The sequence below is a fragment of the Streptomyces sp. NPDC002896 genome, assembly GCF_040295225.1.
Classification (GTDB): Bacteria; Actinomycetota; Actinomycetes; order Streptomycetales; family Streptomycetaceae; genus Streptomyces.
The window spans coordinates 171,455-217,316 of sequence record NZ_JBEOVA010000014.1; the positions used below are offsets into that span (position 1 = coordinate 171,455).

Here is a 45,862-nt window from a genome sequence, read left to right on the forward strand (position 1 = left end):
GGGCCCGTTCTCCGGGCGAATGCAGACTTCGATGCGGTGCAGCCCGACCGTGCGGAAGCAGTGGTCGACGGCCAGCGCCACGGCCGTCGGCATCACCCCGCGGCCCGCGACCGCCTCGTCGACCCAGTAGCCGATATGGCCCGAGCACATCGAGCCCCACGTGATGCCGGCGACCGTCAGCTGTCCGACGAGACGGCCCTGGTACTCGATGACGAAGGGCAGCATCCGGCCCGCACCGGCCTCGGCGCGCAGATGGCGCACCATCTGACGGTAGGTCGGGCGATGTGCCACGGGGCCGCTGGGCGTGGGCGGCGGAATGGTCGCCTCCCAGGGACGCAGCCAGTCCCGGTTGCGCCGGTTGACCTCGCGCCATGTCCGTTGGTCGCGCAGCTTTATGGGGCGGAGAGCGACGTCGCCGTCCCTGAGCTCGACGGGCCAGGATGGGCTGTTCAGCTCGCACCCCCTGGGGGTACCTCCCAGGCCCTTGAGGCACTGGGGGAGGGTCTGGGGTGGTCGCCGCCGCGGATCTGGTCGACGGCGTGCACCAGGAGGGGCTCCAGTACGGCCAGTCCGTCGCGGACGCCGCCGGTGGAGCCGGGGAGGTTGACGATCAGCGTCCGCCCGCCGACCCCGGCAAGCCCCCGGGAGAGCACCGCCGTGGGCACCTTCACCTGTCCGAACGCGCGAATGGCCTCGGGAATGCCCGGCACCTCGTAGTCGATGACGCGCCGGGTGGCCTCCGGCGTGCGGTCGGTGGGCGAGATGCCGGTGCCGCCGGTGGTGAGGATGACGTCGTACCCGGCCTCGACCCCCGCCCGCAGCGCCTGCTCGACGGGGTCGCCGTCGGGGACCACCTGGGGGCCGTCGACGGCGAAGCCGAGCGCCGTCAGCGCCTCGGCGATCAACGGCCCGCCCTTGTCGGCGTAGACCCCGGCCGCCGCGCGGTTCGACGCGGTGACGACGAGACCGCGACGCGGTGCCGACGCATCGCCGTGCGCATGCGCATGGGAGTACGAGGGCGAGTGCGAGTCGGCGGCGCTCATGCCGCGCCTCCCGCCCTGCTCCAGTCCCCCGACTTCCCGCCCGTCTTCTCCTCGACCCGTACGTCCGTGATGACGGCGCCCTTGTCCACGGCCTTGACCATGTCGATCACCGTGAGGGCCGCGACAGTGACGGCGGTGAGGGCCTCCATCTCGACGCCCGTGCGGTCCGTCGTCTTCACCGTGGCGGTGATCTCCACGGCGTCGTCGGCGACCGACAGCTCCACCTTCACGCCCGAGACTGCCAGCGGGTGGCACAGCGGGATCAGGTCCGGGGTGCGCTTGGCGCCCATGATCCCCGCGATACGGGCGGTCGCGAGGGCATCACCCTTGGGCACCCCCTCGCCGCGCAGCAGCTCGACCACGCGGGGCGCGACGAGAACGCGGCCGCTGGCGCGAGCGGTACGCGCCGTCACGTCCTTCTCGGATACGTCGACCATGCGGGCGGCGCCTGCGTCGTCGATGTGCGTCAGCCGTTCCGGCTCCGGAGGTCCGGGGGTCTCCCCCCGGGAAAACACGGTCATTCGCTGTCGCGCTCCTGGTCAGGGCCGACGCCGTGCGCGCGGGCCTGGTGTGCGCGACAGGTTACCCCCGCCCGACTGGCCGATGCTCAGTCCAGCAGGACCACTTCGACCTCCGCGCCCGGTTCGACCGAAGTGGTGTCCTCGGGGACGACGATCAGCGCGTCCGCGTGCGCGAGGGCTGCGATGAGATGCGAGCCCGCGCCTCCGACGGGCGTGACGGTGCCCGCCTCCGCGTCGTAGCGCCCGCGCAGGAACTGGCGCCTGGCCGGGGGCGAGGAGAGCGCCTTGTCCGCCTCCAGGGCCGCCCGCGCGGTCGGCCGGTGGACGTCCGCGAGACCCATCAGGGTGCGGATCGCGGGGCGTACGAACAGCTCGAAGGAGACGTACGACGAGACAGGGTTGCCGGGCAGGGCGAGCAGCGGGGTGTGGTCGGGGCCGATGGAGCCGAAGCCCTGGGGCTTTCCGGGCTGCATGGCGAGCTTGCGGAACTCGATGCCGCTGCCGGCCTCGTCCTCGTCACCGACGTACGAGAGGGCCTCCTTGACGACGTCGTACGCTCCGACGCTGACGCCGCCCGTCGTGACGATCAGGTCGGCGCGGATCAGCTGGTCCTCGATGGTGGCGCGCAGGGTGTCGGCGTCGTCGGCCACTGCGCCGACGCGGTAGGCGATCGCTCCGGCGTCGCGGGCGGCCGCGGTGAGCGCGAAGCTGTTGGAGTCGTAGATCTGGCCGTCGTCCAATTCCTCGCCGGGCTGGACGAGTTCGCTGCCGGTGGACAGGACGACTACGCGCGGGCGCGGGCGTACCCGGACGGTGCCGCGGCCGATGGCGGCGAGCAGGGCGATCTGCGGCGGGCCGAGGATCGTGCCGGCCTCCAGCGCGCGCTCGCCGGCCTTCACGTCGCTGCCCTTCGCGCGCACGTGCGCGCGTGCCTCGGCCGGGCGGTACACATGGACCCGGCCGTAGGCGCCCTCCGGGGCCGCGCTGTGGGCGCGCATGCCGGAGACGGGGCCCGCGCCCAGTCCGCCGTCGGTCCATTCGACCGGGACGACGGCCTCGGCGCCGGGTGGCATCGGGGCGCCGGTCATGATGCGGGCGGCCTGGCCGGGCCCGACCGCGGCCTGCGCGGCCTGGCCCGCTGCGACGTCGCCGACGACCGTCAGCACGGCGGGAAACTCCTCGCTCGCACCCGACACGTCGGCGACCCGGACCGCGTACCCGTCCATCGAGCTGTTGTCGAAGGGCGGCAGGGACACCGGCACCGTGACGTCCTCGACGAGGACGCAGCCCTGGGCGTCGAGCAGGTGCAGCTCGATGGGCTCCAGGGGCCGGACGGTTGCGAGGATGTCCTCCAGGTGCTCGGTCACCGACCAGATGTGGTCCTGGCCGGTGACGCGGGTCGCGGCGTTGCTCAAATTGCTACATCTCCTCGGTGACGTAACGGCGAAGCCAGGTCCGGAACTCCGGGCCCAGGTCTTCACGTTCGCACGCGAGTCTGACAATGGCACGCAGGTAGTCGCCGCGATCGCCGGTGTCATAGCGGCGGCCCTTGAAGACCACGCCGTGCACGGGGCCGCCGGCGCCGCCCTCGCCGGTCGACCGGTGTTCCTCGGCCAGCTTCTGCAGGGCGTCGGTGATCTGGATCTCGCCGCCGCGGCCCGGCTCGGTCTTGCGGAGTATGTCGAAGATGTGCGGGTCCAGAACGTAGCGTCCGATGATCGCGTAGTTGCTGGGGGCGTCCGCGGCGTCGGGCTTCTCGACCAGGCCGGTGATCTCGACGACGTCGCTGTCCTCGGTGGGTTCCACGGCCGCGCAGCCGTAGAGGTGGATCTGGGCCGGGTCGACCTCCATGAGCGCGATGACGCTGCCGCCGCGCTGCTCCTGGACCTCGATCATGCGGGCGAGCAGGGGGTCGCGCGGGTCGATCAGGTCGTCGCCGAGGAGGACGGCGAAGGGCTCATGGCCGACGTGCGGCGCGGCGCACAGGATGGCGTGGCCGAGCCCCTTGGGGTCGCCCTGGCGTACGTAGTGCATCGTCGCGAGGTCGCTGGACTCCTGGACCTTCGCGAGCCGGTTGGCGTCGCCCTTCTTCTCCAGGGCGGATTCCAGCTCGTAATTGCGGTCGAAGTGGTCCTCCAGGGGGCGCTTGTTGCGGCCCGTGACCATGAGGACGTCGTCGAGGCCGGCGGACACGGCTTCCTCGACCACGTACTGGATCGCCGGCTTGTCGACGACCGGCAGCATCTCCTTGGGAGTGGCCTTGGTGGCCGGCAGGAACCGGGTGCCGAGGCCTGCTGCGGGAATGACAGCCTTACTGATCCTGGGGTGCGACGACTGAGTCATGCCAGAACCTTATCCGGTGCCATTGTGCGGAATCTGTGGGTCCGGTTAATTCGCTCTCATATGAGCCAATTATGAGGAGTTATGAGAACACCATGAGACACGCCAAGGGCGGACCCGAGCCTGGCAAGCGAATGTTGCGGCAGGGATTCCTCGCGGTGAGAAGCCGGTTGACAGCGGATGACGTGCGCGAAACGGCAGCGGCTCTCGCCGGCCGGGCACTGGAGCTGCCGGAACTCTCCGGGGCCCGCACGGTCGCGGCCTACGTCTCGGTGGGCAGCGAGCCCGGCACGCGCGCGTTGCTGGACGCACTCCACGCACGCGGGGTGCGCGTCCTGCTGCCGGTGCTGCTGGCCGACAACGACCTCGACTGGGCGGTGTACGAGGGCCAGGGCTCGCTCGTCGGCGTCCGGCACCCGGGGAAGATCGAACTCCTTGAGCCGGCGGGCGCGCGGCTCGGACCGGACGCCGTCCTGGAGGCAGACGCGGTCCTGCTGCCGGGGCTCGCTGTGGACGCACGCGGAATGCGGCTGGGACGGGGCGGAGGCTCGTACGACCGGGTGCTCGGCCGCCTGGAGCGGGCGGGCGCGGATCCGGCACTGGTGGTGCTGCTGTACGACAGCGAGGTCGTCGAGCGCGTCCCCGAGGAGCCGCACGACCGGCCGGTGCATGCGGTGGTGACGCCTTCGGGAGTGCGCCGCTTCCGCTGATCCCGGCCCCTCGGTATGCGAAGTGGCCCCGCACGCACGCGTGCGGGGCCACTTTCGGCGAGAGCCGGACGATCAGGGACGCAGCACCAGGGTGTCCTGCGTGGCGGCGTCGACCGCCTTCTCCGAGTAGGCCCACGGCAGGAGTTCACCGTTGGCCCACTTGTCCGTCTGATCGGTGTAGTGCGCGCTGTAGGCGTGTCCCGAGGCGCCGGTGAGGTTGATCCACTTGGACTTGTCGAGGTCCTCGAGGTTCACCACCATCCGCATCGACGGCACCCAGATCACTCCGTAGCCGCCCGCCGCGTTCCAGCCGGTCGCGTCGACCGCGGCCTCGCCGCCGCTGAGCTTCCACGGGCCGCGGTTGAGCATGTACTGCAGGAAGCCCGGGCCCTCGGTGCCCAGCGTCTGGTTCTTCAGGAACAGCCGGTGCAGGCGGCCCCAGCTCCAGGTGTCGATGTCCTTGCCGAGCTTGGCGGTCAGCTCCCAGCGGGCGTCCTGCAGGGCCCGCGCGAACAGCTCGTCGCGGTCCGTGGCCGCCGGCTCGGTCCGCGTCTTCGGCGCCGTCCACCAGTCGTTGTCCTCGTCCTCGAGGATCTTGCGGACCACCTCGTACCAGCGGTCGCCGCCGTCGGGCTGCGCCGAGTCCGCGTCGCGCTCACCGCACTCGCGCACCTTGCGCTCCTCGTCGACCGGGCCGGTGTTGTCCGCCGGCTCGACGCTCAGGCACTGGCCCTCGACGCGCAGCTCCTTGGGGAGCTTGTTGCCGAAGGCGAGCTTGAGGATGTTGCGCCAGACCGCGTTGAAGTACGCGGCCGCCGCCGAGTCCGCGTCCTGGGTGTAGTCCCAGCCCTCCAGCAGCTTCTGCGCCTGGCGGACGTACGGGTCGGAGACGTCGATCTTGAGCAGCTTGGGCACGAGCAGCCTGGCGATCTCGCTGCTGTCGTCCATCTGCATCTGGCGCATGTCCTCGGTGGAGATCTTGCCGCCGTTCTTGATCTTCGACTGGATGAGGTCGTTGATCCGCTGGCTGCGTGCGCCGTAGCCCCAGTCCGTCGTGAGCGCGTACGGGTACTTGTCCGGGTTTATGACGGCCTGGTTGGCGGTCACGATGTAGCCGCGCTTCGGGTTGTACTCGTACGGCAGGGCGGACTGCGGGATGTAGCCCTTCCAGCCGTACTTGGAGTCCCAGCCCGGGGCGGGCAGTGAGCCGTCGCCGGCGCCGCGCACCGGGATCTTGCCGGGCGCCTGGTAGCCGATGTTGCCCGCGGTGTCGGCGTAGATGAGGTTCTGCGAGGGCACCTCGAAGTCGGCGGCGGCCTTGCGGAACTGGGTCCAGTTCTCGGCCTTGTTCAGCTCGAAGACGGCGTCCATGGACTTGCCGGGCGTCAGCGCGGTCCAGCGCAGCGAGACGCCGTAGCCGTCGCCGCGGTCGGGTGCCGCCGAGTCGACGGTGGCCTTCTGGCCGACCTTGACCAGCTCGTCGTCGCGGTCGGACAGCAGCGGCCCGTTGTTGGTCTCCCGGACGGTGATCGTCTTGCTGGCGCCGCCCGCGACCTTGATGGTCTCCTTGCGGGTCTTGAAGGGCAGCACCTTGCCGTCGTACTGGTAGCCGTCGCCGGCGAACTTCTCCAGGTACAGGTCGGTGACGTCCGCGCCCAGGTTGGTCATCCCCCACGCGATGTCCTGGTTGTGGCCGATGACCACGCCGGGCATGCCGGAGAACGTGTAGCCGGAGACGTCGTACTGGCAGGTCTCGGAGATGCTGCGGCAGTGCAGGCCCATCTGGTACCAGACCGACGGCAGCTGCGGCGCCAGGTGCGGGTCGTTGGCGAGCAGCGGCTTGCCGGTGATGGTGTGGGCGCCCGAGACCACCCAGGAGTTGGAACCGATGCCGTTGCCGTTCGGCCCGAAGACCGACGGCACCTCGTCCAGGACGTCGGAGACCGCCGACAGCTGGCTCTGCAGCCCCGACGGCGCCGTGGTGTTGCCCGCGAGGCCCGTGCCGGCGGTGGTGCCGGACTGCGTCTGCGTCTGCGTGCTCGCCGAGCTCGTCGGCCCGTACGTCTTGGTGGCGCTGTCGTACGCGCCCTCCTGCACGATCGGCTCGTTGCGCGAGTACGGGTACGCGGGGTACAGGTCCTTGATCTGGGACGGGCCGAGGCGGCTGGTCATCAGCGAGCGGTCGATCTCGTCCTGCATGTTGCCGCGCAGGTCCCAGGCCATCGCCTTGAGCCAGGCCACCGAGTCGACGGGCGACCACTTCTCCGGCTTGTAGTCGTTGGTGAGGCCGAGCGCCGCGTATTCGACGGAGAGGTCCTTGCCGTCCTTGCCCTCGAGGTAGGCGTTGACGCCCTTGGCGTACGCCTGAAGGTACTTCTTGGTCGCCGCCGAGAGCTTGGTCTTGTACTCCTCCTCCGCCACCCGGCGCCAGCCGAGTGTGCGCAGGAACTCGTCGGTCTTGACCTCGCTCTTGCCGAACATCTCCGACAGCCGGCCGGAGGTCATGTGGCGGCGTACGTCCATCTCCCAGAACCGGTCCTGCGCCTGCACATAGCCCTGGGCCATGAAGAGGTCCTCGTCGGACGAGGCGTAGACCTGCGGGATCCCGTAGCTGTCGCGCTTCACGTCGACCGGTCCGGAGAGCCCGTCGAGCTTGATCGACCCCTTGGTCTGCGGGAGGGATGCGCGCACCGTGCTGACGCTCCAGTACGCGCCGCAGCTCACGCCCGCGACGACGGCAAGAACGAGGACGATCACGATCAATCGGGCGCGGCGCCCCTTCTTCCTGCCGGACTTGCCGGGTTCCTGACCGGAAGAGGCGGTGTGATTCGAGGGCATCGCTGTCCTTGCTGTCCTTCGCGAGCGGCAGAACGGGCTGTGCGGATGTGTGAGCGCTGGAGCAACCATAGGCGCAGGACACTTCCGCTCCGGACGCAAGGTCATGAAGCGGAGGCCACCCGTTGTTGACATACGTTCGAAGAACACCTTCAAGGCGTCAAGAAAGCGTTAACGATTAGGTAAAGTAACGAAGTAACCCGGTTTCTCGCGCCAAAGCGCTTGCTGCCGGTACAAGAGCACATGGCTCCATCAGGGGAAGGAACGGCCGCTGACTGTCCACCACCTCAACCAGCTCCTGCTCGTCTGCTCGCTCGTTCTGCTCGTCGCCGTGGCAGCGGTCCGTATCTCCTCGCGCAGCGGACTCCCCAGCCTGCTCATTTACCTGGGGATAGGCATCGCCATGGGGCAGGACGGCATCGCCCATATCTCCTTCAACAACGCCCAGCTGACCCAGGTGATCGGCTATGCCGCGCTCGTCGTGATCCTCGCCGAGGGCGGCCTGGGCACGAAGTGGAAAGAGATCAAACCGGCACTTCCGGCCGCCGCTGCGCTGGCGACCGTCGGCGTCGCGGTGAGCGTCGGCGTCACGGCGGCGGGCGCGCACTATCTGATCGGGCTGGAATGGCGGCAGTCGCTCATCATCGGTGCGGTGGTGTCCTCGACGGACGCGGCAGCGGTGTTCTCGGTGCTGCGGAAAGTGCCCCTCCCCGCGCGCGTGGCGGGCACGCTCGAGGCCGAGTCGGGCTTCAACGACGCCCCTGTGGTGATCCTCGTCGTGGCGTTCTCCACGGCCGGCCCGGTGGAGCACTGGTACATGCTCGTCGGCGAGATCGCCCTGGAGCTGGCGATCGGCGCGGCGATCGGCCTCGCTGTGGGGTGGCTCGGCGCCTTCGGCCTGCGGCACGTGGCGCTGCCCGCCTCCGGCCTCTACCCCATCGCGGTCATGGCGATCGCGGTCAGCGCCTACGCGGCCGGGGCGCTCGCGCACGGCAGCGGCTTCCTCGCGGTGTACCTCGCCGCGATGGTGCTCGGCAACGCCCGGCTGCCGCACTGGCCGGCCACGCGCGGCTTCGCCGAGGGCGTCGGCTGGATCGCCCAGATCGGCATGTTCGTCCTGCTCGGCCTGCTCGTCACGCCGCACGACCTGGAGGACGACGTGTTGCCCGCCGTCGTCATCGGCCTGGTGCTGACCATGGTGGCGCGGCCGCTGTCGGTGGTGGTCAGCCTGCTGCCGTTCCGGATGCCGTGGCGGGAGCAGGCGCTCATGTCGTGGGCCGGTCTGCGCGGCGCCGTGCCCATCATCCTCGCCACCATCCCGATGGTGTTCGACGTCGAGCACAGCCGCCGGATCTTCAACATCGTCTTCGTACTGGTCGTCGTCTACACCCTCGTCCAGGGGCCGACACTGCCCTGGCTGGCCCGGAAGCTGCGCCTCGCCGAGACCGCCGAGGCCTCCGACCTCGGCATCGAGTCCGCGCCCCTGGAGCGGCTGAGCGGACATCTGCTGTCCGTGGCGATCCCGAAGGGATCCAAGATGCACGGCGTCGAGGTGAGCGAACTACGGCTGCCGGCGGGCGCCGCGGTCACCCTCGTGGTCCGCGACGGGAAGTCGTTCGTGCCCCTTCCGACCACCGTGCTGCGGCGCGGCGACGAACTGCTCGTGGTGGCCACCGATCCGGTGCGGGACGCCGCCGAGGCGCGTCTGCGTGCGGTGGGGCAGGGCGGCAAGCTGGCCGGGTGGCTGGGGACGGGCGGGAATCCGTGAGGTCCGGCGGTCGTGGCCGACGAACGGTACGGCAATCGCAGGTGAACGGGCTGCGGCTGCTCGGATTCGCAGGCTGAGCGTGGGAGCTGTCCCTGTACGATGAGGCGACCTGATCGGACCAACTCTGCCTGACGCAGAGCTGGCGCGACCGTATGGCGGCCGTGGCACCCCCCACAGGGGACCGCCCGGTATCTACCGCAGTCCAGCGCAAGAGGACAGCTCTCGGCGCCCCCCGCACGGGCGCGCTACCAGGCGGCAGAAAGGCACGGGCCGTGGCATCCACGGTCACCTCGAAGTCGTCCCGCCCTGGACCCTCCCAGCCTGGGGCATCCCGCCCTGGGACATCCCGCCCGGGTTACGGACAGCTGCTGCGCACGCGTGGCGCCTGGACGTTCCTGCTCCCCGGGTTCGCCGCGCGCCAGCCGTTCGCGATGCTGACCGTCTCGATCGTGCTGCTGGTGCACCACACCACCGGCTCCTACGGTGCCGCGGGTGCCGTCGCCGCCGTCACGGGCGTCTCGATGGCGCTGTTCGCGCCCTTCACCGGCACCTGCGCCGACCGGTTCGGACAGCGAGCGGTGCTGCTGCCCGGCGTCCTGGTGCACGCGGCGGCCGCACTGACGCTGACGGTGCTGGCGTTGTCGCATGCACCCCTGTGGGCGCTGTTCGCGGCGGCCGTGCCGACCGGCGCCTCCGTACCGCAGGTCGGGCCGATGGTGCGGGCCCGCTGGGGCGTCACGCTGCAGGACTCGCCGCTGCTGACGACGGCCGCCGCGTTCGAATCCGTCACGGACGAGCTGACGTTCGTCCTCGGGCCCCTGCTCGCGACCGCACTGTGCACGGCAGTGGACCCGGCGGCCGGCCTGGTGACGGAGGCGGTGCTGTCGCTGGGCGGCGGGCTGCTCTTCGCCGCGCAGACGGGCACACAGCCGCGACCTTCCCGCGGCACGCCTCTACGGTCGTCCGGCGCGGTGCGTGACGGGCACGCGAGGCCGTCCGGCGCCGTGGGTGACGGGCACGCGCGCGTGGAGCGTGTGCCCGCCCTCCGGGTGCCCGGCGTGCGAGTGCTGGCCGTGGCCTTCCTGGGCATTGGCACCGTCTTCGGCGGCATGCAGGTCTCGCTGGCCGCGTTCACCCGGTCGATCGGCGAGCCGGGACTGAACGGCGTCCTCTACGGTGTCTTCGCCGCGGGCAACATGCTCTCCGGAATCGTCTGCGGAGCGATCGCCTGGAAGGCGGCCCCTCACCGGCGGCTCGTCGTCGGGTACGCGGCGCTGGCGCTGGCGGCCTCCGGACTGTGGACCGCGCACTCCGTGCTGCTCCTGGCCGCGCTCGGGCTGCTCGTCGGCGCGTGCATCGCCCCTTCGCTGATCACCGGCTACACACTCGTCGACCGTCTGGTGGCGCCCACCGCGCGTACCGAGGCCTTCACCTGGCTGACCGGCGCGGTGGCGCTGGGGCAGGCCGCCGCGGTCACGCTCGCCGGGCAGCTCGAGGACCGCCTCTGGAACGGCGCCGGATTCCTGGTACCGCTGGCCGGTACGGCACTGGCCCTGGCGACCGTCGTCGCGCTGCGTACACGCCTCGTGCCGCAGTCCAAGGGGCGGACGGTGGCGCGTGGCGTCGGTCACCGCGTGCCGCTCACAGTGGACTGATCCCCGGGAATACGTCACTATGGACCGTCGTTAGCACTCATCGAGTGAGAGTGCCAGGAGGAAGCAAGTGCCGACCTATCAGTACCAGTGCACCGAGTGCGGCGAGGGCCTCGAGGCGGTGCAGAAGTTCACGGACGACGCCCTGACCGTGTGCCCCAGCTGCGACGGCCGCCTGAAGAAGGTGTTCTCCGCGGTCGGCATCGTCTTCAAGGGCTCGGGCTTCTACCGCAACGACAGCCGCGGCTCGTCCTCGAGCAGCTCGCCCGCCTCGTCGTCGAAGTCGTCGGACTCCAAGACGTCGTCGTCGGACTCCAAGGCCTCGTCGTCGGACTCCACGTCCTCGTCCGGCACGTCGAGCTCCGCAGGCTCCTCCAGCTCCTCCGCTGCGTAAGGCCGCCGAGGCCGCCACGTAGGGCCTTCGAGGCGCTTTCCCAGTCGCCTTCTCCAGGGCCGTTCACAAGGCTTTCCTTACAAGACCCTGTCGTTTTCCGACGACAGGGTCTTCGGCGTTTCCCCGGCCCGGCTACTGTGCTGACCATGGCGACCCTGGCTAACAAGGCAGACGCAGAGATCACGGGCGGGGCGGGCGCGAGGCCCTCCGCCGAGATCGGCGTCATCGGCGGCTCCGGCTTCTACTCCTTTCTCGACGACGTGACCGAGGTGCAGGTCGACACCCCTTACGGGGCGCCGAGCGACTCGCTCTTCCTGGGCGTGCTGGCCGGCCGGCGGGTCGCCTTCCTCCCCCGCCACGGCCGCAGCCACCACCTTCCGCCGCACCGGATCAACTACCGCGCGAACCTGTGGGCGCTGCGCTCCGTGGGCGTGCGCCAGGTGCTGGGGCCGTGCGCGGTGGGCGGGCTGCGGGCGGAGTACGGGCCCGGCACTCTGCTGATCCCGGACCAGTTCGTGGACCGTACGAAGGAGCGCGTGCAGACGTACTTCGACGGGCTTCCGCTGCCCGGCGGAGGCCCTGTGCCGAACGTCGTGCACGTCTCGCTGGCCGACCCGTACTGCCCCGTGGGCCGCAGGATCGCGGTGAAGGCGGCGCGCGGGCAGGACTGGGAGCCGGTGGACGGCGGCACGCTCGTGGTGGTCGAAGGGCCCCGCTTCTCGACCCGTGCCGAGTCGCTGTGGCACGCGGCGCAGGGCTGGTCGGTGGTGGGCATGACAGGCCACCCCGAGGCCGCACTGGCCCGTGAGCTCGAGCTCTGCTACACGTCGCTGACCCTGGTCACCGACCTCGATGCGGGTGCCGAGACGGGCGAGGGCGTCTCGCACGAGGAGGTGCTCAAGGTCTTCGCCGCGAACGTGGACAGGCTGCGGACGGTGCTGTTCGACGCGGTGGCCGGCCTGCCGGCGAACGAGGAGCGGGACTGCCTGTGCACGCGTGCGCTGGGCGGCCTGGACCCGGGCATCGAGCTGCCGTAGGACGCGGCTGCTTGACTGAGGCTGGGGCACGCCGCTCGGGTGGGCTGAGGCGGAACTTCACGTTCGGGTGTGGGAGTTGTCCACAACCGGTCGGTAGTCCACGGGCGTCAGCGGGCCACGGCGAGGAGCTGCATCGTGGATGCGCAAGCCGAGCTCCTCACCGCAGGTGGTGGTCACCGTGTCGCAGTCCCTCTCACAGTCACAGCTGTCGTCGCAGTCTCCGCGTTACGCGTCTCCGTCGCCGCGTCAGGCGTCACTGTCTTCGCGTTACGCGTCGCTCTCGCGCCCCCAGCCGGAGTCGTTCGCGCAGCCACCACCAAGTCGCTCAAACGGGAATCATCCGCCGGGCGGGGGCGCTCCGCCGACGTGCGAGGTCCCGCACTTCTCTCCCGTGCGGGTACGGGGCGGACGGCACCGTCTGCGCCGGCTCGTAGGGCACAAACGGCGTGCTGTGGCGGCGGGTCTCGCCGTGACGGCGGCGGCGCTCGTGGCGACGGGCCCGCGTGATGTGCAGAGGGCGCAGGCAGACCCGGCGCAGGCACTCCCCGCATCCGTGCCCCGGAAGGAGCCGCGCGCTGTGGAGTTGGTGGCCGCGCCCGTGCGTATCGCCGACGCCGCGACGGTGCGGCTGCTGCGCCCGGGCGACCGCGTCGACGTCGTCGCGGCCGACGGCGCGGCGACGGGCGGCGCCATGCCGCGCGTGGTGGCGAGGGGTGCGCGGGTGACGAAGGTCCCCGAGGCCGCACGGGACGGCGCGGCGGAAAGCGGTGCCCTCATCGTGCTCTCCGTGCCACGGACCACGGCGGCACGGCTGGCCGGGGCAGGGGCGACATCACGGCTGGCGGTGACACTGTGCTGATCTCGGCGCGGACTCCACCTGTGCTTTCGGTCCGGCACGGACGCTCGGCCTCACCTGTCCTTTCCTCGCCTGCACGCTGCCCGCACGCCGCCCCGTCAGGTCGTTCGCCGGGAGAGCCTCAGTGGACAGGCCGGACCTCTTCTGCCGTAGGTTGCGGAGCTGATTGCTCCACAAGCTGCAGATATGAAGAAAGGCCTCGCGGTGAGCGTGAAGAAGACGCCGAGCGTCTGGGAGGGCTTCAAGGCCTTCCTGATGCGCGGCAATGTGATCGACCTGGCGGTCGCGGTGGTCATCGGCGCCGCGTTCACCAACATCGTGAACTCGTTGGTGAAGGGCATCATCAACCCGGTGGTCGGCGCGTTCGGGACGAAGGATCTCGACAAGTACGTCTCGTGTCTGAAGGCGCCATGCGACTTCGACGAGAAGACCGGCACGGTCGTGAGCGGCATCCCCCTCATGTGGGGCTCGGTGCTCAGTGCGACGCTCAGCTTTCTGATCACCGCAGCGGTGGTCTACTTCCTGATGGTGCTGCCCATGGCGAAGTATCTGGCGAGGGTGGCGGAGCGGAAGGCCGCCAGGGAGGGTGCCCAGGAGAAGACCGAGGCGACCGAGCTCGAGCTGCTGAGGGAGATCCGGGACGCCCTGGTCGCGCAGCGTGCCGGGGAGGGTACGCGGTAGCGGTAGCGGCGGCAGCCCGGCGGGTTCAGAGGTGGTGGGGCGGCTTCTCGTCCAGGAAGCGCGCGAGGTCGGCGGCGCTGTCACCGCTGGATGCCGGCCTCTCGCCCCACCCTCGGTCGGTGTCGTCCGAGGACTGCTGCGTCAGCGGGTCGTCGAAGACCAGCGCGTCCTTCGGATCGCGCGGTTCGGAGGCGGGGGCCGTGCTCATGCATCCAGGGTACGTCCGAGCGGGAAGCGCCTCAGACGGCCCTGAGTCCCTGTGCTTCGAAGAGCTGCCTGGCCGCCGCCACCTGCTCCGGTGTCGGGGACGGGGTGTCGTGCAGAGGGAAGGCCCTGCCGAGTTCCCGCCACTTGGTCTCGCCCAGTTTGTGGAAGGGCAGCACGTCGACCCTGGAGACGTTGCCGAGCGAGGCGGCGAACGCCGCGACGCCCTCGACGTTCGCCGGGTCGTCGGTCAGGCCGGGGACCAGTACGAACCGCACCCAGACGTCCTTGCCGAGCCGGGCGAGGCGACGGGCGAAGTCAAGCGTCGGCTCGAGCGGACGGCCGGTGACCTTCCTGTACGTCTCGCGGTCCCAGGACTTGATGTCGAGCAGCACGAGGTCGACGTCGCGCAGCAGGGAGTCCGTGGCACGTGTACCGAGAAACCCCGAGGTGTCGAGGGCGGTGTGCAGGCCCAGTTCGTGCTTGAAGCGGTGCAGCAGTTCGCCCGCAAAGACGGGCTGCAGCAGGGGCTCGCCCCCGCTGAGGGTTGCTCCGCCGCCCGCGGCCGCGATGAACGAGGTGTACTTGGCGGCTTCGGCGACCATGTCGTCGGCTCCCGTGCGCCTGCCGTCGCGGATCCGCCAGGTGTCGGGGTTCTGGCAGTACAGGCACGTCAGCGGGCATCCGGAGAGGAAGCTCACGAAGCGTGTGCCGGGGCCGTCGACGCCCGTCGACAGGTCCCAGGAGTGGACGGAACCCTCGACGGGACGGCGGGTTGCGGCGGCGGCCGGGGTGGTGGCCGTCGAGGTGGCGGACGCCGCCGGGTTCTGACCGAGCAGCAGGGTCATGGTGGTACTCCCGAATTGCTGAAGCCGGGGCCGCGGCGGGCCGGTCTGCAGCGGGCCGTGGACTTACAGCGAGCTGTGGAAGGTGCGGTTGATGACGTCCAGCTGCTGCTCGCGCGTCAGGCGCACGAAGTTCACGGCATAGCCGGAGACCCGGATGGTCAACTGCGGGTGCTTTTCGGGATGTTCCATGGCGTCCTCGAGCGTCGCCTTGTCGAGCACGTTGACGTTCATGTGGAAGCCGCCGCTCGCCGTGAAGCCGTCCAGCACACCGGACAGATGCGCGACGCGCTCCTCCGGGGTACGGCCGAGGGCGTCCGGTGTGACGCTGTTGGTCAGCGAGATGCCGTCCTCGGCGTCGTCGTACGAGAGCTTGGCAACCGACAGGGCGGAGGCAATGTAGCCGTGCGCGTCGCGGCCGTTCATCGGGTTGGCGCCGGGAGCGAAGGGGGTGCCGGCACGGCGGCCGTCGGGGGTGTTGCCGGTCTTCTTGCCGTATACGACGTTCGAGGTGATGGTCAGCACCGACTGGGTGTGCACCGCGTCGCGGTACGTGGGGTGCTTGCGCACCTTCTCCATGAAGTCGTGGACGAGCTGCTGGGCCAGGGAGTCGGCGCGGTCGTCGTTGTTGCCGTACGCGGGATAGCCGCCCTCGGTCTCGTAGTCGACGACCAGGCCCGTCTCGTCGCGGATGACCTTCACGCGTGCGTGCTTGATGGCCGAGAGCGAGTCGGCGGCGACGGACAGACCCGCGATGCCGCAGGCCATGGTGCGCAGGATCTCCCGGTCGTGCAGGGCCATCTCGATGCGCTCGTAGGCGTACTTGTCGTGCATGTAGTGGATGACGTTGAGCGCGTGGACATACGTCTTGGCCAGCCAGTCGAGCATCGCGTCGTACCGGCGGGCGACGTCCTCGTACTCGAGGTAGTCGCCGGTGACCGGCTCGAAGCCCTCGACGACGGTCTTTCCGGTCACCTCGTCGCGGCCGCCGTTGATGGCGTAGAGCAGCGCCTTGGCGACGTTGACGCGCGCGCCGAAGAACTGCATCTGCTTGCCCATGGCCATGGCGGAGACGCAACAGGCGATGGCTGTGTCGTCGCCGTACTTGGGGCGCATCAGGTCGTCGGACTCGAACTGCAGGGCGCTGGTGTCGATGGCGACCTTGGAGGCGAACTCCTTGAAGGCCTCGGGCAGTCGCTGCGACCACAGGACGGTGAGGTTGGGCTCCGGGGCGGGGCCCAGGTTGTAAAGCGTCTGCAGGGCGCGGAAGGTGGTGCGGGAGACCAGCGGGCGGCCGTCCTCGCCGATGCCCGCCATGGTCCAGGTGACCCAGGTGGGGTCGCCCGAGTAGAGCTCGTTGTACTCGGGGGTGCGCAGGAAGCGGACGATGCGGAGCTTGATGACGAAGTCGTCGATGAGTTCCTGCGCCCGGGACTCGGTGAGCAGACCGCGCTCGATGTCGCGCTGCAGGTATATGTCGAGGAACGTGTCGATGCGGCCGATCGACATGGCCGCGCCGTTCTGCTCCTTCACGGCCGCAAGATAGGCGAAGTACAGCCACTGGACGGCCTCGCGGCCGGTCGCCGCCGGACGGGAGATGTCGTAGCCGTAGGACCGGGCCATCGCCTTGAGCTCGCCCAGCGCCTTGATCTGCTCGGCGATCTCCTCACGGTCACGGATGACGTGCTCGGTGGGCCACTGGGCGTTCAGCTGTTCCTTGTCGGCCTGCTTGACCTCGATGAGCCGGTCGACGCCGTAGAGGGCGACGCGGCGGTAGTCGCCGATGATGCGGCCGCGGCCATAGGCGTCGGGGAGGCCGGTGATGATGCCGGCGGAGCGGCAGGCCCGGATCTCCGGGGTGTAGGCGTCGAAGACGCCGTCGTTGTGGGTCTTGCGCAGATGGGTGTAGACGTCCTTGACCGCGGGATCCGGCTCATAGCCGAAGGCGCCCAGGGCGGTCTCGACCATGCGCCAGCCGCCGGCCGGCATGATCGCGCGCTTGAGCGGGGCGTCGGTCTGGAGACCGACGATGAGATCGAGGTCCGGATCGACATAGCCGGGCGCGAAGGCGTCGATCCGGGACGGGGTGTGCACGTCGACGTCGTGGATACCGCGCTCCGTCTCGGCGGGGAACAGGGACAGGAGCTTCTCCCACACGCGCGTGGTCCGCTCGGTGGGCCCGGCCAGGAAGGAGCCGTCGCCCTCGTACGGCGCGTAGTTCTGCTGGACGAAGTCGCGGACGTCGACGGCGTCACGCCACAGACCGCCCCTGAAGCCGTCCCAGGCTCCGCTGCGGTGTGCCTGCTCCGCCTGTTCCGTCTGTTCCGCAGGAGTGCCAGTCGTCGTCACGCTCACGTCCGAGTCCCTTCGTCGCTTCCTGTCCATTGCACGCCTGGCGCAGCGGCAGGGGGTGATGCGTTGGTCCTCGATCTGCGGGCCGAAAGTCCTTCCTTCGGCGGGTGGAGATCCCGTCGGCGCGGAACGGATCTCTTCGGCGCGCGCCGGGTTAGGTCCTCGACGTATGACCTCGACCTCTGGGCATACGGTCTCCGGGTGAGGTGAGCGGACGAACGGGCGGGAGACGCAGACATGACGGTTGACGCGCTGACGGACGTGCCGGGACTGCGCGTGGGGCACGCCACCCGTGCCGGGGACGGCTGGCTCACCGGCACCACGGTCGTGCTCGCGCCGGAGGGCGGGGCGATCGCGGCCGTGGACGTGCGCGGCGGCGGCCCCGGCACCAAGGAGACGGACGCGCTGGACCCGCGCAATCTGGTGCAGCGCGTCGAGGCCGTCGTCCTCACGGGCGGCAGCGCGTACGGACTCGACTCGGCGTCCGGGGTGATGGCCTGGCTGGAGGAGCGGCGGCGAGGCGTACGGGTCGGTCCGGACCCGTCGCACGTCGTGCCGGTCGTCCCGGCAGCGTGCGTCTTCGACCTGGGCCGCGGCGGCGACTTCCGGGCCAGGCCGGACGCGTCGACGGGCCGCGCCGCGGTGGAGGCCGCAGCACGCGCAGAACCGGGCGCGCCGGTGCAGACGGGCGGCGTGGGCGCCGGTACGGGAGCGGTGGTCGGCGGCATCAAGGGTGGTGTCGGCACGGCGAGCACCCGGCTCGACTCGGGTGTCACGGTCGCCGCGCTCGTGGTGGCCAACGCCGCGGGCTCGGCGGTCGATCCGCTGACGGGCGTGCTGTACGGGCAGTTCTTCGAGGGACGCCCGACCTACCCCTCGGAGGAGGTCCACGAGGCGGCGCAGCGCCGGCTGGCGGAATACGCCGCGAAGAGCTCGAAGAACGCTCCGGCACCGCTGAACACCACGCTCGCGGTCGTCGCCACCGACGCCGGGCTGACGCGCGCGCAGGCACAGAAGCTCGCGGGCACGGCGCACGACGGCATCGCGCGCGCCGTGCGCCCGGTCCATCTCCTCAACGACGGCGACACCGTCTTCACCCTGGCCACCGGAGACCGCCCGCTCACCGCCGGAAATCCCCTCGCGCTGAACGAGATCCTCGCGGCCGGTGCGGACATGGTGACCCGTGCGATCGTACGGGCGGTCCTGTCCGCCGAGTCCGTGGAAGGGCCGGGCGGCAGCTACCCGTCGTACCGGGAGCTGTACGGGAGTTGATGAGGCCATACCCGGAGTTGAGGGTGCCCCTTCCGGCTTCGCCGTTCGTCTCGGCCGCCGTCTCCTGCGGCCTTGCGCCGGGACGGGCGGGAACTCCGGGGACGGGCCGTTCGTTTTTCCGGTTCGCAGGACATGAGGTCCGGCCAAGGGGCTACGGTATGCACCCACGAGGTGACATGCAGCGATGCCGGGAGAAGCCTTGAGCGTTCCGTACGACTCAACCGCGTACGAACCAGCCGAGCCGCCCGAGTCTCCGGAGGAGCAGCTCGAGCGCCTGCTCGGACGTGCCCTGAACTCCTTCGAGCTGCCCGACGAGACGCTGTGCCGGCTCGACTGCGCGCTCGCGTACGACACTTCGCTGTACTCCGCACACCACAGCGCGGGGCGGCACCGCGAGACGTACCGCCACACCTGGCTGCTCGCGGACGGCATGGCGGTCACCCTGTGGGAACTGGTGCACAACACCGGTCCGGACGGCCGCACGCAGCACGAGCTCTATGCGGAGGAGGAGGATCTCCGCGAGGCGACCGCGCGGCTGCCGTTGCCGCCGGACGCGCCGGACCTCGAGCTGCCCGTGACGGTGCATCTCCCGCCCGTGCCGCACCTGCCCCTGCACGCGTACGAGCCGGGTGACTCCGCGGACCACGCGCGCCGGCTGCTCCGGCGTGCGGAGAACCCGGACCGCCCGGGTGCCGCCATCGCACGCCTGCTGCACAGGGCGTGCGCCCACCAGATCACGCAGGCCTTCGGCCGCCCGTGCCCGGCGGGCGGGGCGGGCGTCGGCTTCGCCCTGTACGAGCACGCGTTTCTGCTCCGCGACGGCAGCGAGATCAGCCTCTGGGAGGTCGAACACACGGCGACACCGGACGGACGCCACATGTGCGAGGTGTACTCCACGGAGGCAGCAGCCCGGGAAGCGATGGACCGACGGGCAGCAGGGGTTTCCGGCGGAGCGTCTTAGGCCTGGCCTGACCGTTGTGGGCAATCGTTCCGCAGGGCTGGGGGCACCTCCCAGCGGTAGCTGAGGGAGGGTGGGCACAACCCACGACGTACGGTGCGTTTTGCGCATACGGCGGCGGGGGCACCCCGGGACGACTCCCAGGGTGCCCCCGCCGCTACATCACTCCGTTGCCGTCACACCGCCACCGGCTGCTTGGCCTCCGCGGCAGGCGCCGTCGCCGCCGAGGCGGCCGCCGGCTTACGGGCCCCCTTCAGCACCACGACCAGCGCAGTGGACACGCACACACCCGCGGCGATGGCGACCAGGTACAGCAGCGGCTGCCCGATCAGCGGGACCACGAAGATGCCGCCGTGCGGGGCACGCAGCGTGCACCCGAAGGCCATCGACAGGGCACCGGTGACCGCGCCGCCCACCATCGAGGCGGGGATGACCCGCAGCGGGTCGGCCGCGGCGAACGGGATCGCACCCTCGGAGATGAAGGAGGCACCGAGCACCCAGGCCGCCTTGCCGTTCTCGCGCTCGGCCTTGGTGAAGAGCTTTCCGCGCACCGTGGTGGCGAGCGCCATCGCCAGCGGCGGCACCATGCCGGCCGCCATGACCGCGGCCATCACCTTGAGCGAGCCCTCGGTCGGGTTGGCGAGGCCGCCGACCGCGAAGGCGTACGCGACCTTGTTGACCGGACCCCCGAGGTCGAAGCACATCATCAGGCCGAGGATGACGCCGAGGATGATGGCGTTGGCGCCGCTCAGGCCCTTCAGCCAGTCCGTCAGCGCGCTCTGGAGCTCGGCGATGGGCTTGCCGATGACCAGGAACATCAGGAAGCCGACGACGATCGACGAGATGAGCGGGATCACCACCACCGGCATGATGCCGCGCAGCGGCGCGGGGATCCGGATCCGCTGGATGGCCATCACGACCGCGCCCGCGATCAGACCGGCGGCGAGGCCGCCGAGGAAGCCCGCGTTGATCGTGACCGCGACGGAGCCGCCGACGAAGCCGGGGACGAGGCCGGGCCGGTCCGCCATGCCGTACGCGATGTAGCCGGCGAGGACCGGGATGAGGAAGCTGAACGCCAGCCCGCCGATCTGGAACATCAGCGCGGCCCAGCTGCTGTGGTCGGTCCAGACGAAGTGCTCGGCGACGGACGGGGCCTTGTTGATCGAGTAGCCGCCGATCGCGAAGCCGAGGGCTATGAGCAGACCGCCCGCGGCGACGAACGGGACCATGTAGCTGACGCCGGACATCAGCCACTTGCGCAGCTTGGTGCCGTAGCTGTCGCCGGCGTCGCCCGCGCTCTCGACCGGGGTGCCGGGCGCGGCGGCGGACGTGGTCTCGCCGCGGGCCGCCTTCTCGCGCACGTCGGTGATGAGCTCGGCGGCGCGGTTGATACCGGCCTTGACGCCCACGTCGACAGTCGGCTTTCCGGCGAAGCGCTCCTTGTCCCGTACGGGAACGTCGTGCGCGAAGATCACGCCGTCGGCCGCGGCGATCACGCCGGGGTCGAGCCGGGTGAAGCCGGCCGATCCCTGGGTCTCGACGGCGACCTCGACGCCCGCGTCGCGTCCCGCGTTCTCCAGCGACTCGGCGGCCATGTAGGTGTGCGCGATGCCGGTCGGGCAGGAGGTCACGGCGACGATACGGAAGGGCCGCGGCGCCTCGGTGCCCGTGGCACCCGACGCCGGGGCCGCACCGTCGTCGACGGGGGCGCCCGGCGCCGGGGCCGTGGGGTCCGCGCCGGCCTCGGAGGCCGCCGAGGCGACCGGCGCGGAGTCCTGGGCAGCCTGTGCAGCGGCGGCAGCCGCCGGAGCCTCGTCACCGCGGATCAGGGCCGCGGCAGCCGCGGCGTCGCCGACGGCCCGGAGCGCGGACGTGAAGTCGGCGTCCATGAGCTGACGGGCCAGCGACGACAGGATCGTCAGATGGGCGTCGTCCGCGCCGGCCGGGGCCGCGATCAGGAAGATCAGGTCGGCCGGGCCGTCGGCGGCGCCGAAGTCGATGCCCGGAGCGCTGCGCCCGAAGGCCAGCGTGGGCTCGGTGACGTGTTCGCTGCGGCAGTGCGGGATGCCGATGCCGCCGTCGAGGCCGGTCGGCATCTGCGCCTCGCGGGCCGCGACGTCGGCGAGGAAGCCTTCGAGGTCGGTCACGCGGCCTCGGGCCGCCATCCGCTCGGCGAGGGCACGGGCCGCCGCCTCTTTGGTGTCGGCGGACAGGTCGAGGTCGACCAGGTCCGCGGTGATCATGTCGCTCATCGCGGGCTCCTTTGCGTGCGTATCGCCTTGCGGGCGAGGGTGGGGACGGGGAGCGGAAGACGGAGAGGGCTAAGCAGGGAGCGAGAAGAGGACGCGTGGACGGAGGCCGGGATCTGCGAGCCGTGGCCCCCGCGCCTCGCGTTCGGCCACGGGCGGCGGGCCGGCACCATGGCCGGTCGCGACGCGTTCCATGGCCTGCGTACCGCCGGAATCGGGGACGGGCGGTACGACGAGTGGGAGCGGGCCGTCGGGGAGGGCCGGCCCGCGGCGGGGTTCAGACGAGCCAGGGCGGAGGGGCGGCCCGCCGGACGTAGGCGATATTTCGGGTATGTCGCCGATGAGTGGACCACATGGAGCGGCCGAAGCGCCAGGGCTGGGCGAAACGTCCCGGCCGACGGTGGGATCACCGAGCAGCAGGACGCGCGGTGCACGGTCATGACACCGCCTCCATCAGGGCTTGGTCCGAGGGGATGACGGCCGTGACCGTCACCGCGTCCGGTTCGAGGTCGGCGGGGGTCGGCATCACGCTGCCGGGCAGCTGGACCGCGGCGGCACCGTGGGCGACGGCGGAGGCGAGGGCCTCAGGCCCACTGCCGCCCGCGATCAGGAATCCGGCGAGCGAGGAGTCGCCCGCGCCGACGTTGCTGCGTACGACGTCGACCGGGGCGCTGCCGAAGTAGGCGCCGGAGTCGTCGACGAGCAGCTGTCCGTCCGCACCCAGGCTCGCGAGCACCGCCCGCGCTCCCCTCTCGCGCAGCTCCTCGGCCGCCTTGACCGCGTCACCGACGGTCGCGAGCGGGCGGCCGACGGCCTCGGCGAGTTCCTCGGCGTTGGGCTTGACGACGTCCGGCCGCTCGCGGAGTGCGGCGAGCAGCGCCGGGCCCGAGGTGTCCAGCGCGATCCGGGCGCCCGCCGCATGGGCGCGGGCGACGAGCTCGGCGTACCAGGAGGGCGCGAGCCCGCGCGGCAGGCTGCCGCAGCACGCGATCCAGTCCGCGCCCGCGGACTGCCGGCGCACGGTCTCGAGGAGCAGTTCCTGCTCCTCCGGGGAGAGCTCGGGCCCGGGCGCGTTGATCTTCGTGAGCGTGCCGTCGGGCTCGGCGATCGAGATGTTGGAGCGCGTCTGACCGGCCACCGGCACCGGGGCGACCTCGATGCCCTGCTCGTCCAGGAGCTGCGCCACGAAACGGCCGGGCGCCCCGCCGAGCGGCAGCACGGCGACGGTCCGCTGCCCGGCCGCCGCGACGGCCCGCGACACGTTGACCCCCTTGCCGCCCGGGTCCATACGGTCGCCGGTGGCCCGGACGACCTCGCCGCGGTCGAGCGACGGGACCTCGTAGGTGCGGTCGAGGCTCGGATTCGGGGTGACGGTGAGGATCATGCGCGTACTACTTCCGTGCCACCGCGCTCGATGGCGCTCGCTTCGTCGGGGCTCAGCCCGCTGTCGGTGATCAACAGGTCCACGTCGGCCAGGCCCCCGAAACGCGCGAAGTGCTCCTTGCCGTGCTTGCCGGAGTCGGCGAGCAGGACGACGCGCCGCGCGGCAGCGATTGCGGCCCGCTTCACGGCGGCCTCGGCGAGGTCGGGCGTGGTCAGCCCGTGCTCGGCGGAGAAGCCGTTGGCGGCGAGGAAGACGACGTCGGCGCGGATCTCGCCGTACGCACGCAGCGCCCAGGCATCGACGGCCGCGCGGGTACGGTGCCGGACCCGGCCGCCGATGAGGTGGAGCTGGATGCCGGGGTGGTCGGCCAGCCGGGCCGCGGTCGGCAGGCTGTGCGTCACGACGGTCAGCGTGGACTCCAGCGGGAGCGCCGCCGCGAGCCGCGCGACGGTCGTACCGGCGTCGAGGATCACGCTGCCCTCGCTCGGCAGTTCGGCGAGCGCGGCCCGCGCGATGCGGTCCTTCTCGTCGGCGGCCGTGCTCTCGCGCTCGGCGAGGTCGGGCTCGAAGTCGAGCCGCCCGGCCGGGATGGCTCCGCCGTGCACGCGGCGTACGAGACCGGCGCGGTCCAGGGCCTTCAGGTCCCGCCGAATGGTCTCGGCCGTGACCTGGAACTCCTCGGCCAACGACAGCACGTCAACCCGGCCACCATCGCGCGCGAGGCGGAGGATCTCCTGCTGACGCTCCGGTGCGTACATGGCCCGTTTGTCTCCATTCGATGCCCGAACCTGTGGTTTCGCCTGAGCGTACGACTGGATTTCCGGAAAGTAAACAGGTTCGGGCGCACAACAGACACAAACGGGCGTCCACCAGCAGGAGCCAGGGCCGACGAGACAGCGAGGCAGCGGGGCAACGGGGCAGCGACCACGAGGCACACACCAGGGCATGAGTGAGCCCCGGCGCCTTGGGGGGAGTAGGCACCGGGGCTCAGCTTCAGGGGGGTTCGGCGGCCTGCCGCAGGTGGGCGGGTCACGCCGGCGGGCAGGGCGGTTACGCGGCCGCGTCGAACCCCGTGTCCCGCGCGAGCTTCTTCAGCTCGAGCAGCGCGTGCTTCTCGATCTGGCGGATGCGCTCACGCGTCAGCCCGTGCTCCTTGCCGACCTCGGTGAGCGTGCGCTCGCGGCCGTCCTCGATGCCGTACCGCATCTTGATGATCGATGCGGTGCGCTGGTCGAGGCGCCCGATGAGGTCGTCGAGCTCCTCGCTGCGCAGCAGCGTCATCACGGACTGCTCGGGCGTGATCGCCGAGGTGTCCTCGAGCAGGTCGCCGAACTGCGTCTCGCCCTCGTCGTCGACCGACATGTTGAGCGATACCGGGTCGCGGGCCCAGTCCAGGACGTCCCCGACACGCTCCGCGTTCGAGCCCAGCTCGGCGGCGATCTCCGCGTGCTCCGGCTCCCGGCCGTGCTCACGGGCGAACTCCCGCTGCACCCGGCGAATCCGGCCCAGCTCCTCCACAAGGTGGACGGGGAGGCGAATCGTACGCGACTGGTCCGCTATCGAGCGGGTGATCGCCTGACGGATCCACCACGTCGCATACGTGGAGAACTTGAAGCCCTTGCGGTAGTCGAACTTCTCGACCGCACGCACCAGGCCCGCGTTGCCCTCCTGGATCAGGTCGAGCAGGGGCAGGCCGCTGCGCGGATAGCGGCGGGCGACCGCGACGACCAGACGGAGGTTGGACCGGATGAAGACGTCCTTGGCCCGATCGCTCGCCTCGACCAGCGCCTCGAGCTCCTCGCGGGTCGCCTTCTTCGCGACCTCGCTCTCCTGCTCCACATCGTCATCGAGGATCTGCCGTGCGTACACACCCGCCTCGATGGTCTGGGACAGCTCGACCTCCTTGGCGGCGTCGAGCAGCGGCGTCCGCGCGATCTCGTCGAGATACATGCCGACCAGGTCGCGATCGGCGATCTCGCCGCCTCCGGCGCGAACACTGCGTGCCACGTCCGTCTCGCCCACGGCGGACTGACGGCTGGCGACGGCACGGGTTGCCATGCGTGCTCCCTTGCGATGGTGGATTCGAGCGGGTCCTGGAGTGACCGGCACCCCTGCCGGGTGCCCAGCGTCCGAAGGAAACAACGACTGGAATCCGGACAGAATTCCCAAGCCGCTCATCAATTTTGCTGATCATGCAGTACCCTGTGCCGCCACAAGGGAGGCCGGATGTCGTCAGAGCACACAGAGGTGCAGGTCAGACCGGGAGCCGAGGAGGATCTCACGGCCCTCACGGACATCTACAACCACTATGTCCGCGAGAGCGCCATCACCTTCGACACGACCGTCTTCACCCCCGAAGAGCGCCACCCGTGGCTGCTCTCCCATCCGGAAGACGGCCCGTACCGCCTCATGGTTGCCCAGGAGCAGCACAACGGTCGCATCCTTGGATACGCCACATCAAGCCCATTCCGTAAAAAACCGGCATATAGCACCTCTGTCGAGGTGAGCATCTACCTGGCACCGGACGCGGGCGGGCGCGGCGTCGGCACGCTTCTCTACAAGGCTCTCTTCGAGGCCCTGGCGGGCGAGGACCTGCACCGCGCGTACGCGGGCATCGCGCAGCCGAACGAGGCCTCGAACCGCATACACGAGCGCTTCGGCTTCCGCCATGTCGGCACGTATCGCGAGGTAGGACGCAAGTTCGGCCGGTACTGGGACGTGGCCTGGTACGAGAAAGAGCTGTAGCCCGGGAAGGGCTACAGCTCCAAGGAACACCACGAACCACTATCCGAACTGAACGGACCTCTTCGCGAGACCCATCCAGAACCCGTCGATCACGCTCCGCTGCCCGCCCAGCTCGCCGGCCGCGTCCGCCGCACCCATGGTCACGAAGAGAGGCGCGAAGTGTTCGGTGCGCGGGTGGGCGAGCCGTCCGGCCGGGGACTTGTGCGTGAAGTCAAGCAGCGCGTCCACGTCGCCCGAGTCCAGCGCGCGGTTGCCCCAGTCGTCGAACTCCACCGACCAGGCGGGGATGCCGCCCTGCCGCAGCGCGGCCAGGTTGTGCGTGAAGAAGCCGCTGCCGACGATCAGCACGCCCTCGTCGCGCAGAGGAGCGAGCTTGCGGCCGATGCCCATCAGCTTCTGCGGGTCGAGGGTCGGCATCGAGATCTGCAGGACGGGGATGTCGGCGTCCGGGTACATCTCGACGAGCGGCACGTACGCGCCGTGATCGAGCCCGCGGTCCGGGATGTCCTGCACCGGGACGCCGGGGCCGCGCAGCAACTTCCGTACGGACTCGGCGAGTTCCGGGGCGCCCGGGGCCGCGTACTGCACCTGGTAGTAGTGCTCGGGGAAGCCCCAGAAGTCGTACACGAGAGGCACGGTCTCGATGGCGCCGAGGGCGAGCGGGGCCTCTTCCCAGTGGGCGGAGACCATCAGGATCGCCTTGGGGCGCGGCAGGTCAGCGGACCAGGCGGCGAGCTGGCCGGGCCATATGGGGTCGTCGGCGAGCGGCGGGGCGCCATGGCTGAGATAGAGCGCAGGCATACGCTCCGGTGCGGTGACGGTCATGGCGGTTACTCCCTGCTGCTCCTGCACTTCTACAGCTGCTACGTCCGACGCTGCGGCCGATCCGGGCCATCTGCATCGACAGCTACTTGAAACCTCAAGCTTTCCGGTTTCAGAGCCTACCTCCGTTTTGTTTAAGTTTCAAGGAGGAGGCGTACAGTGGGATACATGACGACGGCACCCGACCGAGAGCCGCGCTGGCTGACCAGCGAGGAACAGCGCATCTGGCAGGCGTACCTGCACGCCACCATGCTCCTTGAGGACCATCTCGACCGCCAGCTCCAACGGGATGCGGGTATGCCGCACATCTACTACGGCCTGCTCGTACGGCTCTCCGAGGCGCCGCGGAGCAGGCTGCGGATGACCGAGCTGGCGATGGGTGCCAAGATCACGCGCTCCCGCCTCTCGCACGCGATCGCGCGGCTGGAGAAGAGCGGCTGGGTGCGCCGCGAGGACTGCCCGTCGGACAAGCGCGGCCAGTTCGCCGTACTGACCGACGCGGGCCACGAGGTGCTGCGGCAGACGGCACCCGGCCATGTGTCGGCGGTCCGCCAGGCGCTCTTCGACCGGCTCACTCCCGAACAGCAGAAGTCCCTCGGCGAGATCATGCAGATCGTCGCCGAGGGACTCGAGCCGAAGGACGCGTCAGCGGACCTGCCCTGGCTCCGCTGACCGCCGAGCATGCGGGTACGGGGTGCCTGCCCCGGACGTACGCCGGGTCAGTGCGCGACGACCGGCACGTGCACCTCGTCCTGCTGCTCGTCCTGTGCGTCTCCGCTGCCGGCTCGTCCGGAGGCCGGAGTCGCGCCCGGACGGCCCGTGTTGATGAAGGTCAGCGCGATCACCGCGGACACGGCCAGGATGCCGACGGCGAACCAGATCGCGTTCGTGTAGCCGTGCACCATGCCCTGCAACTGCACCAGTTGCTGCTGCGGCTTGGAGGCCGCCGTTGCGATGTGGTCCTTGACGTACGCGGTGGTCGCGGACGCGGCGATGGTGTTCAGCAGCGCCGTGCCGATCGCGCCGCCCACCTGCTGCGAGGTGTTGACCATCGCGGAGGCGACACCGGCGTCCCGCGGCTCCACACCGAGGGTCGCCAGCGACATCGCCGGCATGAACGCCGTGCCCATGCCGAGACCGAGCAGAAGCTGCGCCGGCAGCAGCAGCCCCACGTACGACGAGCCGATCTCCATCTGCGTCAGCAGCAGCATGCCGACCGCGGCGACCAGGAAGCCCGGGCCCATGAGCAGCCGGGGCGCGACCCTGGTCATCAGACGGGCGCCGATCTGCGTAGAACCGGTGATCATGCCCACGATCATCGGCAGGAACGCGAAGCCGGTCTTCACCGGGGAGTAGCCCTTCACGACCTGCAGGTAGTACGTGAGGAAGAGGAACAGGCCGAACATCGCGATCACGGCGAGGCCCAGTGACAGGTAGACGCCGCCGCGGTTGCGGTCGGTCGGCACGCGCAGCGGCAGCAGCGGCGCCCTGACCTTGGACTCGACGAGGACGAACCCGGCCAGCAGCACCGCGGAGACGACGAACAGGCCGATGGTCACGGAGTCCGACCAGCCGTCGGACTCGGCGCGTGTGAAGCCGTACACCAGGGAAACCAGGCCGAGCGTGGACAGAACCACGCCCGGGATGTCGAGCGGCGAGCGGTTGCGTGAGCCGGCCGGCTCACGGACGACGAAGTACGCGCCCGCGGCCGCGACGATGGCGAACGGGATGTTCACGAAGAACGTCCAGCGCCAGTCCAGGTACTCGGTGAGGAAGCCGCCGAGGATCAGACCAACGGCGCCGCCGCCACCGGCGATCGCACCGTAGATACCGAACGCCTTGGCGCGTTCCTTCGCCTCGGTGAACATCACGGCGAGCAGGGACAGCGCGGCGGGCGCCAGCAGCGCGCCGAACGCACCCTGCAGGGCGCGGGCGCCGAGCATCATCGCCTCGCCCTGCGCCGCACCGCCGAGCGCGGAGGCCGCAGCGAAGCCGAGCAGACCGGTCACGAAGGTGCGCTTGCGGCCCCAGAGGTCGGCGATACGGCCGCCGAACAGCAGCAGACCGCCGAAGGCGAGGGCATAGGCCGTGATGACCCACTGCCGGTTGCCGTCGGATATGCCCAAATCCTGCTGGGCGGAGGGCAGTGCGATGTTCACGATGGTCGCGTCGAGCACGACCATCAGCTGGGCGAGCGCGATGAAGACGAGCGCTTTCCAGCGATTGGAGTCGGGGGCGGGAGCTGCTGCCGACGGAGCAGCCTTGGCGGTTTCAGGCATGGAGGAACCCACTTCGGGACTTGGCAGGAGTCGAAACAGGAAGGAGGTGGAAGAGGACGTGGAGAAATAAGGACTTGGCGAGCGGTCGGAACAGGAACCGGGTCGAACCAGGAACGGTCTCGAACCAGGAACGGTGCGACGCTCGGTACGGAAGGCGTCAGGAACGGTGTGACGCTCGGGATGGAAAGGCGTAAGGCTCGTCAGCGTTGACGGGCGGAGCGTGCAGAACTCGTCGGCCGCGCAGGGAACTTGTCTGAACTCGTTTGTCGGTCCGGTGTCGATCGGGTCCGGTGTCGTTCGAGTCTGATCTGATGTCGGTACGGCGCGTGTCGGTCAGGCGTGTGTCATTCCGGCCGCCGGAGATCCTCCAAAGTGGCTGCGGTTCCCGGCAGTTCGGAACGGGCGGGGGCCTGCAGACCGTCCAGGAACAGCTGCAGATGGCGGTGGACGAAGCGGTCGATGCCCTGGCACCCGGTTCCGGGCAGCGGCCTGGTGAGCTGGCTGAGCGCGACCATCAGATCGCCGACGGCGACGTCGGAGCGCAGCTGCCCGGCACCGCGGGCCCGCTCCATGAGCGCCTCGACGAGAGCCTCGATCCGGTCGCGCGCGGCCAGCAGATCCGGGTGGTGCTTGTCGAAGGCGCCGGAGAGCATCGGGCACAGGGCGCCGATCCGCTCGTCCGCAGCCGCGTGCACGAAGCGGCGCAGGGCGGTGAAGGCGTCGCCCTCCTCGGCGAGCGCCCCCTCGGCCAGCTCCGATGTCCGGTCCATGACCGAGCACACGACCTCGCGTACGAGCGCCTCGCGGTCGGGGAAGTGCCGGTACAGCGTGGCGTTTCCGACGCCGGCGCGGCGCGCGATCTCGTCGAACGGCACGTCGGCGCCGAACTCGACGAACATCTCGCGGGCGGCGGCGACGATCCGCTCCCGGTTGCGCAGGGCGTCGGCCCGCGGGCGGGTCGTACGGCGCTGCGCGACGGTGGCGGCGTTCACGTCTGCACTCCTATCCGGGGTTTCCGTTGTCCGATATCCGGGGCCTTCGTCATCCGGGGATTCCCTCCCCGCTTCGCTCGGACACTCAGCTAAACGGGGAGACCATCCCCGGTTATTTCCCGGCCCCCATGTGAGCCGCGTCACACCCCTGCCACACCCCTGCCACACCCCCGCCACACCCCCTACTGGCCAGGAAACCCACGATCGGCGCACCCAGCAGGCGCCCGCGCACCCCTCGGCAGAGGGTGATCGAGAGGGAGCAGCCAGAACGGCCCGGCTGCCGCGGAGCGGAAGGCCACTGCATGCAGCCGACCAACCGTCGTCGGATACGCGGCCCGCGCCGCAGTACCGTACTCGCGTCGCTCACCGCCCTGACCCTGGCGATGACCACGTCGGCCAGCACCGGCGGACTCATGGACGGCTCGTCGACCTCGGGGTCCCTGAGCCGGGCCCGCAACGCAGCGCTCGGCCCCTGCATGATCAGCGGTGTCATAGGCGTGCAGATGTCGGAGGGCATGCCCACGGCGACCGGCTACGCGCGCTCCACAGGCACGGTCCGGGCCCTCAACCTGATGGTCGACTTCCCCGACGTGCCCGGCGAGGGCAGCGCGATGGACCGCCTGGCGGAGTTCTTCCCGCAGACCCAGGACTGGTTCCGCACCAGTTCGTACGGCCATCTCGACTACCGCCCCGAGGCCCCCATCGACCACTGGCTGCGGATGCCCAAGAAGTTCGCGGACTACGGCATACAGCGGGGCGCCCCCTTCGACCCGGGCTACCGCCGCCTCGTGGACGACATCGTCGCCAAAGCCGACCCGGACGTGGATTTCCGCAAGTACGACCTGGTCAACATCCTGATAACCCCGAACGCCGGCCCGTCCGCCCTGGACACCGTCCTCTCCGTCACCTTCGCCGGCAACCGCGACGCCCCGACGGCGGACGGCGTCCCGATCGCCAACGCGTCCTTCATCTACAGCCGGCAGGACGACGGCTCCGGCACCTACGCCGAGACCGGCTACCGGGTCCTCCCCCACGAGAACGGCCACACCTTCGGACTGCCCGACCTCTACACCCAGGAGGGCGGCAGCGCGGTCGGCCACTGGGACATCATGAGCGAGGACTGGGGCGCCAACAACGACCTGCTCGGCTGGCACAAGTGGAAGCTCGGCTGGCTCGACAACGGCCAGATATCCTGCGCATCCACGCGCGGCACGTCGGAGCACGTCGTGACCCCCCTGTCCCGGGCCGGCGGCCAGAAGCTCCTCTTCATACCCCTGACCGAGAAGACCGGCTACGCCGTCGAGGTACGCACCAAGGCAGGCAACGACGAGGCCGTCTGCAAGCCGGGCGTCCTCATCTACCGCGTCGACGCGGACATAGACACGGGCCACGGCCCGATCACGGTCATGGACTCGACCCCTCACAGCGGCGGCTGCACCCGCAGCCCCAACGTCCAGGCGGAACTCTCCGATGCGACGTACGGGGCGGGCGGCACCTTCACCGACGCCAAGCTTCACCTGCGGATCGCGGTCACGGAGGCCGGACGGGACGGTGACTACCGGGTACGGGTCACGCGGTCATGACGGACCAGCACCCCGTACCGGCGGCGTACCGGCTGCGCATTCGCGGCGTACCGGCGGCGCATCCGCGGCGTACCGGCTGCTCAGGCGCTGCTCGTGGCCCCGGTGATGGAGGAGATGATCTGGTCGTGCGAGGTGGTCGGCACATCGAAGAAGCCGTTGTTGCGGCCGAGCCGCAGCACCGCCGCCCGGTCCGCGACGGCCTTGACGTCCCCCATGTTGTGGCTGATGAGGAGCACCCCGACGCCGCGCTCGCGCAGCTTGTCGACGAGGTCGAGCACGTGGCTGGTCTGCTGGACGCCCAGAGCGGCAGTGGGCTCGTCCAGGAGTACGGCCTTGGGCTCGCCGAGGTGCGCGCGGGAGATCGCGACACTCTGCCGCTGCCCCGCTGACAGGAAGGCGACCGGGACACGCACGTCAGGGATGCGGATGCCCAGCTCGTCGAGTTGCCGGCGGGCCTCACGCCGCATACCGCTGCCGTCGACCAGCCGGCAGAGACCGCCCAGAAGGCCGGGGCGTCGCCGCTCCCGTCCGAGGAAGAGGTTCTCGGCGACATCGAGGTTGTCGCACAGCGCCAGGTTCTGGTGGACCGTCGCGATGCCCAGGCGATGGGCGTCCTGGGGTGACCTGATGTGCGCGATCCGGCCCTCCCACTCGATGACGCCCCTGTCCGCGGGGACGACGCCCGCGATGACCTTGACGAGGGTGGACTTGCCGGCGCCGTTGTCGCCCAGCAGCGCGACGACCTCACCGCTGTGGATCTCCAGCTCCACGTCCATGAGGGCCTGCACGGCGCCGAACCGCTTGGAGATTCCACGCAGCGCCAGCAGGGGCGGGCCGGTCACGGGAACCTCACCTTCTCCGGTCACCGACGGGCTCGACGGGGTGCTGCCACCAGGCCGTTCACCATCTTTCGCCTCCGCCACCACGGCCGCAATCCATGGGGCAGCCAGCAATCCACGGGAAGCAATGCCGCGAGCGATGCCGCCTTCGGACTGCCCGGTTCCGCCAGATCGCTCAAGCCGTCCTCCGTGTGGAGGCTCCTTGCTGTGCTCGGGCGTCCGTCTGCCCGCACCCAGGGCGCACAAGTCGACATAGCGGAAGATTCTGGACACATGATGTAGACGCACGATGCACGCCGCAAGGAATGAAGGCCACAGAGCCCGCACGACGTACGGACGTACGGACGTATGTATGACAGCTCGCATGACGCTGCCGCCGTCTGGAGGAGGTGTCACCCATGGGTCACGACCGCACGGGCCGTGAGCACCGCATGGACCGTGAGCACCGCAGGAGCCGCGAGCACCGCACGAGCCGCGAGCGCACTCGGCAGCGGCGCCGGCGCCCGGGTTCCGCACTCCTCGCCATCACGGCGTTGCTGCTCGGCGCCGTCGCGTGCGGCGGAGGTCAGGGCGACACGGGTGGCCGGAAGGGCGAGAAGGTCACGATCGGCCTCGTGACCAAGACCGAGACCAACCCCTTCTTCGTGACGATGCGCGAGGCCGCCGCGGCCGCGGCGGAGAAGCACGACGCCGAGCTCATCGCTCTTGCGGGCAAGTTCGACGGCGACAACGAAGGCCAGGTCGCCGCGATCGAGAGCCTCGTCTCCCGCGGCGCGAAGGGCATCCTCGTCACCCCGTCGAACACGACGGGCATCCTGGACGCCATCGAGGAGGCCCGCCAGCAGGGCGTCCTGGTGATCGCGCTCGACACCGCGACCGATCCGCCGGACGCGGTGGACGCCACGTTCGCGACCGACAACTTCAAGGCCGGACGGCTGCAGGGCGCATACCTCAGGGCCGTGCTCGACGACCGGGAGCCCAAGGTGATCATGCTCGACGGTACGCAGGGCTCTTCGGTCAGCCGTCAGCGCCACGACGGGTTCCTCAAGGGATTCGAGATCACCGACGACTCGCCGGCGATCGTCGGGCGCGCGGACACCCATGCCGACGTGAACACGGCGCAGGGCGCGCTGGAGAACCTGCTCCAGCGCGCGAGCGACGTGAACACCGTCTACACCATCAACGAACCGGTGGCCGCGGGCGCCTACGCGGCGGTCGCCGAGCGCGGGCTCACCCAGCAAGTGTCCATCGGTTCCATCGACGGCGGGTGCTCGGGCGTACGCGACGTCAAGGCCGGCAAGTACGCGGCCACTGTCATGCAGTTCCCGGTCAGGATGGCCGACGACGGCGTGGCCGCGGTCGCCGAGTTCGCGAAGACCGGCAAGAAGCCGTCGGGCTTCACGGACACGGGCACGGTGCTCATCACCGACAAGCCGACGGCCGGGCTGAAGTCGGAGAACACGGCCTGGGGACTCGAGCAATGCTGGGGATGACCCTGGGGCCGACGCTGGGGACGACATCGCGGCGCGCAGCGGTTCGACAGGCGGTTCGAGGGGACCACCGCACCTCATGAAATCACCCGCCACCGCGCCCGCCCCCGAGAGCGAACCGGCCCTCTCCCGTTGGGAACTGCTCCGGTACGCCCTGCGCACGCCGACCGCCGGCCCCCTCGCCGTCCTGGTCATCGCCGTGGTGGTCTTCTCGCTCGCGACGGAGACCTTCCTGACACCCGCCAACCTGTCCCTGGTACTGCAGCAGTCCATCGTGATCGGCACGCTGGCCCTGGGCCAGTCCTTGATCATCCTCACCGCGGGCATCGACCTCGCCAACGGCGCCATCACGGTCCTCGGCACCGTCGTCATGGCCAGGCTCGTCTTCGAGGGCGGCGATCCCGCGGCGGCGGTGCTGCTGGGCCTGGTCGCGACGACGGCCATCGGACTTGTCAGCGGCCTGCTGGTGACCCGCCTCGGCCTCCCCCCGTTCATCGTGACCCTCGGCATCCTGACCGTCGTCTACGCGGCCGGCAGGCTGTACTCGCAGTCCCGCAGCTACCCGGTGACGGACGATCTGCTCCGCTTCTGGGGAAACGGTGTGCGCATCGACGGAGCACTCATCACCTGGGGAACATTCATGCTGGTGGGTCTGTATGCGCTCTTCTGGTACCTGCTCGCCAAGACCGCATGGGGCCGCCACGTCTACGCCGTCGGCAACGCCCCCCAGTCGGCTCGCCTGACAGGCATCAACGTGGAGCGCACGGTCCTTTCGGTCTACGTCACCGCCGGACTGCTCTACGGCCTCGCGGCCTGGCAGGCCCTCGGCCGCATCCCCAACGCCGACCCGAACGCCTACCAGACGGCGAACCTGGAGAGCATCACAGCCGTCGTCATCGGCGGAACGAGCCTGTTCGGCGGCCGCGGAGGCGTCGTCGGAACCCTCATCGGAACCCTCATCGTCAGCGTCCTCCGCTCCGGCCTCACCCAGGCCGGCATCGACAGCCTCTACCAGGACGTGGCGACCGGCACCCTCGTCATCGTGGCAGTCGGCATCGACAAGGTCCTGCAAAGAAGCCCGTCCCGATGACGACTCCCCCTCACGCTCATTTACGCCCCTTTCCCGCGCTCCCCCCTCACCTCGTAGACGCCCTTCACCCGCTCGACGGCCGCGCCGCCCAGGCACCCCGAAACCTGCCCACCTGCCGGAGCCGGCATCCGGTACGCTGTGGATCGAGCGTGGCTTCGCCGCGAGCCCTGGGCACGAGCTGATCGTCAGGTTCCCCCGGACTCTCACGCAAGCCCGGCCTTCGCCTTCGTAGCTCAGGGGATAGAGCACCGCTCTCCTAAAGCGGGTGTCGCAGGTTCGAATCCTGCCGGGGGCACACGATGAAGGGCCAGTTCAGAGGCGTGTACCTCTCGAACTGGCCCTTTCGCATGGTCGCGGCCGTGCCACTCACGTGCCACAAATGCCACTACGGTGCCACATCACCACCCCGCGTCTTGCGGATCATCGAACCGAGTCGGTCGGCAATCTCACGGTCCCGGCCGTTGACCATGTGCTGATAGATCAGCGCTGCCCGGGGCGTGCTGTGGCCCATCCGGGTCATCAGCTCACGCAGGCTCGCGCCCGAGGCAGCGAGGGTGTTCCCGGTGTGCCGAAGGTCGTGAAAGTGGATGTCTGCCGTGATGCCCGCCTTCTTCCTGGCCTTGATCCAGTCGTCCCGGAAGTTGCTCCGGCGGAGCCGCCCGCCTTGGGGGCCGAGGAAGACGTGACCGTCACGGCCAGGTCCCGCGAAGCAGTCGAGGTGCTGTTCCACGTCCGGCAGGAGTTCGGTCGGGAACGCCACCGGCCGCACTCCGGCATCGGACTTGGGCGCCTTGTCGAAGAGCGCGCCGTTCTGCATCTCCGCCTGAGAACGCCGGACCATGAGCACGGCGTTCGTGGTGTCGATGTCCCGCCGGCGGAGAGACGCCAGCTCGCCGAAGCGCAGCCCGGTGAAGGCGGCGAGCAGGATGAGCAGCCGGTAGCGCGGAGCGATCGCGTCGGCGACGGCGTACACCTCCGCCACGGTGAGGACGGGCCGTTCGGGTACGTCGTACCGGTCAGCTCCCTTGACCCGGCAGGGGTTACGCCGGATCAGCTCGTCATCCACCGCCGTGTTCAGGACCGCCCGCATGATCTGGTACGCCTTGACCACGGTCGGCTCTCCAACGCCCGCGGCGAGACGTGCTGTACGCCAGGCCCGGACCTGAGCCGTCGTGATCGAGGAGAGCGGGCGGGCGCCGAAGGTGGGCAGCAGGTGAAGCCGGATCACGGACTCATGACGCTCCCGAGAGCGATCGGCGAGCTTGCGATCCTTGAGCCATGCGACGGCGTAGTCGCCGAACTGGACTTTGCCTGCTTCGGGGTCGGCCCACTGACCGCGAGTGATGTCCGCCTCGATGTGCGTCAGCGCGACCTCAGCATCTCTCTTGGTGGCGTAGGTGTCCTCGGCACTGCGCAGTTGGCCCGTGCTGGGGTCACGGTAGCGAGCCTGCCAGCGGCCGGACTTGAGCTGCCGGACGGATCCGAATCGGCGGCGCTTGCCCTGGTTGTTCGCCATCAGGCAGCCCTCCTGAGAACAGCAGGCCGAAGGGTCAACGGCTGGATGGTGTGCTCGGCAACGAACTCAGAGACGGCGCTCTCTGGGATACGGACGTGGCGGCCGACCTTGACGAAAGTGATCCGGCGTTCCTCGATCAGACGCCGCGGGAAGCGGACGCTCGTGCCGAGGACCTCGGCAACCTGATGCACAGTGAGCAGTCGATCCATGGTCACAACTCCCCCTCGTCAGGCAGTGCGGCGAGTGCTTCGCGGGCGGTTTCGCGGTTGAGCTGGATGTCGCGGGCGATGGTCGCGGCGAGGGCGGACTCACCGGGGGTGTGGCCGTGTCCGCCGTACTGCCAGTCGGCGAGGACGAGGACGGTGTCCGGCTCGCGTTCATCGAGGCCGAGGGCTTGGCGTTCTTGGGCGGCGCGGTAGTCGGCGCGGGCCTGGCGGAGTTCGCCGAGGGTCGTCGAGTAGCGGCGGGACTTGGAGCTGAAGTGCCCGCGGAAGCCGAGCATGTGGGCCCAGGCCCAGAGGCGGCGGTCCGGGTAGAGCGGGTCGAGCCTCTTGCAGGCTTCGATGAGGCGGCGGGCGTGGTCGGGGACCTGGTGGCGGTCGAGTTCGGCGAGTTCGCCGATCCGGCGGTCGAGGGTGCCGGTGTTCTCAGCTGCTTTGGTGGCGTACTTGGCGACGTAGGAGGCCACGGCCTGTTCGGTGATGTCGGAGCCGTCGCCGAAGGCCTTGACTGGTCGTACGTCGAGCTGGGTGCCCCAGCGGAAGGTGCGGGCGGGTTGGTCGTCGGCGGCCGGGACGGAGACGGACGTGTAGCTGTGCTGGGCGGCGGCGCGGATGGCGTCGGCGAGTAGGCCGACGGTTGCCCAGGACGGCGGCGGGCTGTCGGGTCCGTCTGGGCCGTCGAGGCGAATCACGGCGTGGAAGTGGACGGCGCCGCGCTTTTGGAACTCGGCGACCTTGCCGTAGGAGAGGCGCAGGACCTCGGCGAGGGCGCGTTGGGAAAGGCCGGCGCGGGCGGCGATCTCGCGGCGGAGCCGGTTGGTGAAGCGCTGCCAGAGCTGCCCGGCGTGGTTGTTGAACAGCACTGCCCCGGCGTAGTCGTACGTTGCCGGGTCGAGTGCCGTGCCGAGCGCCGGATCGTCGGGGGCGTGCCGGGCTCCGCAGCGGCAGATGCCGCGGTCGGGCCTGTTGTGGACCGGGCCGAAGGACGGGGCGGTGAGGGTGGCAAACACCCGTGGGTGGTCGCGGACGGTGGCAGGGATGTCGCGGCGGTCGTCTCCGGCGAGCCCGGCGCGGATGAGGTGGTACGTGTCGCCCGCGTAGGTCCAGGCGCAGGCCGGGCAGCGTGAGGCTCGGCGGTTGCCGCAGGCGACGCGGAGCCGTCCACCCGGTTCCCTCTCAGTGCTGTAGTGGTGCAGGGTCTCGCCGGTCGTCTTGTCCTTGGCGAGTGTCCAGCCGGTGAGGTGGATGGGGTCGGCGCAGCCTCCGGTGCGGCGGATCTGGTCTTGCCAGCGGTCGAAGCCCGGTGACCCGGCCACCCGCAGCAGGTCGCCGAGGGTGGTCGGGTCCAGGCCCGCGAAGGTCGCGGAGTCGGTCATGCGCTCACCTCGGGCGAGGCGGTCATGCCGTCCAGTTCGCGGGCGGCTTCAGTTGCAGCGGTGGCGATGGCGCGTAGCACGTCGGCGGTGCCGGGGATGGCGATGAGCGCGATGTCCACGGGTCCGCCGCCGATACGCAGGGTCACGAAGCGGCCTCCGCGGTCGGCGCCGGTGTCGGGGAAGGAGACGACGCGGGTGCGGGTGTCGGCGCCCAGGTGGGCGGTGATGGTGAGGTCGTTCATGCCCGGCCCCCGGTGACGGCGGCGACGCGGGCGGGCAGCGTGCCGGTGCCGTGGCAGGCCGGGCAGTGCACGGTGATGGTGCGCAGGTGGCCGCGTTGGTCGCGTCCGCCGAGAGTGATCGCGGCGGAGGCGAAGCCGTCGCAAGCCGGGCAGATGCGCCGTGCGGGGCGGGTGCGGTCGGTCATGATGGGAGTTCCTTCCGGTTGAGAGATCGGACAGGGACGGCGCCCGGGCGGCGGATGCTTGGCGGTGTCAGACCGCCCGGGGGCCGGTCAGCGGCGCTTGGTCTCGGAGGCGAGCAGCGTGCGGACGACGAGCGCGCACACGGCGACCGAGGCAGCAGTGACGGCGACCGCCAGGAGCATGGAGACCAGGACGGCGCCGACGACCAGGACCACGGCGGTGCCGCCGCCGATGAGGGCGACCAGGGCGCCCGGGGTGAGCTGCACCGTGGGCCGGGCGGGTGCGGGTGCCGGGGCGACGGGCAGGGGTGCCGGGGAGTGCTGGACGACGGCGGTCGGCTCGACCACGGGCGGGGTGACGATGCCGGTCGGCGTGGGGTTGGTCGGGACCTTGGGGCGGAGCATGGCGGTTCTCCCTTCGCGGGCTTACTTGACGGCGGTGTCGATGACGGGGGCCAAGAGGCTGTCGGCGAGGAGGTAGCCACCGAGCAGGAGCACGGCGACGAGCCACCAGGGCGGGCGGATGAGCTTGATGCCGAGCCAGCCGACGACGATCAGGGCGAGCCAGAGCGGGACATCCATGGCGGTGGCCTCCTAGCGGACCTTGCAGCGGTGGGTGCGGGCGGCGAGCTGGGCGGCGGACTGGCTGGAGAAATCCGAGGACCAGCCGCAGCGGTCGGCGGTGCACACGGCGGCGTGCTTGGTCTGGCCGTGCCGGTCGCGGTGAGTGCCGATCTGCACCGGGCCGATCCGCATCACGGAGTGGAAGAAGTCGCGGGCGGGCATGGGCTGTTCTCCTCTCGGTGTCAGGTGAGCTGGGCGGCGATGACGTCGGCCATCGGGGCGGGGACGCCGAGGCGGGCGCGCAGGGTGTCGGTGTCGATCCGGGTGCCGGTACGTGCCTCGTGGTCGGCGGCGACCTTGCGGGCGTGGTCGACCAGCGCGGCCGGGACCGGCGGGGCCGGAGTCGGGTCGGCGGTGGGCAGGGCCGGGGCTTCATCGGCTGCGGCGACCGCGGCATGCTCCGGCTCCGGGGCGGAGTCCGGCTCGATGGGTTCGGGGGCCGGGGCTGCGGGCGCCGGCGGAACCGGCACCCGGTCCCCGGCCGAGTGCGAGTGCGAGTGCGCGAGGAGGGTGCCGCCGAGGAAGGCGAGGGCGGGCCATCCGGCGACGCCGAACCGCAGCCAGGCCGGAGGGTGGGCGAGGTCGAGGAATCCGGCAGTGGCGACGTTGGCGCCGAGCGAGGCGAACAGCGCGATAAGGAACCAGCACCAGGCCAGCCGGGACGGGCCGTCACCGCGGAGCCGACGCCAGGCGGCGACCAAGAGCAGGTCGACGCTGATGGGGTAGGCCCATGCCTTCCAGCCGGATTGCCCGGCTGCGGCGGCAAGGTCGTGCAGGTGGGCGAAGGACAGGGCACCGGCAATCACTGCTTGGACGAGCACGGCGTCCAGGCGGAGCGAGCGGGGCATGTCTTCACCTCCTTCGCGGGGTTGGGCCGGGACGGGGCGGGGATCAGGTCCGGCCGCCCGGTCCCAGCGGGCTTCAGTCGTTTCGGACATGAGTGGGGTAGGGACTTGGCGCGAGGGTCGCGCCGACCGTGGAACGGGAGGTGAGTCAGGCGGCGGCCGATGCTGTTTCGACGGCCGGGGCCGGGACCGGCTTCAGCTGCGGCAGCGCGGGCCGGAAGGCAGCCAGTTCGGGCACGTCCGGCGTACGGTCCGCGTGCCGATTGCAAGCGTTCACGGCCTGCCGCAGCGTCGTGTGCGGGGTGCGGATACGAGCCCAGCCGCCGGAGGAGTCGCCGGTCACAGCGAGGCCGGGCGTCTCGGTGGGAATCTGGATCGCGGCGAGGACGGCGTCCGGGGCGATATCGCCGAAGGCCATGTTGGCGCTGGATTCGTCGTTGACGCGGTGCGCGGTCCGGCCGGTGAGCTGGGCGCGCAGCATGGTGATGCCCTTGCCGAGTTCGGAGCCGAAGCGCTGCCCGCAGATCTCCAGGTAGATCCCGGCCGCGCGGCCGAGCTGGGCGAGCCGGGCCAGTGCGGTGATGATCCGGTCTCGGCGCTTCTCCTCCTCCTTCGTGGCGAACAGGGCGAGTTCGGCAACCTCGTCGACCAGGAGCACGATCGGGGTCGGGCGCAGGTCGTCGGGCAGGTCCCAGATGTCGGCGGCGATCTCGGCATCCGGCACGTCAGCGGTGATCCGCTGCTCGGCGCGGATGAGCTGATAGACGCCCTCCATGTGGGAGACAAGCGCGTCGAGAAGTTCGGCAGCGGTGTCGGGGTTGTCAGCGAGCGCCGAGAAGCGGCGGGCCAGCGGGAAGAGTTCAACGCCCTGCTTGCAGTCGATGCCGACCAACGCGACGTCCTGCGCGGCGAGCCCGGCAACGAGGTTGCGCTGGTAGACGGACTTGCCGGACTTCGTGGCGCCAAGCGTGAGCGCGTGCGGGATCGCGCGGTAGTCGCGGTAGTGCACCGCTCCGTCTTCCCGCAGAGCGACCGGAACCCGCATGGGGGCACGGTCCACCTTCGCGGGCATCTGCACCCGCTTCAGCACGTCGTAGCCGGTCATTCGCAACTCGACGACGCTGGAGCGGAGTTCACGAGAGGTGACGCCGTACATCGCGAACGAGTGACGCAGACGGTCCGTGGCCGCTGCGACATCGAACGCGTCCTGTCCGGGACGGAGCTTGAGCCGCAGGACCAGGCCGGTACGGGTCGGGCGTATCCGCAGGATGCGCGGCGGACGCGACTCCGGCGCCGGGCGGTTGCTCATCCGGGCAAGGGCCAGACGCCAGCGGGACGGCGGAACGGTCAGCCCGCAGGCATCCATGACCGAGGCGTACCGCACCAGGACTCGCAGCGTGGCGAGGGTGATGCCGAAAGTCAGCCAGTACCAGGCGGGGCGCCGCCACCGCAGGAGTCCCGCGGTGACGACGACCAGCAGCAGTAAGACGGTCAGCCACGTCATGGCTCAGGCCGCCTTCGGCTTCGAGGCGCCAGCAGCGAGCGAGGTGACTGCGACCGCGCGGTAGGCGATGCCGTGCCGCTTCTGCCCGTTGAACTCGTTCTCCCACGGTCGGGCGATCAGCCCGGTGACTGCGACAGGCGTACCCATCACCAGCTCACCGGAGATACCCAGCTCGGGGACGGTCACGGTCAGGATCTCCACCTCGCCGTTCGCCGCGAACATCACGTCCACGGTCGACAGCGGGGCACCGGTCTCAGCGTCCATCGCGCGCTCACCGGAGCGGCGGTCCTTGACCTTGGGCTGCGGGGGCTGGGCCACCATCACGGAGGCGGCGGAGGTGTCGACGGGGATCTGACGCACAGGGGATCACTCCTCTATAGAGGCTCGACTCCGTCACTCATGTACATGAGTGACATGAAGAAGAGTGCATGACTCCTGTACATGAGTCAACCCGCCGCGATGACGAACTCGCGACGGGCTGCAAGAAGTTGAGGGTGCGTCAGTCGGCGGCTGGGATCCGATACTCGAAAACGAACTGGTCAGCGGCCATGAGCGTGTCGCAGACCTCCACGACACGACCCTCGGTCGTCACGGCATTCCGGATCAGATGGACCACCGGGGAACCGGGGCTCAACGACAGCTCGGACGCCTCCGCCTTGGAGGCCGGGCGCGCTTGCAGCGTCTCAACGAATTCGTCGAACTCATGCCCGTGGTCCTCGAGTCGGGCGTAGATGCCACCGCCGCCGGGGTTCTCGGCGAACAGCTCGGGGATGTCCTTCACGACATCCCACGGCAGGTACGAACTCGCCGTCTCCACGGGGGTGCCGTTGCGGAAGTAGAGGCGCCGCCGGGCAAGCACCTGAGTGCCGGCCGCGACGCCCAACCGCTCGGCGATGTCCTCGGGCGCGTCCATCGGCCCGATATACAGGACGCTCACCTTGGCCGAGGCGCCCGACTGCTCGGACTCGGCGAGATACGCAGCCTTGCCGCCCTGGCGGTGCGAACGCCGGAAGCGGTCGGAGGAGCGATGCCGTACCGGCGGCCGATCCTTCACGATCGAGCCCTTACCGTGCCGAGTATCGACGAGCCCGCTCGCGCGCACCTCGACCATGGCCTTACGAATCGTCCCGCCCGAGACGCCGTAGCGATCGACGAGCTCCGATTCGCTCGGCACCATGTCACCAGGCCTGAGGACACCTGCCCGGATCTGCTGCACGATCTCGTCGGCGATCTGCACGTACCGAGGTACGGCCCTCCCATCTCCTACCGCGGTTCCCATAGTCCTTCTCTTCCTCCTATGCTCCTGTACATGAGTAACCATGCCCGGGAAGGCCAGTCAACGCCACTGCACTCCGTATCCGTCGCCGGGGTCGTGGTACGAGAAGACGGCCGACTCCTGGCGATCCGCCGCGCCGACAACGGGACTTGGGAGCTCCCCGGCGGTGTACTGGAACTCAACGAGGCCCCGGAAGCGGGCGTTACCCGCGAGGTCATGGAAGAGACCGGCATCCACGTCGAGGTGGACCAGCTCACCGGGGTCTACAAGAACACCACGCGCGGCATCGTCGCCCTGGTCTTCCGCTGCAAGCCCTCAGGCGGCAGTGAGCGGACCTCTGCCGAGTCAACGGCGGTCGAGTGGCTCACGCCCCAAGAGGTCTCCGAGCGCATGTCCGAGGTCTACGCGATCCGACTTCTGGACGCCTTGGACGGCAACGCCCCGCATGTGCGGAGCCACGACGGCAAGCACCTGATCCAAGCGCGGTAGAACTTTCCCTACTTCATCAAGCCCGCGCACGGCGCGGGAGCGCGCCGCCTCTGCGGCGCGGCCTGCCTCCTGTCTCCGCCCCGGCTGGCCGCGCCCGGCGGCGCGCTCGCGGCTGCGGGCATGAAGGAGGAGAAACCCTCTGTGGCTGGGGCGGTCGGCTCCACGACTTTAGCCAGCCACTTTGGCGCGAGCCTCTAAGATCATGGCCCCAACGTCGTGCTTTACCGGGCAGGTCCACAGACTGCCCGACGCGCCGGAAGCTTACGGGGCCATGATCACTCGCGCCAAAGCAGCTCCCGGCCAAAGTCGTTCCGCCGACCTCACGTGATCGTTATTGTGCGGACCACCGACACGGGAGGTCCCATGGCTGACTACGCCACCCACGCTCAGAACGCTCGCGAGTTGCTCGAAGCAGTCGACCCCAAGTCCCTGGCTAAGAAGCGCTTGTACGACTCAGTCATCGCAGTCGCCCAGGTTGAGGCGATCCTGGCCCTTGCCGCGGCGGCAGCCGAGCAGGGGATAGGCACAGACCTACGCTGAGTCGCCGTATCGGATTGCTGTACAGCAGCGGAGTACAGCAACCACGCCGACCGTCAGTGAACGCCCTGGATCTTCAAAGGCTGACTGACCAGGCCCGCAGACCTCAGCGACCCGTCGTGCCCGTAGTTCACATCGAGGGGCGCCTGAGCTGGCGCTGAGCAGTGGTGCCTCAGGGTCCGTGCCCCATCCGTGCCCGATGAGGCGGGGAACCACGGGGAATCACAGCCACCGACGGAGAAAGCGCACGGCAACGGCCCCTGACAGATTTGACTGGTCAGGGGCCGTTTCACCTGGCGGTGGGTGTGGGATTTGAACCCACGGTGACTTGCGCCACGACGGTTTTCAAGATCGTAGCTGTTCTTGGCAACCTTGCATGGGCTCAGATCACGCCCTGTGGCCAGGCCGGTCTACAGCACACGCAAGGCTTGATCCACGTCCCGCTCGCGCCTGGCCAGCGCATGCAACACGGCTTTATCACCGTGCCGGTCACGGGCGGCTGCGACGAGCACGTCCACCGCGATGGCGAGCGCAGCATCGGGCACATGACATTGATCGTCCACGCTCAGCGCCAGGTCATCGAGGTGCACCGCCAGCTCGACGCAACGGGTCTGCAGGTAGCCGTCGAGCAGCATCTCCTCTCCCGGCCGGTGGAGGATGGCCACCCGCCGATCGGTCGGCTCCTCATCCAGCCGCTGCGCCAGCCGTTCCCACGCCGTCCGTGCCTGCTCAGCCACGACAGCGGGGCCGGCCGCGGCTGTTTCCTCGCTCCGCGCACGCACCCCGACGTTGAGCGCTGAGTCCGGCAACGACGTGTCGACGAGTCTCGCGTAATACCGCACCGGCGCCACCGGTTCCGCGCCGAGCACCTGACCGTCGAGGAACCACTCAACCTGCAGGACGCTACGTGCAAGGTGACCAGCCAGCCCGCCCACCGACATTCCGGGGAGCACGGACTCCGTTTCCCAACAACGGGCTACCTGCTCCGTGGCCAGCAGGTGCACAGCCCTCTCGGCGGCCTGTAGATATGCCTTCCGTATCCCATCAGTCATGCAGGGCATCATCACCGCATCAACATCACGGCGGCTGGTCCGTCCACCTCGTGGACCGCCGGTCACTGCCCACGCACGCCCGCCGCATGCAGACCGGGCAGACGTGCCACAGCCGTGCCAGATGGAGCGGGGACTTACGGGGAACGACGGGTGCCAGCGGGACTCACATACCGCAGACACCGAACCAACGTTACCCAGGTCAGGCCTCAAGTCGCCTCACCTCGCTCCTAAAGCGGGTGTCGCAGGTTCGAATCCTGCCGGGGGCACCAGGCAAAAGGCCACCTACCGATCTTGGTAGGTGGCCTTTGACATCCAGGTCTGACATCAACGGGCGCGGTCACTGACGACCGGGGCGCCTCCTCAGCAGCCGGTCCATGTGGCTCATCGCCTCGCGTTGGGTGTCCTGCACGACGTGCGTGTAGACGTCCATGGTGATGCTGATCTGACTGTGCCCGAGGATCTCCATCACGACGCGGGGCGCGACTCCGGCCGCCGTGAGGAGGGTGGCCGTGCCATGCCGGGCGTCGTGCAGCCGGATGGCGCGGAGGCCGGCGGACTGGGCGACGCGGGTGAAGGAGCGGTAGACGTTCCTCGGCTCGACCGGGCGACCCGTGCGAGTGGTGAAGACGTAGGCCGGCTCCTGCCACTGCTCCCCGCCTTGGCTCGCGCAGCTGCCTGCCGCATCCGGTGCCAACGCAGGGGCGCGATGCAGAGGGCGGGCAGCGGGACGGCGCGACGGCGGCGCACGTCGCGGGCGCGCGCCGCCTTTCCGGCGCGGACGGCCTCCTGTCTTCGCCCCGGCCAGCCGCGCCCAGCGGCGCGCTGCGTGCTGCGGGCTGCGGGCTGCGGGCTGCGGGCTGCGGGCTGAGGAAGAAAACCCTCTGTGGCTGGGGTGGTTGGCTCCACGGCTTTAGGCAGCAGCTTTGGCGCGAGCCTCGCAGATCATGGCCCCACATCGGGCACTAGTACTGCAACGGTGCTTGTTCTGAGTGCTGGGCAGTTTTCAGGGGCTGTGTCCGCGTCGTTTGTAGTGGCTGATGCGGGCTTGATGCTGGCG

46 protein-coding genes, 1 tRNA gene and 1 pseudogene (1 of these 48 only partly in view) are annotated in these 45,862 nt (G+C 70.0%); 17 read left to right on the forward strand and 31 right to left on the reverse strand.

Features of this window, described 5'->3' with window-relative positions; translation table 11 throughout:
• From ABT009_RS26375 to galU, 5 genes are all read right to left on the reverse strand, one after another.
• Positions 1–453, reverse strand: partial view of a GNAT family N-acetyltransferase gene (locus ABT009_RS26375; RefSeq protein ID WP_351299866.1) — the 5' portion only. The gene continues 183 nt to the left of window position 1, outside the view; only the first 453 of its 636 coding nucleotides appear in the window; the start codon lies at positions 451–453; the stop codon falls past the left edge of the window.
• Positions 450–1,043 carry a MogA/MoaB family molybdenum cofactor biosynthesis protein gene (locus ABT009_RS26380; protein ID WP_351299720.1) on the reverse strand — a complete coding sequence of 198 codons (594 nt, stop codon included), beginning with the start codon at positions 1,041–1,043 and terminating at the stop codon, positions 450–452. The genes ABT009_RS26375 and ABT009_RS26380 overlap by 4 nt, the downstream gene beginning before the upstream one ends.
• Complete coding sequence (gene moaC / locus ABT009_RS26385) at positions 1,040–1,564, reverse strand: cyclic pyranopterin monophosphate synthase MoaC (RefSeq protein ID WP_351299723.1); 525 nt, start codon at positions 1,562–1,564, stop codon at positions 1,040–1,042. Before moaC ends, ABT009_RS26380 begins: the two co-directional genes overlap by 4 nt.
• Before the next feature lie 86 nt (positions 1,565–1,650).
• On the reverse strand, positions 1,651–2,979 hold the full coding sequence (gene glp / locus ABT009_RS26390; RefSeq protein ID WP_351299725.1) for a molybdotransferase-like divisome protein Glp: 1,329 nt from the start codon (positions 2,977–2,979) through the stop codon (positions 1,651–1,653).
• A 4-nt stretch (positions 2,980–2,983) separates the two neighbouring features.
• Positions 2,984–3,907 carry a UTP--glucose-1-phosphate uridylyltransferase GalU gene (gene galU, locus ABT009_RS26395; RefSeq protein ID WP_351299728.1) on the reverse strand — a complete coding sequence of 308 codons (924 nt, stop codon included), beginning with the start codon at positions 3,905–3,907 and terminating at the stop codon, positions 2,984–2,986.
• Positions 3,908–4,038: 131 nt separating this feature from the next.
• On the opposite strand from galU, the gene ABT009_RS26400 reads away from it, so the two are divergent.
• On the forward strand, positions 4,039–4,614 hold the full coding sequence (locus ABT009_RS26400) for a 5-formyltetrahydrofolate cyclo-ligase (RefSeq protein ID WP_502989958.1): 576 nt from the start codon (positions 4,039–4,041) through the stop codon (positions 4,612–4,614).
• Between the two features lie 72 nt (positions 4,615–4,686).
• On the opposite strand, the gene ABT009_RS26405 is transcribed toward ABT009_RS26400, so the two are convergent.
• Complete coding sequence (locus ABT009_RS26405) at positions 4,687–7,452, reverse strand: penicillin acylase family protein (RefSeq protein ID WP_351299734.1); 2,766 nt, start codon at positions 7,450–7,452, stop codon at positions 4,687–4,689.
• Positions 7,453–7,720: 268 nt separating this feature from the next.
• On the opposite strand from ABT009_RS26405, the gene ABT009_RS26410 reads away from it, so the two are divergent.
• The 6 genes from ABT009_RS26410 to mscL all read left to right on the forward strand — a co-directional run bounded on the left by ABT009_RS26410 (position 7,721) and on the right by mscL (position 13,837).
• Positions 7,721–9,217 (forward strand): potassium/proton antiporter, encoded by a 1,497-nt coding sequence (locus ABT009_RS26410; protein ID WP_351299869.1) that lies wholly within the window; start codon positions 7,721–7,723, stop codon positions 9,215–9,217.
• 272 nt (positions 9,218–9,489) lie between these two features.
• Positions 9,490–10,872 carry an MFS transporter gene (locus ABT009_RS26415; RefSeq protein ID WP_351299737.1) on the forward strand — a complete coding sequence of 461 codons (1,383 nt, stop codon included), beginning with the start codon at positions 9,490–9,492 and terminating at the stop codon, positions 10,870–10,872.
• A gap of 67 nt (positions 10,873–10,939) precedes the next feature.
• Positions 10,940–11,263 (forward strand): FmdB family zinc ribbon protein, encoded by a 324-nt coding sequence (locus ABT009_RS26420; RefSeq protein ID WP_351299740.1) that lies wholly within the window; start codon positions 10,940–10,942, stop codon positions 11,261–11,263.
• Positions 11,264–11,409: 146 nt separating this feature from the next.
• A complete protein-coding gene (locus ABT009_RS26425; protein ID WP_351299743.1) occupies positions 11,410–12,300 on the forward strand; it encodes an S-methyl-5'-thioadenosine phosphorylase in 891 nt (296 codons plus the stop codon).
• A gap of 139 nt (positions 12,301–12,439) precedes the next feature.
• Positions 12,440–13,159 (forward strand): hypothetical protein, encoded by a 720-nt coding sequence (locus ABT009_RS26430; protein WP_502989956.1) that lies wholly within the window; start codon positions 12,440–12,442, stop codon positions 13,157–13,159.
• Positions 13,160–13,342: 183 nt separating this feature from the next.
• Entirely contained in the window at positions 13,343–13,837 is a 495-nt protein-coding gene (mscL, locus tag ABT009_RS26435) for a large conductance mechanosensitive channel protein MscL (protein WP_351299746.1), read from the forward strand.
• A 25-nt stretch (positions 13,838–13,862) separates the two neighbouring features.
• Here mscL and ABT009_RS26440 read toward each other — a convergent pair whose 3' ends face one another.
• The 3 genes from ABT009_RS26440 to pflB all read right to left on the reverse strand — a co-directional run bounded on the left by ABT009_RS26440 (position 13,863) and on the right by pflB (position 17,271).
• Entirely contained in the window at positions 13,863–14,045 is a 183-nt protein-coding gene (locus ABT009_RS26440; RefSeq protein ID WP_351299748.1) for a hypothetical protein, read from the reverse strand.
• Between the two features lie 31 nt (positions 14,046–14,076).
• Entirely contained in the window at positions 14,077–14,889 is an 813-nt protein-coding gene (gene pflA / locus ABT009_RS26445; RefSeq protein WP_351299751.1) for a pyruvate formate-lyase-activating protein, read from the reverse strand.
• A 63-nt stretch (positions 14,890–14,952) separates the two neighbouring features.
• Positions 14,953–17,271, reverse strand: a complete 2,319-nt coding sequence (gene pflB / locus ABT009_RS26450; RefSeq protein WP_502989957.1) for a formate C-acetyltransferase — start codon at positions 17,269–17,271, stop codon at positions 14,953–14,955.
• Between the two features lie 204 nt (positions 17,272–17,475).
• Here pflB and ABT009_RS26455 point away from each other — a divergent pair, with 204 nt between their 5' ends.
• Complete coding sequence (locus ABT009_RS26455) at positions 17,476–18,510, forward strand: P1 family peptidase (RefSeq protein WP_351299754.1); 1,035 nt, start codon at positions 17,476–17,478, stop codon at positions 18,508–18,510.
• Positions 18,511–18,709: 199 nt separating this feature from the next.
• Entirely contained in the window at positions 18,710–19,471 is a 762-nt protein-coding gene (locus ABT009_RS26460; RefSeq protein ID WP_351299757.1) for a DUF6227 family protein, read from the forward strand.
• 173 nt (positions 19,472–19,644) lie between these two features.
• Here ABT009_RS26460 and ABT009_RS26465 read toward each other — a convergent pair whose 3' ends face one another.
• The 4 genes from ABT009_RS26465 to ABT009_RS26480 all read right to left on the reverse strand — a co-directional run bounded on the left by ABT009_RS26465 (position 19,645) and on the right by ABT009_RS26480 (position 25,159).
• Positions 19,645–21,720: a PTS fructose transporter subunit IIABC gene (locus ABT009_RS26465; RefSeq protein WP_351299760.1), complete on the reverse strand. Its 2,076-nt coding sequence runs from the start codon at positions 21,718–21,720 to the stop codon at positions 19,645–19,647.
• Positions 21,721–22,153: 433 nt separating this feature from the next.
• Positions 22,154–23,101 carry a 1-phosphofructokinase gene (gene pfkB, locus ABT009_RS26470; RefSeq protein WP_351299762.1) on the reverse strand — a complete coding sequence of 316 codons (948 nt, stop codon included), beginning with the start codon at positions 23,099–23,101 and terminating at the stop codon, positions 22,154–22,156.
• Positions 23,098–23,859 (reverse strand): DeoR/GlpR family DNA-binding transcription regulator, encoded by a 762-nt coding sequence (locus tag ABT009_RS26475; protein WP_351299765.1) that lies wholly within the window; start codon positions 23,857–23,859, stop codon positions 23,098–23,100. The genes pfkB and ABT009_RS26475 overlap by 4 nt, the downstream gene beginning before the upstream one ends.
• Before the next feature lie 292 nt (positions 23,860–24,151).
• Positions 24,152–25,159, reverse strand: a complete 1,008-nt coding sequence (locus ABT009_RS26480) for a sigma-70 family RNA polymerase sigma factor (protein WP_351299768.1) — start codon at positions 25,157–25,159, stop codon at positions 24,152–24,154.
• 168 nt (positions 25,160–25,327) lie between these two features.
• On the opposite strand from ABT009_RS26480, the gene ABT009_RS26485 reads away from it, so the two are divergent.
• Positions 25,328–25,846 (forward strand): GNAT family N-acetyltransferase, encoded by a 519-nt coding sequence (locus tag ABT009_RS26485; RefSeq protein WP_351299770.1) that lies wholly within the window; start codon positions 25,328–25,330, stop codon positions 25,844–25,846.
• Positions 25,847–25,885: 39 nt separating this feature from the next.
• On the opposite strand, the gene ABT009_RS26490 is transcribed toward ABT009_RS26485, so the two are convergent.
• Positions 25,886–26,671 carry a dioxygenase family protein gene (locus ABT009_RS26490; protein WP_351299773.1) on the reverse strand — a complete coding sequence of 262 codons (786 nt, stop codon included), beginning with the start codon at positions 26,669–26,671 and terminating at the stop codon, positions 25,886–25,888.
• A 165-nt stretch (positions 26,672–26,836) separates the two neighbouring features.
• Between ABT009_RS26490 and ABT009_RS26495 the strand changes: the two genes are divergently transcribed.
• Positions 26,837–27,340, forward strand: coding sequence for a MarR family winged helix-turn-helix transcriptional regulator (locus ABT009_RS26495; RefSeq protein ID WP_351299776.1), 504 nt, complete (start codon positions 26,837–26,839; stop codon positions 27,338–27,340).
• A gap of 47 nt (positions 27,341–27,387) precedes the next feature.
• On the opposite strand, the gene ABT009_RS26500 is transcribed toward ABT009_RS26495, so the two are convergent.
• On the reverse strand, positions 27,388–28,947 hold the full coding sequence (locus tag ABT009_RS26500; protein WP_351299779.1) for an MFS transporter: 1,560 nt from the start codon (positions 28,945–28,947) through the stop codon (positions 27,388–27,390).
• 344 nt (positions 28,948–29,291) lie between these two features.
• Positions 29,292–29,939 (reverse strand): TetR/AcrR family transcriptional regulator, encoded by a 648-nt coding sequence (locus tag ABT009_RS26505; RefSeq protein ID WP_351299782.1) that lies wholly within the window; start codon positions 29,937–29,939, stop codon positions 29,292–29,294.
• 302 nt (positions 29,940–30,241) lie between these two features.
• Here ABT009_RS26505 and ABT009_RS26510 point away from each other — a divergent pair, with 302 nt between their 5' ends.
• Positions 30,242–31,522, forward strand: coding sequence for a M6 family metalloprotease domain-containing protein (locus tag ABT009_RS26510; RefSeq protein ID WP_351299785.1), 1,281 nt, complete (start codon positions 30,242–30,244; stop codon positions 31,520–31,522).
• Between the two features lie 80 nt (positions 31,523–31,602).
• Here ABT009_RS26510 and ABT009_RS26515 read toward each other — a convergent pair whose 3' ends face one another.
• Complete coding sequence (locus ABT009_RS26515) at positions 31,603–32,364, reverse strand: ATP-binding cassette domain-containing protein (RefSeq protein ID WP_351299788.1); 762 nt, start codon at positions 32,362–32,364, stop codon at positions 31,603–31,605.
• 395 nt (positions 32,365–32,759) lie between these two features.
• Between ABT009_RS26515 and ABT009_RS26520 the strand changes: the two genes are divergently transcribed.
• From ABT009_RS26520 to ABT009_RS26530, 3 genes are all read left to right on the forward strand, one after another.
• Positions 32,760–33,854 carry a substrate-binding domain-containing protein gene (locus ABT009_RS26520; RefSeq protein WP_351299791.1) on the forward strand — a complete coding sequence of 365 codons (1,095 nt, stop codon included), beginning with the start codon at positions 32,760–32,762 and terminating at the stop codon, positions 33,852–33,854.
• Between the two features lie 76 nt (positions 33,855–33,930).
• On the forward strand, positions 33,931–34,941 hold the full coding sequence (locus ABT009_RS26525; RefSeq protein ID WP_351299794.1) for an ABC transporter permease: 1,011 nt from the start codon (positions 33,931–33,933) through the stop codon (positions 34,939–34,941).
• Between the two features lie 222 nt (positions 34,942–35,163).
• Positions 35,164–35,236, forward strand: a tRNA-Arg gene (locus ABT009_RS26530).
• 90 nt (positions 35,237–35,326) lie between these two features.
• Here ABT009_RS26530 and ABT009_RS26535 read toward each other — a convergent pair.
• The 12 genes from ABT009_RS26535 to ABT009_RS26590 form a co-directional block, all read right to left on the reverse strand.
• Complete coding sequence (locus ABT009_RS26535) at positions 35,327–36,457, reverse strand: tyrosine-type recombinase/integrase (RefSeq protein ID WP_351299796.1); 1,131 nt, start codon at positions 36,455–36,457, stop codon at positions 35,327–35,329.
• Positions 36,457–36,666, reverse strand: coding sequence for an excisionase family DNA-binding protein (locus tag ABT009_RS26540; RefSeq protein ID WP_351299799.1), 210 nt, complete (start codon positions 36,664–36,666; stop codon positions 36,457–36,459). Before ABT009_RS26540 ends, ABT009_RS26535 begins: the two co-directional genes overlap by 1 nt.
• 2 nt (positions 36,667–36,668) lie before the next feature.
• On the reverse strand, positions 36,669–38,054 hold the full coding sequence (repSA, locus tag ABT009_RS26545) for a replication initiator protein RepSA (protein ID WP_351299802.1): 1,386 nt from the start codon (positions 38,052–38,054) through the stop codon (positions 36,669–36,671).
• A complete protein-coding gene (locus ABT009_RS26550) occupies positions 38,051–38,296 on the reverse strand; it encodes a hypothetical protein (protein WP_351299804.1) in 246 nt (81 codons plus the stop codon). Before ABT009_RS26550 ends, repSA begins: the two co-directional genes overlap by 4 nt.
• Positions 38,293–38,481, reverse strand: coding sequence for a hypothetical protein (locus ABT009_RS26555; RefSeq protein WP_351299807.1), 189 nt, complete (start codon positions 38,479–38,481; stop codon positions 38,293–38,295). The genes ABT009_RS26550 and ABT009_RS26555 overlap by 4 nt, the downstream gene beginning before the upstream one ends.
• An 87-nt stretch (positions 38,482–38,568) precedes the next feature.
• Positions 38,569–38,883 carry a SpdD-like protein gene (locus ABT009_RS26560; protein WP_351299810.1) on the reverse strand — a complete coding sequence of 105 codons (315 nt, stop codon included), beginning with the start codon at positions 38,881–38,883 and terminating at the stop codon, positions 38,569–38,571.
• Positions 38,884–38,904: 21 nt separating this feature from the next.
• The gene (locus ABT009_RS26565) at positions 38,905–39,060 is read right to left on the reverse strand and encodes a hypothetical protein (RefSeq protein ID WP_351299813.1); all 156 of its coding nucleotides are present in this window, start codon (positions 39,058–39,060) and stop codon (positions 38,905–38,907) included.
• 12 nt (positions 39,061–39,072) lie between these two features.
• Complete coding sequence (locus ABT009_RS26570) at positions 39,073–39,264, reverse strand: mobile element transfer protein (RefSeq protein ID WP_351299815.1); 192 nt, start codon at positions 39,262–39,264, stop codon at positions 39,073–39,075.
• A gap of 20 nt (positions 39,265–39,284) precedes the next feature.
• A complete protein-coding gene (locus tag ABT009_RS26575) occupies positions 39,285–39,950 on the reverse strand; it encodes a DUF2637 domain-containing protein (RefSeq protein ID WP_351299818.1) in 666 nt (221 codons plus the stop codon).
• A 145-nt stretch (positions 39,951–40,095) separates the two neighbouring features.
• Positions 40,096–41,451: an FtsK/SpoIIIE domain-containing protein gene (locus ABT009_RS26580; RefSeq protein ID WP_351299820.1), complete on the reverse strand. Its 1,356-nt coding sequence runs from the start codon at positions 41,449–41,451 to the stop codon at positions 40,096–40,098.
• Between the two features lie 3 nt (positions 41,452–41,454).
• On the reverse strand, positions 41,455–41,811 hold the full coding sequence (locus ABT009_RS26585) for an SCO3933 family regulatory protein (protein WP_351299823.1): 357 nt from the start codon (positions 41,809–41,811) through the stop codon (positions 41,455–41,457).
• Positions 41,812–41,950: 139 nt separating this feature from the next.
• Positions 41,951–42,730: a GntR family transcriptional regulator gene (locus ABT009_RS26590; protein ID WP_351299826.1), complete on the reverse strand. Its 780-nt coding sequence runs from the start codon at positions 42,728–42,730 to the stop codon at positions 41,951–41,953.
• A gap of 18 nt (positions 42,731–42,748) precedes the next feature.
• On the opposite strand from ABT009_RS26590, the gene ABT009_RS26595 reads away from it, so the two are divergent.
• Entirely contained in the window at positions 42,749–43,216 is a 468-nt protein-coding gene (locus ABT009_RS26595) for an NUDIX hydrolase (RefSeq protein ID WP_351299829.1), read from the forward strand.
• 363 nt (positions 43,217–43,579) lie between these two features.
• Positions 43,580–43,756: a hypothetical protein gene (locus ABT009_RS26600; protein ID WP_351299832.1), complete on the forward strand. Its 177-nt coding sequence runs from the start codon at positions 43,580–43,582 to the stop codon at positions 43,754–43,756.
• 407 nt (positions 43,757–44,163) lie between these two features.
• Here the strand turns inward: ABT009_RS26600 and ABT009_RS26605 are convergent, their stop codons facing one another.
• The gene (locus ABT009_RS26605; RefSeq protein ID WP_351299835.1) at positions 44,164–44,805 is read right to left on the reverse strand and encodes a maleylpyruvate isomerase N-terminal domain-containing protein; all 642 of its coding nucleotides are present in this window, start codon (positions 44,803–44,805) and stop codon (positions 44,164–44,166) included.
• Between the two features lie 337 nt (positions 44,806–45,142).
• Positions 45,143–45,549, reverse strand: a pseudogene (locus tag ABT009_RS26610) (tyrosine-type recombinase/integrase); the annotation flags it as partial.
• Positions 45,550–45,862: the final 313 nt, after the last annotated feature.

Excerpts from the sequence above, each read along its gene's own strand:
- ABT009_RS26380 (WP_351299720.1), bottom strand. The coding sequence starts at position 1,043 with ATGAGCGCCGCCGACTCGCACTCGCCCTCGTACTCCCATGCGCATGCG.
- moaC (WP_351299723.1), bottom strand. The coding sequence starts at position 1,564 with ATGACCGTGTTTTCCCGGGGGGAGACCCCCGGACCTCCGGAGCCGGAA.
- galU (WP_351299728.1), bottom strand. The coding sequence starts at position 3,907 with ATGACTCAGTCGTCGCACCCCAGGATCAGTAAGGCTGTCATTCCCGCA.
- ABT009_RS26400 (WP_502989958.1), top strand. The coding sequence starts at position 4,039 with ATGTTGCGGCAGGGATTCCTCGCGGTGAGAAGCCGGTTGACAGCGGAT.
- ABT009_RS26405 (WP_351299734.1), bottom strand. The coding sequence starts at position 7,452 with ATGCCCTCGAATCACACCGCCTCTTCCGGTCAGGAACCCGGCAAGTCC.
- ABT009_RS26425 (WP_351299743.1), top strand. The coding sequence starts at position 11,410 with ATGGCGACCCTGGCTAACAAGGCAGACGCAGAGATCACGGGCGGGGCG.
- ABT009_RS26430 (WP_502989956.1), top strand. The coding sequence starts at position 12,440 with ATGCGCAAGCCGAGCTCCTCACCGCAGGTGGTGGTCACCGTGTCGCAG.
- mscL (WP_351299746.1), top strand. The coding sequence starts at position 13,343 with ATGAAGAAAGGCCTCGCGGTGAGCGTGAAGAAGACGCCGAGCGTCTGG.
- ABT009_RS26440 (WP_351299748.1), bottom strand. The coding sequence starts at position 14,045 with ATGAGCACGGCCCCCGCCTCCGAACCGCGCGATCCGAAGGACGCGCTG.
- pflA (WP_351299751.1), bottom strand. The coding sequence starts at position 14,889 with ATGACCCTGCTGCTCGGTCAGAACCCGGCGGCGTCCGCCACCTCGACG.
- pflB (WP_502989957.1), bottom strand. The coding sequence starts at position 17,271 with ATGGACAGGAAGCGACGAAGGGACTCGGACGTGAGCGTGACGACGACT.
- ABT009_RS26455 (WP_351299754.1), top strand. The coding sequence starts at position 17,476 with ATGACGGTTGACGCGCTGACGGACGTGCCGGGACTGCGCGTGGGGCAC.
- ABT009_RS26465 (WP_351299760.1), bottom strand. The coding sequence starts at position 21,720 with ATGAGCGACATGATCACCGCGGACCTGGTCGACCTCGACCTGTCCGCC.
- pfkB (WP_351299762.1), bottom strand. The coding sequence starts at position 23,101 with ATGATCCTCACCGTCACCCCGAATCCGAGCCTCGACCGCACCTACGAG.
- ABT009_RS26475 (WP_351299765.1), bottom strand. The coding sequence starts at position 23,859 with ATGTACGCACCGGAGCGTCAGCAGGAGATCCTCCGCCTCGCGCGCGAT.
- ABT009_RS26480 (WP_351299768.1), bottom strand. The coding sequence starts at position 25,159 with ATGGCAACCCGTGCCGTCGCCAGCCGTCAGTCCGCCGTGGGCGAGACG.
- ABT009_RS26485 (WP_351299770.1), top strand. The coding sequence starts at position 25,328 with ATGTCGTCAGAGCACACAGAGGTGCAGGTCAGACCGGGAGCCGAGGAG.
- ABT009_RS26490 (WP_351299773.1), bottom strand. The coding sequence starts at position 26,671 with ATGACCGTCACCGCACCGGAGCGTATGCCTGCGCTCTATCTCAGCCAT.
- ABT009_RS26495 (WP_351299776.1), top strand. The coding sequence starts at position 26,837 with ATGACGACGGCACCCGACCGAGAGCCGCGCTGGCTGACCAGCGAGGAA.
- ABT009_RS26500 (WP_351299779.1), bottom strand. The coding sequence starts at position 28,947 with ATGCCTGAAACCGCCAAGGCTGCTCCGTCGGCAGCAGCTCCCGCCCCC.
- ABT009_RS26510 (WP_351299785.1), top strand. The coding sequence starts at position 30,242 with ATGCAGCCGACCAACCGTCGTCGGATACGCGGCCCGCGCCGCAGTACC.
- ABT009_RS26520 (WP_351299791.1), top strand. The coding sequence starts at position 32,760 with ATGGGTCACGACCGCACGGGCCGTGAGCACCGCATGGACCGTGAGCAC.
- ABT009_RS26525 (WP_351299794.1), top strand. The coding sequence starts at position 33,931 with ATGAAATCACCCGCCACCGCGCCCGCCCCCGAGAGCGAACCGGCCCTC.
- ABT009_RS26535 (WP_351299796.1), bottom strand. The coding sequence starts at position 36,457 with ATGGCGAACAACCAGGGCAAGCGCCGCCGATTCGGATCCGTCCGGCAG.
- ABT009_RS26540 (WP_351299799.1), bottom strand. The coding sequence starts at position 36,666 with ATGGATCGACTGCTCACTGTGCATCAGGTTGCCGAGGTCCTCGGCACG.
- repSA (WP_351299802.1), bottom strand. The coding sequence starts at position 38,054 with ATGACCGACTCCGCGACCTTCGCGGGCCTGGACCCGACCACCCTCGGC.
- ABT009_RS26550 (WP_351299804.1), bottom strand. The coding sequence starts at position 38,296 with ATGAACGACCTCACCATCACCGCCCACCTGGGCGCCGACACCCGCACC.
- ABT009_RS26555 (WP_351299807.1), bottom strand. The coding sequence starts at position 38,481 with ATGACCGACCGCACCCGCCCCGCACGGCGCATCTGCCCGGCTTGCGAC.
- ABT009_RS26560 (WP_351299810.1), bottom strand. The coding sequence starts at position 38,883 with ATGCTCCGCCCCAAGGTCCCGACCAACCCCACGCCGACCGGCATCGTC.
- ABT009_RS26565 (WP_351299813.1), bottom strand. The coding sequence starts at position 39,060 with ATGGATGTCCCGCTCTGGCTCGCCCTGATCGTCGTCGGCTGGCTCGGC.
- ABT009_RS26570 (WP_351299815.1), bottom strand. The coding sequence starts at position 39,264 with ATGCCCGCCCGCGACTTCTTCCACTCCGTGATGCGGATCGGCCCGGTG.
- ABT009_RS26575 (WP_351299818.1), bottom strand. The coding sequence starts at position 39,950 with ATGCCCCGCTCGCTCCGCCTGGACGCCGTGCTCGTCCAAGCAGTGATT.
- ABT009_RS26580 (WP_351299820.1), bottom strand. The coding sequence starts at position 41,451 with ATGACGTGGCTGACCGTCTTACTGCTGCTGGTCGTCGTCACCGCGGGA.
- ABT009_RS26590 (WP_351299826.1), bottom strand. The coding sequence starts at position 42,730 with ATGGGAACCGCGGTAGGAGATGGGAGGGCCGTACCTCGGTACGTGCAG.
- ABT009_RS26595 (WP_351299829.1), top strand. The coding sequence starts at position 42,749 with ATGCTCCTGTACATGAGTAACCATGCCCGGGAAGGCCAGTCAACGCCA.
- ABT009_RS26600 (WP_351299832.1), top strand. The coding sequence starts at position 43,580 with ATGGCTGACTACGCCACCCACGCTCAGAACGCTCGCGAGTTGCTCGAA.
- ABT009_RS26605 (WP_351299835.1), bottom strand. The coding sequence starts at position 44,805 with ATGACTGATGGGATACGGAAGGCATATCTACAGGCCGCCGAGAGGGCT.